Here is a 56,731-nt window from a genome sequence, read left to right as displayed (position 1 = left end):
ATCGACCGGTCGGTCGCTGGCGGTGTTCCAGCATGTGGACGCACTCGTTCCACCGGTTAGGCTAACCCCTCGCTCGCGCCTGCGGGCACGATCCAAGAACTTCGGAGGGGTGCAGCCGTGTCCACGCAGCCGGTCGCCGAGCGGGAGCCCGTGCTCATTCGCTCGGCTCGGGACGTCACCGAACTGGTCAACTCGGGTGCGGCGCGGGGCAGCCACGCGAAGATGATCGTGCTGCTGGCCCTCGGCGGGATCTTCCTGGACGCCTACGACCTCACTTCGCTGGCCTACGGCATCACCGACATCAAGCAGCAGTTCGGGCTCTCCCCGGCCGGGGCCGGCGCCGTCACCGCCTCCATCAGCGTCGGCGCGATCTTCGGCGCGTGGCTCGGCGGGCTGCTGGTGGACCGGCTCGGCCGCTACCGCGTGTTCATGGCCGACATGCTGTTCTTCGTGGTCTCCGCGCTCGGCTGCGCGCTCGCGCCGAACATGGAGGTCCTGATCTTCTTCCGGTTCCTGATGGGCTTCGGCGTCGGCATGGACATCCCGGTCGCGATGGCCTTCCTGGCCGAGTTCTCCCGGCTGAAGGGCAAGGGCAGCAAGGGCTCCCGCACCGCGGCGTGGTCGCCCGCCTGGTACGTGGCCACCAGCGGTTGCTACCTGGTGATCATGGCGCTGTACTTCGCGCTGCCCGACGAGCACCACGGCCTGCTGTGGCGGTTCACCGTCGGCTTCGGCGCGGTGCCCGCGCTGGTGATCCTGCTGGTTCGCAACAAGTACATGAACGAGTCGCCGTCCTGGGCGGCCAACCAGGGCGACCTGGAGCGGGCCGCGAAGATCCTGCGCAAGTCCTACGGCGTCAACGCCGTGGTGGCGCCGGACGCGGAGGTGGTGAAGCCCCAGGCCGAGCGCCGCGGGCTGCGGGACTTCGCGCAGCTGTTCCAGCGCCGCTACCGCGCCCGGACGTTCCAGGCGCTGGCCATCGGCCTCGCCCAGACCTTCGGCTACAACGCGGTCGCCTACGGGCTGCCGATCATCATCGCGAGCATCCTCGCCCAGGGCGCGCTGAACACGATCACCGCCTCGCTGGTGCTCAACCTGGTCTTCGCGGTCACCGGTGGCCTGCTCGGCATCCGGCTGGCCAACACGGCGGGCGCCTGGAAGATGACGTTCATCGGGTTCGGCGTGCAGCTGGCGTCGATGGTGGTGCTGGCGCTGATCGGCAAGCCGTCGGCGACCGCGTACGTGCTGTTCGCGATCTTCGCGCTGGGCGCGTTCATGTTCGCGCAGGCCTCCGGGCCGGGCGCGCACTTCATGAGCTTCGCGTCCCTGAGCTACCCGACGACGATGCGCGGCACCGGGATCGGCTTCAACCAGGGCACCCTGCGGGTCGGCTCCACGCTGGCGCTGTTCTTCTTCCCGGTGCTCAGCGCGGCGCTGGGCAGCGGCGTGTTCTGGGTGATCGCGCTCGCCCCCCTGATGGGCCTGGTGGCGCTGCTGGCCAAGCGCTGGGAGCCGGTGGGCTACGACGCCGACGCGGTCGAGGCCGAGTGGCAGCAGGAGAAGGCCGTCACGAGCTAGCTCGGCTTCTTCCACACCACGACGTCCAGCGTCAGCTGCTGCGGGTCGTAGGCTTCGCGGACGACGATCCCCGAGGTGGTTGCCCGCCCGGTTCTCGCGTCATCGACGGGGCGAGAGCCTAGCGCCGGCGGTGTCGCGCCAGGGCCGGTTCGGGTGATCGACGGTGACCGGTCTTCCGTTGACGCGGTGGGGTGTTCCGGAACAAGATCGGCACACCACCGGCCCCGCGGGAAACGGAGCGCTGCAATGTCGCGTCGCGGCCAGATCACCATGTCCGAGGACGAGATCGTCGACTTCATCGCCCAGCGCCGGGTCGTCGTGCTGGCGACGCTGAAGGCCGACGGGCGACCGCACCTGGTGCCGATGTGGTTCGTGCACGACGGCCCGGTGATCGAGGTGTGGTCCTACGGCCGGTCGCAGAAGACGCTGAACCTGCGCCGCGATCCGCGGGCCACGCTGCTGCTGGAGACCGGCACGGAGTACGGCGAGCTGCGCGGCGTCTCGCTGGAGTGCGACGTGCAGCTCCTGGACGCGCCGGAGGACGTCGAGCGCATCGGACTGGGCCTGGCGGAGCGCTACGGCACGGCGGCTCCGGGCGAGCTGGCGGCGAGCGAGGAGGCCCGGGCCGTCCTGCGCGCCAAGGCCGCGAAGCGGGTCGGGCTGCGTTTCACCCCCACCCGGACGATCACCTGGGACCACCGCAAGCTCGGCGGCGGCTACTGAATCGAAGCCCGCAGGGCTTCCGCGATGTGGGACGGCTCTCCCGACGTTAAAGGTGTAGCGCGCAGCCCCTATTCTGGGAATGTGAACTGGACCGTCGACGTCCCCGTAGATGACCTGCCCGAGCTGCCGCCGTTGCCGCCGGAGATGCGCGCCCGCCTGGACGACGCGCTGGCCCGCCCTGCCGCGCAGCAGCCGCAGTGGCCGAACCCGGACCAGACCGGCAGCGTCCGGAAGGTGCTGGAGAGCGTCCCGCCGGTGACCGTGCCCTCCGAGGTGGACGAGCTGCGCCGGCACCTCGCGGCGGTCGCCCGCGGCGAGGCGTTTCTGCTGCAGGGCGGCGACTGCGCGGAGACCTTTGCGGACAACACCGAGCCGCACATCCGCGGCAACATCCGCACGCTGCTGCAGATGGCGGTGGTGCTGACCTACGGCGCGAGCATGCCGGTGGTCAAGGTCGGCCGGATCGCCGGGCAGTACGCCAAGCCGCGTTCCAGCAACACCGACGCGCTGGGCCTGCCGTCCTACCGCGGCGACATGATCAACTCGCTGGTCGCCACCGAGGACGCGCGCCGCCACGACCCGTCGCGGCTGATCCGCGCCTACGCCAACGCCAGCGCCGCGATGAACCTGTCCCGCGCGCTGACCAGCGCCGGGATGGCCGCGTTGACCAAGGTGCACGACTGGAACAAGGACTTCGTGCTCAACTCGCCGGCCGGCGAGCGCTACGAGTCCGTCGCCGCCGAGATCGACCGCGGCCTGCGCTTCATGGCGGCCTGCGGCGTGGACGACTCCAGCCTGCACTCGGTGGAGTTCTTCGCCAGCCACGAGGCGCTGGTGCTGGACTACGAGCGCGCCATGCTCCGGCTGGACACCACCGGCGACCGGCCGCGGCTGTTCGACCTGTCCGGGCACTTCCTGTGGGTGGGGGAGCGGACCCGCCAGCTGGACGGCGCGCACATCGCGTTCGCCGAGCTGATCTCCAACCCGATCGGCCTCAAGATCGGCCCGGGCACCACGCCCGAGCAGGCCGTGGAGTACGTCGAGCGGCTGGACCCGAACAACGAGCCCGGTCGGCTCACCCTGATCAGCCGGATGGGCAACGGCAAGGTGCGCGACGTGCTGCCGCCCATCGTGGAGAAGGTCACCGCCTCCGGGCACCAGGTGATCTGGCAGTGCGACCCCATGCACGGCAACACCCACGAGGCGAGCACCGGCTACAAGACCCGGCACTTCGACCGGATCGTGGACGAGGTGCAGGGCTTCTTCGAGGTGCACCACCGGCTCGGCACCCACCCGGGCGGCATCCACATCGAGCTGACCGGTGAGGACGTCACGGAGTGCGTCGGCGGCGCCCAGGAGATCTCCGACGCGGACCTGGCGGGCCGCTACGAGACGGCCTGCGACCCGCGCCTGAACACCCAGCAGTCGCTGGAGCTGGCGTTCCTGGTCGCGGAGATGCTGCGCGGCTGAACCAGCGGGAAGCATTCGGGAGGGCCCGGAACCCAAGCGGTTCCGGGCCCTCCTTCGGTTACTCGGCGAGCGCGATGTCCAGGGCGTGCCCGACGTGCAGGCGGGTGGAGTCGAACAGCGGCAGCGGGCTGTCGTCCGGGCCGAGTAGCAGCGTGATCTCGGTGCAGCCCAGGATCACGGCTTCGGCGCCGCGCTCCGCCAAGCCCCGCACGATCCGCACGTACTGCTCGCGGGAGGCGTCCTCGACGCGGTTGCGGGTCAGCTCCCGGTAGATCACGTCGTGCACCACGGTGCGGTCGGGTCCCTCCGGGACGATCACGTCGATGCCGTGCCGGTCGCGCATCCGCGCCCGGTAGAAGTCGAGTTCCATCGTGTAGCGGGTGCCCAGCAGGCCGACTCGGGTGAGGCCGGCGGCCGCGATCCGCGCGCCGGTGGCGTCGACGATGTGCACGAACGGCACGTCGATCGCCGCCTCGATCTCCTCGGCGACCTGGTGCATCGTGTTGGTGCAGAGCAGGACCAGATCCGCCCCGGCGCGGCGCACCTGGCGCGCGGCGTCTGCCAGGCGTCGGCCCGCCGCTGCCCAGTCCCCGGCCTCCTGCATGGCCACGATCTCGGCGAAGTCCACGCTGTACAGCACGCTCGGCACGGTGTTGTAGCCGCCGAGTCGGGCTCGGCTCTCCTCGTTCAGCAGCCTGTAGTACTCGGCGGAGGATTCCCAGCTCATCCCGCCGAGCATCCCGATCGTGCGCATGCGTCCTCCTCGTCGAACGGCGTCGTGCCAGACAGCCTCGCCTGCGGCAGCCGGCGCCGGTGAGCCGGGGTGTTGCCCAGGAGGTCGTGCATTGCCGCGGGACGAACGGTCAGGGCCGTGATTCGTGCACTTCACGCGGCAGGTGGGCGGTCGTGACCGTGCGCGAGAACTTGCCGAAGGTGCTGCTCAGGCCCAGCGGGTCGAAGCGGACCAGGGACAGCGCGCCGAGCACCGCGGCTCCGATGCCGACCGCGACGAACGGCCAGTTGTACATCGCCTGCTCGCCGTCGGGGTAGTAGGCCAGGACCAGCGCGATCGAGGCGCCGACCACGTAGGACAGCGCGCGCGGCGTCCAGGCGAAGGCCGCACCCAGCGCCAAGCCCCACGTCGTGTACCACGGCAGCAGGACCGGCGACAGGAACGCGCCGAAGCACAGCACGATCGCCGCGCGGCGCACCGCCTCGGGCCCGCCGTCCCGCGCCTGCCACCAGTTCCAGGCCAGGATCGCCACCAGCAGCACCGAGCCGAGCGTGCGCGTGGTGCCCACGAACGGCCAGATGTTGGTCTCGCCGAACACCTGCACCAGGCTGTGCACCGCTTGTCCGACGGCGGTCGGCGCGGAGAGGTAGTTGACGATCATGCCGGGCGCCGACAGCGCGGAAAGCCAACCGAACCCGACCTTGGCGAGCGCCGTGCAGGCCCCGAAGACCACCACGAACACGCCCAACGCCGGGAACACGGCGCGGACGAACCGCCGCCACAGCGGCCCCTCCAGGCGGGACGCCCAGATCCACACCAGGAACGGCAGCGCGAGCCCGGCGGTCGCCTTGATCGCCATCGCCGCCGACACCAGCGCGATCCCGGCGACGTTCTTGCCTTCGAGCATCAGCAGCGTGCCGACCGCCAGCAGCCCGATCATGAGCATGTCGTTGTGCGGGCCGCCGACGAGGTGCACCACCGTCATCGGGCTGGCCGCGACCAGCCAGAGCGCGACCGGCAGCCGGCCGCCGAGGTGCCGGACCAGGCCGGGGAGGGCGCAGATCAGCAGCGCCAGGCCGCCCAGCAGCACCAGCCGCATCACGATGACGCTGGCGATGACGTCGTGGCCGGCCAGCAGGATCACGCCCTTGGCCACGCCCATGAACAGCGGGCCGTACGGCGCGGGCGTGGTCTGCCAGGTGGGGTGCACGTTCTCCGGGATCGGCCCGGTCAGCGCCGACGGGCCGACGCCGTAGGGGTCGAGGCCGTTGAGCGCGAGCAGGCCCTGGCCCAGGTAGCTGTAGACGTCGCGGGTGAACAGCGGCGGCGCGATGAGCATCGGGCCGAGCCAGGCGGCGGTCGCCCACAGCACGCCGCGGGAGGTCACCAGGTTCGCGATCACCCCGCGGCCGAGCCGCACCCACGCCCACACCAGCAGCGCGAAGCCGACGTAGACGACCGTGACCGCGACGTCGCGCCCGTGCCCGTAGCGCAGCACCGAAAGCGGTCCGGAGCCGAGGACGGGATCGTGGACGAGCGTGCCGGCGGCGCCGAAGGATCCGATCAGCAGCAGCACGGACCCGATCGCGCCCAGTGCGATGGTGCGCAAGGGCAGCGGGCGCCGAGGCCGGCGTCCGCCGAGACTGGGCTGGCCGGCTGTGGTGTTGGTGGTCCGTTCGGACCAGTCGGGAGCCGACTCGATCGAAACACTCGGGGGCATTGTGCTTCCAATAGTTCCACAACCGGCCGCTCGAGCCGCTGTGACCAGGCGAGATCCGTCGTGTCGTGGGCGACGCTCCCGCTTTTCGGTGATCGCCGGACGCCGAGTACGCGCTGGTAGACACCGGCGGCGGGAAAACGTTACGCCGTCGAGAAGAGATCAGGATCACATTGCGGATCGTGTGGTTCTGCCGGGTCGTGGGCGCGGGCCCACGACCCGGTGGCTCAGAACGCGGTCACGTGGATCGTCGACCCGGGCTCGACCTTGCTGCCGGGGAGCGGCAGCTGCCCCAGGATCATCATGCCGTCGCGCTCGAAGAACGCCTGCACGTCCAGCTGCAGGCCCAGCGCGGCGACCTGCTGCTTCGCCTCGTCCACCCGGACGCCGTTGAGGCTGGGCACCTCCACCGCGTTGGACAGCACCACGCCGATCCGCGGCTTGCCGACCAGCCGGATCTCGCTGCCGATGGCCGGATCGGTGCTGATGACGTGGTCGCCGGCGATGTCGGAGTCGAACTGGCGGCCCGCCTCGTAGGGATCGAACCCGGAGTTGCGCAGCGTGGTGAACGCGTCGTCCTTGTTCATCCCGCGCACGTCGGGCACCTTCACCGGCGGCGGGCCCTTGCTGACGATCACGGTGACCTCGGCGCTGATGTTCAGCGGCGTACCGGGGCCGGGGTTCACGCTGATGACCCGGCCTTCGGGCACCGTCGTGTGGAACTGGTCGGCGGACTCGTCGTGCTTGGGTTGCAGCTTGACGTTGCGGATCGCGCTCTCCGCCTCGGCGAGCGTGGTGCCCTCGGCGATCTCCGGGACCTTGGGCTTGCCCAGCGACACGACGAGGTCCACGGTGCTGCCGCTGCGCGCCTTGCTGCCCTCGTTCGGGTTGGAGCTGATCACCACGCCTTCCGCGACGGCGTTGTCGTAGGTCTTGGTGACGTTGCCGGTCAGCCCGGCGCCTTCCAGCGCCTGCTGCGCGACGGCCTCCTGCTCGCCGACGAGGCGCGGCACCTGGACCGAACTGCCGAGGCCCAGCCAGAACGCGGCGCCACCGACCAGCGCGGCCAGCGCCAGGACCACGACGGTCCACACCAGCACCGTCCGCCTGCCGCGACTCCGGTCGCGCTGCGGGCCGGTGGCCGGGGCGGCGACGGCGGAGAACTCCTGGGTGTGGTCCCCGGTGGCGGGGCGGGCCATCGCACGGGTGCGCTGCGGCCCGACGGGGCGCGTCTCGCGGACGGCCGGGATCTGCTCCGTCGGCGGGTCCTCGGCCGCGGGCGCCATCTGCGTGGTGCGCTCCTCGGACGCCGGGACCGGCACGGCGACCGGGGCGATGCCGAGGTCGGTGCGGACCTGCTGCAGCTCGGCGAGGAACACCTCGGCGTTCTCCGGGCGCTGCGCGGGGTCGCGGCGCGTCGCGCGGAACACGAGGTCGTCGATGGCCTGGGGGATCTCCGGCACCAGCTCGCTCGGTGGCGGGACGTCGTCGTTGACGTGCCGGTACGCCACCGACAGCGCGGTGTCGCCCACGTAGGGCGGGCGGCCGGTCAGCATTTCGAAGAGCACGATCCCGGCGGCGTACACGTCGGAGCGCGCGTCGGCGGCCCCGGTGGTCACCTGCTCCGGCGACAGGTACGCGACGGTGCCCAGGATGATGCTGCCGCTGGTCGTGCCGGCTTCCGCCGCGGCCCTGACCAGCCCGAAGTCGGCGACCATGACCGAGCCGTCCCGGCCGATCAGCACGTTCTCCGGCTTGACGTCGCGGTGCACCATGCCCGCCTGGTGCGCGGCGCCCAGCGCCGAGAGCACCGGCGCCATGACGCTCAGCGCCATCGCCAGCGGCAGGCGGCCGCCGCGGTCCATGATCAGGTCCCGCAGCGTGCAGCCCTCGACGAGCTGCATCACCAGGAACACGTGGTCGCCGTCGGGGCGGTGGTCCACGCCCTGGTCGTAGACGGCGACGACGTCGGGGTGGTGCAGCCGGGCCGCGGCGCGCGCCTCGCGCTCGAAGCGGTCGACGAACGACCGGTCGCCGGAGTACTGCGCGTCCATCACCTTGATCGCCACCGGCCGGTCCAGCCGGGTGTCCAGGCCGCGGTAGACCGTGGACATGCCGCCGCGAGCGATCAGCGAATCGACCCGGTAGCGGCGTTCGAGCATGGCTCCGACGAGGCTCGCGCCACCGCCGGAACGTGTCTCAGGAGTCATCTTCCGCCCACCGCCGGGTACCTTTCCGCCCCCGATTGTTGCAGGCCGCGCGGGCGGCACCGGGGATGGCTCCGCAGTCGGGCTCGGGATCGATCACGATCATGATGGTATGCCGGGCGCGACCCGTGCGGTGTGCGGCATCGCGGTCGGTCATGTGGCAAGGTGTGCAGCGTGAGTGCGATCCCTGCTGCCCCGGATGTGCTCGCTCCCGATGTGGAGGTCGTCCCGCTGCCCGACGTCGCCGAGCGACTCGGTCAGCCAGTGACCCGGGTGCACCAACTGATCCGTGATGGACATCTGCTCGCCCTGCGCAGGAACGGAGTGCTGGGCGTGCCCACCGCGTTCCTCGTCGACACCGAAGTGGTGAAGGGCCTGGCGGGCACGATCACCCTGCTCCGGGACAACGGTTACCAGGAGGACGAGATCCTCCGGTGGCTGTTCACCCCGGACGACTCGTTGCCCGGCACGCCGATCGACGCGTTGCGCGGCGACCGCGGTCGAGAGGTGAAGCGGAGGGCCCAGGCGATGGGCTTCTGAGGTCCGGCCGACCGGACGACGAAACGCTGCTCAGCCCGCTCAGGGCTCGCGAGCACTTTGGCCGTCATAGCGATCCGAAGTACTCACGAGGCCGTTGAGCTGCGCGAACGCGGTAGTCGGCGCCGGTCAGCCGGTGATGCGCCGGGCGGCGAGCTTGCCGGACAGCAAGACCGGCGGAACGCCCACGCCCGGCGTCGTGCCCGAGCCGGCCAGCACCGCGTTGGCCAGGCCGCGCACCAGGTTGCGCGGCCGGAACGGACCTGTCTGCGCGAACGTGTGCGCGGCCGAGAACGGTGTTCCGGCGGCGTGGCCCTGCGCCGCCCAGTCCGCCGGGGTGATCAGCTGCTGCTCCTCGATCGCCGCGCCGAAGCCGGTGAACCCGCGCCGCTCCAGCTCGCCCAGCAGCTCGTCGCGGTAGGCGGGGCCGATCCGGTCCCAGTCGATCGGCCCGGTGCGCAGGTTCGGGCAGGGCGCGAGCACGTAGTGCAGCTCGCGGCCGTCGGGCGCCAGCGACGGATCGGTCGCGGTCGGCCGGGTGATCAGCAGCGACGGATCGGTCATCAGCCTGCCGTCGCGGATGATCTCGGTGAACGTGCTGTGCCAGGCCGCGCCGAAGGAGATCGTGTGGTGCGCGTCGGACCAGCCGCGGGTGGTCCCGGCGTGCAGCACCACCGCCGACGGCGACCAGCGCAACCGCCGCCGCGGGCGGTGGCCGAGGAGCTCGTGCACGACCGGCAGGTCGGGCGTGAGCACGAACGCGTCGGCCGCGATGCGGGTGCCGTCGGACGTCCGGGCCGCGGTGATCCGGTCGCCGCGCCGCTCCAGCTCCGCGACTTCGGTGTTGTAGTGGAACGCGACGCCCGCGCCCGCTGCCGCGTCGGCGAGCGCGGTCGGGACCGCGTGCATGCCGCCGCGCGGGAACCACACCCCGTTGACGGTGTCCATGTACGAGATGACGGCGTACAGGGCGAGCGCTCGGCGCGGGTCCAGGCCCGCGTAGAGCGCCTGGAAGGAGAAGACGCGGCGCAGCCGCTCGTCGGCCAGGAACCGGCCGATCGCCGGGCCGAGCCGGCCGAAGCCGCCCAGCGCCGCGAGGCGCGCCAGCTCGGGCGAGAGCAGGTCCAGCGGCGAGTCGAAGTTCGCGTCGATGAAGCGGTGCATCTCCGCCCGGTAGACCTCGGTCAGCCAGCGCCGCAGCCGCCGGTACCCGGCCGCTTCCGCAGGCCCGGCGAACCGCCGCACCTCCTCTTCCATCGCGGCGGCGTCGGTGTGCACGTCGAGCGCCGAGCCGTCCGCGAACCGCGCCCGGTAGGCCGGGTGCAGCGGGATCAGGTCGAGGCGGTCGGCCACCGATTCGCCGACCGCGTGCAGTGCCTCGTCGACGAGCTCGGGCATGGTCAGCACGGTCGGGCCGGTGTCCATCCGGTACCCGGCGACCTCGTGCAACCCGGCCCGCCCGCCCGGCAGGCCAGCCCTTTCGACGACCGTCACCCGCCGCCCGGCGCCCGCGAGGTGCAGGGCCGCGGTCAGCCCGGCCAGTCCCGCACCGACGACCACGACGTGATCGGTGCGGCCGGCGACGGTGCGCATCAGTGGCTGCGGTCGGTGACGGCGATCGCGAGCTCGGCCAGCCGCGACGCGGCCGGTTCGGCCAGTCCCGCGGTGTGCAGCGCGAGCATCGCCGAGCCGGTCAGGTCGGTGATCCGCTTCTCGACGGCCGCGACCGCGCCGAGCCTCGTCAGCACCTGCCGGGCCTGCTCGACGCGGTCCGCGTCCAGTTCGGGATCGCCGAGCACGTCGCGCAGCAGGTCCAGCGCGGGCTGGTCGGCCTGCTCGCGGGCCGTCGCCACGGCCTCGGCGATCAGCACCGTCCGCTTGCCTTCGCGCAGGTCGTCCCCGGCGGGCTTGCCGGTCACCCCGGGGTCGCCGAAGACGCCGAGCAGGTCGTCGCGGAGTTGGAAGGCGACGCCGATGTCGGAGCCGAACCGGCGCAGCGCCTCCAGCGCGTCCGGGCCGGCGCCAGCGGCCTCCGCGCCGAGCTCCAGTGGCCGCTGGACGGTGTAGGACGCGGCCTTGAGCTGGCAGATCTGCAGCGCGGCCTGCGTCGTCTCGTCGCCGCGGAACTGGCCGAGCACGTCGAGGTACTGGCCGGCGAGCACCTCGGTGCGCATCGCGCGCCACGGGCGCAGCGCCCGGGCCAGCGCCTCCGGCGGGATACCGGCGCTGTGCAGCAGGTCGTCGGCCCAGGACAGCGCCAGGTCGCCGAGCAGCACCGCGGCGGCGCGCCCGAACTGGATGCCGGTGCCGGAGAACCCGGACTCGCGGTGGATCTGTTCGAACTTGCGGTGCACGGTCGGGTTGCCGCGGCGGGTGTCCGATTCGTCGATCAGGTCGTCGTGCACCAGCGCGCAGGCCTGCAGCAGCTCTAAGGCGCTCGCGGCCCGCAGCATCGCCTGCGCCGCGGGGCCCTCGGCGGGCCCGCCTGCCGCGCGCCAGCCCCACCAGGCGAAGGTGGGGCGGATCCGCTTCCCACCGCCGAGGACGAATCCGGCCAGCTCGGCCACCGCGGTCGCGAACGCTGGGTCGAGGTCGGCTGCCTCGGCGCTGCGGGTCCGCAGGTAGTCGGTCAGCGTCCGCTGGACCTGACCGGGGAGGTCGGTTTCCACGACGACGGTGTCCTTGCCGGTCGCTTGCAGGGTGGTCGAATTCGATGGGGGCACACCCCCATCCTCCGCGACGCCATCGGGTGACGGCCGCCGGGGCCGCTCCCAGCCGCTGGGACGAAGCCGGAGGAGCGCGGGAACCGTCCTTATCCTGTTCGGCATGACGGCGGTGGTGGATCGGTTGCGGACCGAGAAGACGACTTTCTCGGTGGAGTTCTTCCCGCCGCGAGGCGACGACGAGGAGCGCATCCTCTGGCGGGCCATCCGCGAGCTGGAACCGCTGGACCCCGCCTTCGTCTCGGTGACCTACGGCGCGGGCGGCTCCAACCGGGACCGCACCATCCGGACCACCGGCCGCATCGCGCAGGAGACCACTCTGACGCCGATGGCGCACCTGACCGCAGTGGACCACTCCGTCGCCGAACTCCGCAACGTCATCGGCTGGTACGCCGCGTCCGGGGTGCAGAACGTGCTGGCCGTGCGCGGTGATCCGCCGGGGGACCCGAACGGCGAATGGCTCCGGCACCCCGAGGGCCTGACCTACGCGGAGGATCTCGTCCGGCTGGTGCGGGAGCTCGGCGAGTTCTGCGTCGGTGTCGCGGCCTTCCCGCACGGCCACCCGCGCTCCGCGGACCTGGAAACCGACGCCGACCACCTGGTGCGCAAGATCCGCGCGGGCGCGGGCTTCGCCATCGCCCAGCTGTTCCTGGAGCCGGAGTACTTCCTGCGACTGCGCGACCGGATGGCCGCCCGCGGCTGCGACGTGCCGCTGCTGCCGGGCATCATGCCGATCACCACGCCGCGGGTGCTGGGCAAGTTCGGCGAGCTCGCCGGGGCGCCGGTGCCCGCCGAGGTGTCGGAGCAGCTGCTGCCGCTGGCGGAGGATCCGGCGGGGTTCCGCGCCGCGGGCGTGGACTTGGCGACGCGGCTGTGCGAACGGCTGATCGCCGAGGGCGTCCCGGCGCTGCACTTCTACACCCTCAACCGCTCGAAGGCGACGCGCCAGGTGGTCGCGAACCTCGGTCTGGGAGCCGGTTAGCGACTGTTTCCAGGCTCGTTTTGCGTGGCGGTGCGGGTGGCGGAACCCCACGGGGCTGTCCTCGCCAGACGACGTCTGAGAACCCGCGGCGGTGCGAGTGCGCAGGTGGGCTAAGCGGCTGGCGCCGCTTCAAAGACGAAGAACAACTAACAACCCTTTAGGCGTTCTGGTCGGCCCGGTTGCGCACGTGGGCGCGCAGCGCGAGCACCGCCACGACGGCCGCCGCGCAGAACGTGAGCCCGCCGACCAGTAGCGCCCAGCCGATCCAGTCCATCCCGGTGGCGTTGGAGTACTGGTAGGTGGCCGACATCTCGCTGACCGCGCCGGGCTGCAGCGACCAGGAGACCGTGCCGGCGCTCTCCTCGCCGTTGGTGTTGGTGATCTCGCCGGGCGCGCTGATCTTCAGGTCGACGCCGGAGTCGGTGTCGGCCAGCGGCGTCAGGTCCGCCGAGCCCTCGAAGATCACCAGCGAGCCGGACCTGGACAGGTGCAGCCGGTAGCGGGCATCGGGGCTCATCGCCTCGGCGAGCTGCTCGACCTCCGGGAAGGTCAGGTCGCGGAACGACAGGTGCGAGCCGACGCGGGGGCCGTCGCGGAACGGCGTGATCTGCACCCGGTCGGCGACGTTCTCGGGCGGCTGCAGGCGGAGCGGGGCCTGCCCGTCGGCGACCTGGGTGGCGAGCACGACCTCGCCGGACACCTGGTCCTCGCCGGAGATGTTCAGCGAGGCGTTGGCGTGCAGGCACCCGCTGAGCAGCGCGCCGAGCACGGTGATCAGGACCAGCAGGAGCGCGGTGCGGCCGCGCGGGGTCTTGTCCTCCACCCGGGCGATCTTTCCATCCGGCGAGCCTTTTCGCCGCCCGCGAACGCCCGCTTTCGTCGAGGCGCGTGACCGCCGCCGTCGCGCGATAGCGTGGCGGGCATGGGAGTTGACCACAGCGGTGTGCACGAAATCAGCGACCAGTTCGTATCCGAGCTGGTCGCGCTCGACCCGGTCGCCGGAACCTACCTGGGCGTGCCCGGCCGGGACGAGGAGCTGACCGACTACTCGCCGGACGGGCACCGGGCCCGCGCGGACCTCGCCCGCCGCAGCCTCGCGGCGGTGCAGGCGGCCGATCCCGCCGACGATTCCGAGCGGGTCGCGCAGGCGGTGTTCGCCGAGCGCGTCGGTCTGGACCTGGAGCTGCACGAGGTCGGCGCGGACATGGCCGCGCTGAACGTGATCGCCAGCCCGGTGCAGGAACTCCGGCAGGTCTTCGACCTGATGCCGACCGACACCCCGGAGCAGTGGCGCACCATCGCCCGCCGCCTGTCGGTGATGCCCGAAGCGGTGCTGGGCCTGCGCGCCGGGCTGCTGGCGGCGGCCGCGGACGGCAACGTGTCGGCGGCCCGGCAGGTCCGCAAGGTCGCGGAGCAGTGCGACACCTGGTCCGGGCGCGGCGGGCAGTCGTCGTTCTTCGCGGCGATGGTCGGGCGCGCCGAGGGCGTGGACGAGTCGCTGCGCCGCGACCTGGACACCGCGGCCGAATCGGCCGCCGAGGCGTACGCCGGACTCGCCGACTTCCTCCGCGGCGAGCTGCTGCCGAAGGCCCCGGAGAAGGACGCCGTGGGCGAGCAGCGGTACCGGTTGTGGTCGCGCTACTTCACCGGCGCCCGCCTCGACCTGCGGGAAGCGTACGAGTGGGGCTGGCAGGAGTTCTCCGGCATCGAGGCGGAGATGAAGCAGATCGCGAACCGGATCAAGCCGGGGGCGACGCTGGCCGAAGCCGCGGCCGTGCTGGACGCCGATCCGCGCTACCAGGTGCACGGGCAGGACCGGTTCGAGGAGTGGATGCAGCAGCTGTCCGACCAGGCGCTGCAGGACCTGCGCGGCACGCACTTCGAGATCCCGGACCCGCTGATGCGGCTCGAGTGCCGGATCGCCCCGCCGGGCGGCGGCGTCGGCGCCTACTACACCGGCCCGACCGACGACTTCTCGCGGCCCGGCCGGATGTGGTGGTCGGTGCCCGCCGGCCGGCAGGACTTCCCGACCTGGCGCGAAGTTTCCACCGTGTACCACGAGGGCGTGCCGGGGCACCACCTGCAGGTCGCGACCGCGGTGCACGAGGCGCAGCGGCTCAACAAGTTCCAGCGGCTGGCCTGCTTCGTCTCCGGGCACGGCGAGGGCTGGGCGCTGTACGCCGAGCGCCTGATGCGCGAGCTCGGCTACCTCGAGGACGACGGCGACCTGCTCGGCATGCTCAACGACCAGCTCTTCCGCGCGGCGCGCGTGGTGGTCGACATCGGCATGCACCTGGAGCTGGAGATCCCGGCGGGTACCGGCTTCCACGAGGGCGAGCGCTGGACGCCGGAGCTGGGCCTGGAGTTCATGCTGAGCCGGACCATCACCGACCCGGCGCAGGTCCGCGACGAGATCGACCGCTACCTGGGTTGGCCGGGCCAGGCGCCGTCGTACAAGCTCGGCGAGCGGCTGTGGCGGGCCGCCCGCGACGAGGCCAAGCAGCGCCACGGCGCGGCCTTCGACGTGAAGGAGTTCCACACGCAGGCCCTGCGGATGGGCGGCATGGGCCTCGACACCCTCCGCGAGCAGCTGGCCCTGCTGTAACGGCATCGACCCGGGCCGTGGGTCTTCCGGGGTGCCGGGAGACCCACGGCGCCGTGGTCGGAAATCGAAACCCTGCTGCGGTGTCAGCCGCCCGCCGGCGCGATCAGCTGGGTTCCAGGGGGAGCGAGCGCCCCAGGACCGCGAAGGGCCGCGGGTCGCCCGTGAAGCGGTAGTTGCGCAGGACGTCCGCGAAGCCCACCCGGCGGTACAGCTTCCAGGCGCGGGTCGGGCCTTCCGGCGTGGAGAGCAGGACCTTGCTGCCCTGCGCGCCGGAGAGCAGGCGGCGCAGGATCTCCTCGCCGAGGCCGCCGCCCTGGCTTCCCGGGTGCACGTGCAGCTCGGTGAGCTCGAAGTAGTCGTCCAGCCAGCTGTCGGCGTCGCCGCCGCTGCTCAGCAGCCCGCGGCGGACCTGCTCGTGCCACCACTGCCCGGGGGCGCCCAGATAGCCGTAGCCGATGCCGATGAGCTCGTCGTGGTCGCTGAACGCGCCGATGCAGCGCCAGCCCGCGCGCAGCATGTGCGCCGACCACATCGGGGCGCGCTGCTGGGCGGTCGTGGGCGGGTAGTTCATCGCGGTCACGTAGATCTGCAGGGCTTCGGGCAGCCGGGCCCGGAGCTGCTCCGTGGTCAGCTCGGTGATCCGGTCACAACGGGGGGATGGCGCGGCGGTCACGGGGCGAACATTAGACCCTCCGCGGCGTGCGGTCCTTTCCGCGGCCGATCCTGCCGCCGCGGCGTCCCGGCCGGGTGCCTGATTCGGCCACTCGGGTGATCATCTTGGCTGGTCATGACTCGAACAGGTGAGCTAGGGCTCATTGCTTGAGTCCGTCGGTGGTGCGCGCTAATCTGAAGATGTTCGAACTGAGGTTCGATGAACTTCTGTTCGAACATCGAGTCCGGCGGTGGGGTGGGGGAAGCACCCCGCCGCCGGACCTGCCGGCTCCCCACGGCAGGCGTGGACGGCTTCGTCGTGCAGAGGAGATACGCCGATGTCTTTTTCCACTGACTTCTCGATTCCGGCTCCGCGGCAGTCCGTGGAGAACCACGAACCGACGCCCGAGGCGGACACGCCGGCCGGTTCCCTGTCGTTGCTGCTCGACGCCCGCAGCCGCCTGCACGAAGCGGAGGAGGCGGACCGGCCGAGCGAGCGGTACGTGGCCGCGCACGTGGCGGCGTTACGCGCCGCGACGGCGGTGGTGGTGGCGCGTTCCTGGCGGCGCGAGAACAGCCGCCCGGCCAGCGTGTGGACGATGCTGACCGCCGCCGCCCCCGAATTCCGGGAGTGGGCGGCCTACTTCGCGGCGCGCTCGGACCGGCGGGCCGCGGCGGAGGCGGGGGTGCCGACCATCACCCGGCTGGATGCCGACGGGCTGTTGGCGCGCAGTCGCGAATTCCTCGAGATCGTGGGCCGGAGCCTGCTGGGGGTGGCTCGATGAACGGAACTGAAGTGGGGCTGGACTACGGGCGGATGCTCGACCTGCTCGGCATCGAGGCGCAGCTGCTCACGGCGGCGACCCACGACGCGCACGTCGACGCGCCGGTGTGGGGCGCGTCCGGGCGGACCTTGGGGCAGACGATCCGGCACCTGGGTGATCTGTGCGAGGACACGCTGTCCTGGCTGGGCGCGACGGCGGCCGAACAGCGCTGGGACCTGCCGGATCGGCCCGCGCTGCGCGAGGTGACCAGCAGGTTCGCCGTTCGTCTGGCCGACCTGCTCGCCGAGTTCGGCTCCCGGCCGCCGCACGACCGGTGTCCGACGTGGTGGCCCGAGCAGCACACCGTGCGGTTCTGGCTGCGTCGAATGCTGCACGCCACGACGGTGCACCGGGTGGACGTGCAGGCCGCGGCGGGAGTGCTGCCGACGCCGATCGAGCCGGATGTGGCCACCGACGGCGTCGACGAGGTGCTGCGGCTTTGGTTCGGCTACCGGCTGCACGCGCTCGGCATCACCGCGACGCGGCCCTGTTCGGTCGGGGTGTACGTGGCCGACCGCAACTGGCTGGTCACCGCGGACCAGAACGGGACCGCGGTGGTGAGTTCGGAGGACGTGTCGACCACGACGCCCGACGCGGTCGTCGGCGGCGATGCGCCCGCCGTCTACCTGTGGATGTGGGGCCGGCTGCCCGATCGAGCGGTGGAGACCAGCGGCGATCTCGATGCGATCGCGCAGCTCTGGGGCCTGCTGCAACTGTCCACCCGCTGAGCCCTCGAAGCTCGTTCTGCGTGGCGGCGCGGACCTCGTCGCGGAGGGAGATCTCGCCGATGAGCGCGACGGCTTCATCCGTTTGCGTTGCGGAGGTGGCCAGGTCAGCGTGTGTGGGTGCTGATTCGACGTGAGATCCCTGCCGGCGTTGCCGCCATCCGCGCGGTGCATTCCGCCGCCTTCGCGAAGACCGCCCAGCCCGGCCAGGCTCCGGTCGAACCGGGCCTCGTCGATGCGCTGCGGGCCGGCGACGCGTGGTTGCCCGAGCTGTCGCTCGTGGCGGAGCGGGATGGCGAGGTCGTGGGACACGTCGTGTGCTCCCGCGCGCACGTCGGCGCCACCCCGGCGCTGGGGCTCGGGCCGATCGGTGTGCTGCCTTCGTTGCAGGGCAAGGGATCGGCGCGGCGTTGATGCACGCGGTGCTCGGTGGTGCCGACGCGCTCGGCGAGCCGGTGGTGGTGCTGCTCGGGCACCTCGACTACTACCCGATGTTCGGCTTCGAACCCGCCGAGAAGTTCGGCATCGCGCCGCCGGTGCCGGACTGGGGGTCGCATTTCCAGGCCCGCGCGCTCGCCGCCTACCGGCCGTCGATCCGCGGTGAATTCGCCTGCGCCCGGCCGTTCATGGAGCTGTAGTCGCTGGTCATGGGCGTGATATCGGTCGGCTAGTGCGGGAAGGGGCAGAAACCTGGGCCGCCGCCCAGGCACAGCAGTCCGAGTAGCACGCCGATCGCGACATACGTCGCGAAGAACGCGCCCACGGCGACCGTCGTCGCGGTGCTGACCATGCCGGCGAAGGGCCAGAAGACGCGTTCCGCGCGGTCCCGCGGCCAAAGCCGGTGCGCCGAAAGCCCGCCGCACAGCACGGCGCCGGCGAGCTGGATCCAGATCACCGTTGCATTCTGCCCGGAGCGTGCCCGCTCCGGCGTTGGCGAACGGAGTCAGGCGCGCAGCCGCAAACCCTTCGGCGTGGCGCGGAATCCTGCTTCGGTGAGCACGTCGGCCAAGCGGGATCCCCAAGCGCCCTCGCCGTCGGCGCGCTGCACCGCGAGCTGTTCCAACCAGCCGTCCCGGACAACGCGGGCCAACCCCGCCGCAGCGCTGCGCAACGCGGATTCGTCGTCGGTGAAGGACAACAACGACTTTCCGCCGCGCTCGACGTAGAACACCGCTTCGCCGGACACGAGGACCACGAGCGCTCCGGCCTTGCGCCCGGGCCGATGCCGGGTTTCGCCCATCACCGCAGGCCATTCCAGCGCGCCCCCGTAGGGCTGCGCCGGGTCGGCGGCCGCCAGCACCACAGCCTCGCCGTCGCCGTCCTCGCGAGACAGCGCGCGCAGGCGATCGATCGCGCCGGGCACCGCGAACTGCGCCGCCCCGAGTCCCTCGACGACGTATCCGCGCCTGCAGCGCCCGGATTCCTCCATCGCCCGAAGCACCTTGTACACGGCGGAAAATCCGCCCGTGACGCGCTCGATGTCCAGCGCTCCGCGCGTCAGCACCCCGTGCCGTTCCAAGAACGCCTCGGCCCGCGCATGCGCCCGTCGCGTCGGTTCGCTGGACGGCTGCGGCGCCAGCGACCAACGCCCCGACACCGTCGGCGGTCCGCTGCGGCTGGGCATCGAAGGCCGACCCGCGCGCAACCTCGCGTAGCGGCCACGAGGTGCGCTGCGGCGCGGTTTGTGCGCTGCGCCGCGTCCGGACACCAACGCTCGCAACGGCGCCAAGGTGTCGTTCGTGACCGCGCCGGACCAGACCAGATCCCACAACGCCGAAGTGACCGCATCGTCGGCGGGCGCGGTCTCGCCCTGTTCCAGCAGCAGCGCCGCCGCCCGATCAGCCAACTGGCGGAAGAACAGCGCGCCACCGTCCAATGAGGACACAACAGCGCGGTGCAACGGGGAATCGGCGGTGGTTTCCTCCGGCAGGTCCGGCAACAGCAGGTCGGCGACATCGGTGGGCGCCAGCGCGATCCAGCCGTCGCCGCCGGCCAGCGAGCCCGCGCCGACCCAGCTGACCTCGCCGGTCGCGGTCAGCTCGTCGAGCAGCGCGGGGGAGTAGCCGGGCAGCCGGGCGGGCAGGATCAGCGACTCCAGGCCGCTCGCCGGAACCGGCGCGCCCGCGAGCTGTTCGACCATGGCGTACACGTCGTCGACCGTCGGCGCGCTGCGCAGCCGCGCCCCGATGCCGTGCCACGCGGGCAGGAAACGGCCCAGCGCGGCCGGTTCCACCGGCTCGACCTCGGCGCGCAGCCGGGCCAGCGACGCCCTCCGAAGCCGCCGCAGCACGTCGGCGTCGCAGTACTCCAGCGCGCCGCCGCCACCGGCCTCCAGCGGCCGCAGCTCGCCTCGGACCAGCCGTCCGGTGCCGGTCAGCCGGTCCAGCACGCCGTGCACCACGGCCACGCCCAACCCGAATCGCTGCGCCGCGGCGTCGGCGGTGAACGGCCCGCGGCAGCGCGCGTAGCGGATCAGCAGGTCGCCCAGCGGGTCGGCGACCGGCTCGGTGAACGCCTCCGGCACGCCGACCGGCAGCGCGACGCCCAACGCATCGCGGACCTTGCCCGCGTCCTCGATGGCGATCCAGCGCTCGTCGCCCGCGATGCGCACCCGCAGCACCCGGCGCTGTTCCGCCAGGTCCGCCAGCCACTCCGGCCGCACGCCTCGCGCCTCGGCTTCGGCCGTGGACAGATCTCCCAGGAACCGCAGCAGGTCCACCGCGGACTCGGCGTCGCGGGCTTGCCGATCCGGGGCGAGCCGCTGCAGCTGCTGCTCGATCTCGTCGAGCGCCTCGGCGTCGAGCAGCTCCCGCATCGCCTCCGAGCCGAGCAGCTCCGCCAGCAGCGTCGAATCCAGGCTCAACGCCGCCGATCGGCGCTCCGCCAGCGGCGCATCGGTCTCGTACAGGAACATGCCGATGTAGCCGAACAGCAGGCTGCGCGCGAACGGCGACGGCGTCGGCGTCTCGACCTCGACCACCCGCACCTTGCGCGCCGCGACCTGCGACATCAGCTCGGTCAGCCCGGGCAGGTCGTAGACGTCCTGAAGGCATTCCCGCATCGCTTCGAGCACGATCGGGAACTGCTCGTACTGCGCAGCCACCGTCAGCAGCTGCGCGGCCCGCTGCCGCTGCTGCCACAACGGCGTGCGGCGACGCGGATCCCGGCGCGGCAGCAGCAGCGCCCGCGCCGCGCACTCCCGGAACCGGGCCGCGAACAGGGCCGAACCGCCGACCTCGTCGGTCACCACCTGCTGCACCTCGTCCGGCGGCAGCAGGACGTCTTCGGCGGTCGGCAGCACCTCGGCGCCGGAGTCGTCCAGCGCGTCGGCCAGCCGCAGCACGATCCCGTCGTCGGAAGAGGCCACCTGCGGCTCGATCCCGCGCCGCTCGCGGATCCGGGCGCCGATGGCCAGCGCCCACGGGCCGTTGACCTTGGCGCCGAACGGCGAGTGCACCACCATCCGCCAGTCGCCGAGCTCGTCGCGGAACCGCTCCACCACGATCGTGCGGTCGTCCGGGACGTGCCGGGTCGCCTGGCGCTGTTCGTCCAAATAGGACAGCAGGTTGTCGCGGGCCCACTCGTCCAGCCCGGCGGCCGCCACGCGGGACCGCGCCGCCTGGGTGTCCGCGCTGGTCAGCTCCCGCACGAAGGCGCCCAGCGCGCGCCCGAGCTCCAGCGGCCGCCCCGGCGAATCGCCCTTCCAGAACGGCATCCGGCCCGGCTCGCCCGGCGCGGGAACCACCACGACCCGGTCGTGGGTGATGTCCTCCACCCGCCACGCCGAGGTGCCCAGCAGGAAGGTGTCGCCCACCCGCGACTCGTAGACCATCTCCTCGTCGAGCTCGCCGACCCGCACCCCGCCCTTGCCCGCCTCGTCGGCCGGCGTGGTCACCACGAACAGGCCGCGGTCCGGGATCGTGCCGCCGGAGGTCACCGCGAGCCGCTGCGCGCCCGGCCGCGCGCGCAGCTCGTCGTTCACTCGGTCCCAGACGATGCGAGCCCGCAGCTCGCCGAACTCCTCGCTGGGATAGCGGCCCGCCAGCATGTCCAGCACCGCGTGCAACGCCGAGTCCGGCAGCCCCGCGTAGGGCGCGGCGCGCCGCAGCAGCGCCGCCAGCTGCGGCACCGACCAGGTGTCCATCGAGACCATCGCCACGACGTGCTGGGCCAGCACGTCCAGCGGGTTGCGCGGGAACGACAGCGACTCGATCAGCCCGTCCGCCATCCGCTCGGACACCACGGCGCAGCCGACGAGATCGCCCCGGAACTTCGGGAACACCACGCCCCGCGACACCGCGCCGACCTGGTGCCCGCCGCGCCCGATGCGCTGCAGCCCGGATGCCACGCTCGGCGGCGTCTCCACCTGGATCACCAGGTCCACCGCGCCCATGTCGATGCCCAGCTCCAGCGACGAGGTGGCCACCACGCAGGCCAGCCGCCCGGACTTCAGCTCCTCCTCGACCACCGCCCGCTGTTCCTTCGACATCGAGCCGTGGTGCGCCTTCGCGACGATCGGCGGGGCGCCGCCGCCGATCCCGGAGCCGCCCACCGCCTCGGCCGGGAACCGCTCCAGGGGCACCGGCTCCTCGGCCGCGAGCTCGTTGATCCCGGCGGTGAGCCGCTCGGCCAGCCGCCGGGAGTTGGTGAACACGATGGTCGACCGGTGCTCGCGGATCAGCTCCAGGATCCGCTCCTGCACCGACGGCCAGATCGACGTGCGCTGCTCCGCGCCCGCCGCCGGGCCCTCGACCTCGCCGGTCGGCGCGCCCAGCTCGGCCATGTCCGGCACCGGCACCTCGACCCGGACCTCGACCTCCTTGGCGTTCGCGGGCTGGATGGTGCGCACCGGCCGGCCGCCGGCCAGGAACGTCCGCACCTCCTCCACCGGGCGGACCGTCGCGGACAGCCCGATGCGCTGCGCCGGCTTCGGCAGCAGCTCGTCCAGCCGTTCCAGCGAAAGCGCCAGGTGCGCTCCGCGCTTGGTGGCGGCCACCGCGTGCACCTCGTCGACGATCACCGTCTCGACGCCGCGCAGCGACTCCCGGGCCGCCGAGGTCAGCAGCAGGAACAGCGACTCGGGCGTGGTGACCAGCACGTCCGGCGGCGTGCGGGCGAACGAACGGCGCTGGTCGGCCGGGGTGTCCCCGGTGCGGATGCCGACCCGGATGTCCGGCGGGGCGCTGCCGAGGCGCTGCGCGGCCTGCCGGATCCCGGCCAGCGGCGCGCGCAGGTTCCGCTCCACGTCGACGACCAGTGCCTTCATCGGCGACACGTAGAGCACCCGGCAGCGCTGCTTCGCGTCGGCGGGCGTGCCTTCCGCGGCCAGCTTGTCCAGGGCGGAGAGGAACGCCGCGAGCGTCTTGCCGGAGCCGGTCGGCGCGACGACCAGCGCGTGCTCGCCTCCGGCGATCGCCTCCCACGCCCCGCGCTGCGCCTCGGTGGGCGCGGCGAAGGCCCCGCGGAACCAGTCGCGGGTCGCCGCGGAGAAGCCGTCCAGCACATCGCTCACCACTACATGCTGGACCAACGCCCCGACACCGACACCCGCGACCGGCACCGGCCGACCGTCCACAAGGGCCTGCCGGGATGTGATTCGGCACGAATGCGGGGGATCGGTGCTTCCCGCCGCCGCTGACGTGGCAGCATTCGAGCCCGGAAGCTTCAGCGTGGGAGGGGGACGGGTGCGCGTCCTGTCAGTGGATCTCGGCACCTCGAACACCGTCGCGGTCCTGTCGGCGCACGGCAGGCCGCCGCGGGTGGTCGAGGTCGACGGCTCGGCGACCATGCCGTCCGCGGTGTTCGCCACCGAGGACGGCGGGATCATCGTCGGCCGCGACGCCGAACGCCGCGCCCGGCTCGACCCGTCCCGGTTCGAGCCGAACCCGAAGCGCCGGGTCGACGAGAGCACCCTGCTGCTGGGCGACAACGTCATCACCGTCACCGACGCGCTGGCCGCGGTGCTGCACCGGGTCGCCGAGGAGACCACCCGGCAGCTGGGCGGCGCCCAGCCCGACGAGGTCCGGCTGACCCACCCCGCGCAGTGGGGCACGGTCCGCCGCAACGTGCTGCTGTCCGCCGCCCGGTTGGCCGGTTTCACCTGCAACCTGGTGCTGATCCCGGAACCGGTGGCCGCGGCCGCGCACTTCGCGTCCTTCCCGGACCGCACCCTCGGCGCTGGCCAGGCGCTCGCCGTCTACGACCTGGGCGCGGGCACCTTCGACTGCGCGATCGTCGGCGCCACGCAGAACGGGTTCGCGGTGCTGGCCGAGGACGGCCTGGCCGATCTCGGCGGGTTGGACGTCGACCAGGCGCTCCTGGAGCACGTCGGGCGGCAGGTCTCCAACAAGGACCCGCAGCGCTGGCAGCGGCTGCTGCGCCCGGAGAGCACCGGCGACCGGCGGGCCCAGCGTGCCCTGCGCGAAGACGTCCGCGCCGCGAAGGAAGCGCTCTCCCGGCACCCGCAGACCGAGGTGCCGATGCCGGAGCCCTTCGAGGACGTGCTGGTCACCCGCGCGGAGCTGGAAGCGCTGGTGCGGCCGAGCATGCTGCGCAGCGTCGAGCTGCTGGCCGCGGTGCTGCGCTCGAACGGGATGAACCCGGAGCGCCTCGCCGGCGTGTACCTGGTGGGCGGCTCCAGCCGGTTGCCGCTGGTCGCCAGCCTGATCGGCGAACAGCTGCGGATCGTGCCGACGACGCTCGACCAGCCGGAGACCGCCGTCGCGCTCGGGGCGCACCACGTGTCCCGCGACGGTGCCGCGATGTGGACCCAGGACATCCGGTCCAGCCTGCAGTCGGGCCCGGTCGCCATCCCGCAGACCGGCCAGCAGCAGGCGCCGTACCGGGAGCCCGACACGGTTCGCACGTACCCCGTCGCGCCGCCCCAGCAGCAGCCCCATCCCCAGCCGCCCGCGGACGTGTCCCGGCGCAACCGCAACATGCTGATCGGCCTCGGCGCGGTCGCGACCGTCGCGGTGATCGTCGCGATCGTGGCGATCGTGTTCCGCGCCACCAACGGCTCCAGCGCGCCCAGCGCGGCGGATTGCTTCCAGCCCGGCACCGTCAACGCCGAGGGCTTCACCGCCTGCCTGGGCAACCTCGCCGGCACCGTTCCGGAGCACGCCAACTGCGCGCCGGGCTGGCAGCGGATCATGCCCGGCCTGCGGGAGCTCGACGGCACCGTGGTGTCCTGCTCGATCGGCAACCCCAACGAGGGCACCCAGATCGTCTACACCCAGCTGGACACGATGGAGGCCGCGCAGCGGCGCGCCGACCTGCTGCTGGAGTTCAACGGTGTGACCAGCGACCAGGTCGAGGCGGACTGGAACGGCAACGGCCTGTCCGGCACCTACCGCGCGGTCACCAGCGACACCTTCGGCACCCTGGTGTTCACGGTCGACGACCGCCCGCTGGTCGGCATGGTGCTCAAGCCCAACGGCGACAAGCAGCTCGACCCGAACAAGCTGGCCGACGAGTTCGAGAAGTCGGTCCAGCCGGGCACGGCCTGATTCAGCGCCGGTTGCGGTGCTCCCACAGGAAGCGCACCGCGAGCACGATGACCGCCAGCAACACGGCGCCGATCACCACCTGGCCCAGCGGCGTCGACAAGCCGGTCGGATCGGCCTGCAGCAAGAGCAGCACACCACCAGGGTACGGCCGCCGCGTAGGCTGGCGGGCGATGCGCCACACTGCTTTCCGCCAACGCATGGCCGACGAATTCGGCCGGGTCCGCGCCGAGATGCTGGCCCAGGACCACGTGTTCTCGTCCCTCGGCGGGCGGACCGTCGACCAGGCGCTCGAGGCCGGGCTGTCGACCAAGGAGGTCTGGCAGGCGGTCTGCGAGTCCTTCGAGGTGCCCGCCGAACGGCGCTAGGACCCCGCTTCCTCCTTGCCTTCCGCGGCGCGGGGCTCCGCGGGCCGGCGTTCCGGGACTTCGAAGTCGGCCCACAGGTTCTGCGCGCTGATCTGCTGCTCGGCGCTGCGCCCGGCTTCGAGGTAGTGCTGGTAGGCGCGGCGCCGCTCCTCCTGCATGTGCCGCCACGTCTCGGCCTGCACCAACCGGTTCTGCTCCGGCGTGGGGTGGCCGTCGGCCACGGCCTTCTCGGCCTTGCAGAGCGGTTCGATCTCGGCGATCCGCCGCTCGTCGGCGAGTCGCTGCTCGGGGACCTCCTCGGCGGGCGGTTCGTGGTGCCGGTAGCGGACGTAGGGGTTGTCCTGCGGCAGTCCGCCGCTGACCCGGCCGTAGAACCCGAGGAACATCAGCAGCATGCCCGCGATCAGGCTGAACACCACGTTCTGCAGCTTGAAGGCGAACACGTTCCAGGGCGTGTTCAGCAGGCCCAGGTTGATCAGCCCGGACAGGAAGAACAGCACCCCGACCGCGGCGGTCGTGGTGGAGGCGACCGGTCCGCCCCAGGCGGCGGCGCCGACCAGGATCGCGCCGACCACCACCGAGACCACGGCCAGCAGGCCGTTGCTGGACAGGCCGATGACGTCGATGCCCCTGGTGGTGAACAGCGGCACCTGGTTGGCCAGCCCGAGCACGCCGAAGGCGAGCAGGAACGCGCCGAAGATGGCCGCCCCGACCCGGTAGAACCGGCTCAGCGGGTGGTCTGGTGGCAGGTAGCGGTCCATTCGCATGGTCGGCACCTCCTCGGAGCCCGGGCGGCCGGTTCGCCAGTTGGTCTTCCGAGTGTCCGCCTCGAACACGGTGATCGCACTGTCACACGGTCGGGTGACATCGCTGGCGTGTCGGGAAGTTGATCGAACATCCGTTCGCCTAAGATGGGGCGCGTGGGATCGGACCGTCGGCGCACCCCGCGACGGAATTGTCGGTCCCTGCCCGTAGCGTCTGATCTGACACACGACGACGAAGTTCGACTCGACCGAGGTGGACCCCCGATGGCAGCGACACCGGACAAGGGCAAGGCGCTGGAGCTCGCGCTCGCCCAGATCGACAAGCAGTACGGCAAAGGGTCGGTCATGCGGCTCGGCGACGAGTCGCGCGCACCGATCGAGGTCATCCCGACCGGTTCCATCTCGCTGGACGTCGCGCTGGGGATCGGCGGTCTGCCGCGAGGCCGCATCGTGGAGATCTACGGCCCGGAGAGCAGCGGTAAGACCTCCGTCGCGCTGCACGCCGTGGCCAACGCGCAGAAGCTGGGCGGCACCGCGGCGTTCATCGACGCCGAGCACGCGCTGGACCCGGAGTACGCCAAGGCGATCGGGGTGGACACCGACGCGCTGCTGGTGTCCCAGCCGGACACCGGTGAGCAGGCGCTGGAGATCGCGGACATGCTGATCCGCTCCGGCGCGCTGGACATCATCGTCATCGACTCGGTGGCCGCGCTGGTGCCGCGCGCCGAGATCGAGGGCGAGATGGGCGACAGCCACGTGGGTCTGCAGGCCCGGCTGATGAGCCAGGCGCTGCGCAAGCTGACCTCCGCGCTCTACAACGCCAAGACCACCGCGATCTTCATCAACCAGCTCCGCGAGAAGGTCGGCGTGATGTTCGGCTCGCCGGAGACCACCACCGGTGGTAAGGCGCTGAAGTTCTACTCGTCGGTGCGCCTGGACGTGCGGCGGATCGAGACGTTGAAGGACGGCTCGGACGCGGTCGGCAACCGGACCCGGGTCAAGGTGGTGAAGAACAAGGTCGCTCCGCCGTTCAAGCAGGCCGAGTTCGACATCATCTACGGCATCGGCATCAGCCGCGAGGGCTCGCTGATCGACATGGGCGTCGAGCAGGGCATCATCCGCAAGTCCGGTGCCTGGTACACCTACGAGGGCGACCAGCTCGGCCAGGGCAAGGAGAACGCCCGCAAGTTCATGCGGGAGAACCCGGACATCGCCAACGAGATCGAGAAGCGGATCAAGGAGAAGCTCGGCATCGGCGCGACGCTGGACGCCGAGAACGCCGAGCCGGCGCCGGTGGACTTCTGATCCGGCCGACCGCCTGTTGATCGCCTCTTGGACATTGGGTGCAGATGAACGGTGACGGTACGCGTCGGGGGAGCGGTGCGCGGCGCCGTTCTTCCGGCGACGCCCCGCCGGAAGCCGCGGCCGGCGAGAAGCCGCGGCGCAAGCCGGACGATCCGGAGCAGCTGGCCCGGGACACGGTGTACCGGCTGCTCGCGGCCCGCTCGCGCAGTCGCTCGGAGCTGCGAAAGGCCTTGCTGCGCAAGGAGATCGACGAGGAAGTCGCCGACGCCGTGCTGCAGAAGTTCGTCGACGCGGGCCTGGTCGACGACGCCTCGTTCGCCGAGGAGTGGGTGCATTCGCGGCAGCGGTACCAGGGGCTGGGGCGCAAGGCGCTGGGCTTCGAGCTGCGCCGCAAGGGAGTCGACGAGCACCTGGTCGACGCGGCGTTGTCCACTGTGGATGTCGACGCGGAGGCGGAGCGGGCTCGGGAGCTGGTGCAGCGCAAGCTCCGGGCGATGGCGAACCTGGACCACGCGACCAAGATGCGCCGCCTCGTCGGGATGCTGGCCCGCAAGGGCTACTCCGAAGGTTTGGCCTTCCGCGTGGTGCGGGAGGAGATCGAGCGCTCCGGCGAAGACGCTCCGGACCCGGACCTCGAATCGCCGTGACCGACAGCGTCGCGGCTTCGTTCGCCCGCTGAGCGAGCAGACCTGCCGAGCGGGCGGTGCGCGATGGCGCGCCGTCCGCTCGGCTTTGCTTTTGCCGGCACGGCGAGAAGTGCTGCGGCGTGGAGTCGGAACGCAACGGCACCGCGTTTCGTCCGATGAGGGATCGCTGATCCACCGAACATCGGCCGGCGCCCGCCGCCGCAGGAGGAGTCGAATGCCCTTCTCGCTCGTCCACCAAGGCCTCCGGCTCATCCTGCGGGAGACGAACCTGAATCCCGGCTCGATTCCTTCGCCGCGGAGTTCGGCTGGGAGAAATCGGTGCGCCCGGAGCGGGACGGCATGCTCCGCGAGGTGGTGTGGAGCGGCTACGACGTCGACCTCCGCTTCGTCGTCGACGACGTCACCGGCTGCCCGTACTTCTTCTTCGCCACGGGAATGTGGAACTCCTGCCTCTCGCTGACAAAGCTCGCCGCGGGCCGGCTCGACGTCTACTCGCGCGAGGAGCTCTTCGACGCGCTGGAATCCGCGCCAAGCGTCGCCGATCGCCGGCATGCGCTTCTGATGGTGGCGCTCGGCGGCCCGCACGGATTCGACGAGGACGTCTTCGAGGCGATCCGGGACGCGCTTGGTGCGCCGGAGGCCGACATCAGGAAGGCGGCGGTCTACGCGATGAGCTACGCGCCGTCCGTCCGGTACAAGCCGCTGCTGGGCTCGCTGAGCGAGCGGGACTCCGACCCCGGCGTCCGGGCCGATGCCGACCTGCTGCTGGAGGTCATGGCCGAGGTCGGCACGGGCGGGGTGTGATCCGGCCGGGCAGGTCGCGTGTGGGCCGCCTCTCAGAATGGGACGGCGGTACTGGAATGTCGCCGCCGGATCGTAGAGTCGCCAGCCATGACGACCTTCGCCGACGTGCGGCACATCGTGTGGGACTGGAACGGCACGCTCCTCGCGGACAACGACGCAGTGGTGGCGGCGGTGAACGCGGTCTGCACGGCCTACGACCGCGAGCACGTCGACATCGACGAGTGGCGGTCGGTGTTCAGCCGCCCGCTGCTGCAGTGCTACGAGCGGCTGCTGCGGCGATCGCTCGGCGAACAGGACTGGGCGCGCATCGACGTGCTCTACCACGAGGCCTACCGGGAACTGCTGCACACCTGCGGACTCGCGCAGGGCGTGCCGCACGCCCTGAAGGACTGGGCGTCCGCCGGCCGCACCCAGTCGCTGCTTTCGATGTGGTTCCACGACGAGCTGGTCCCGCTGGTGACCGATATGGGCCTGCACCCGCTCTTCGAGCGCGTCGACGGGCTCCGCGACGACATCGGCGGCGGGTCCAAGGCCGAGCACCTGCGCCGCCACCTCGCGGCGCAGGAGATCGACGCGCGCGACGTGGTGCTCATCGGCGACGTGCTGGACGACGCGCACGCGGCGGAGCAGGCCGGCACCAAGTGCGTCCTGGTGACCACCGGTGTGATGAGCCGGGCGGCGCTGGAGACGTCCGGATTCCCCGTGGTGGACTCGATTCCCGAGGCGCTGACCACCATCGCCGCCTGATCCTCACCAGGCCGACGGCGGGCTCGTCGTGACGATCCGGGTCCACGGCCCTGGCGGCACGTCGACGTCGTCGACGAACCGCCAGTCGACGACGTCGTGCTGCCCATCGAGCTCGCGCAGGCCGAGGCAGCCGTTCAGCGCGGGCGAGACGTCCAGGCCCGCGCCGTTGAACCGGGTGTTGGCGGGTCGGCGGTCGTCGACGCCGAACACGTAGGCCGCGTCGTCGTACTCGCCCGGCCCGGCGTCCTCGATCTGCCCGAAGCAGACCGCGGCGCCGTGCTGGATCCGAACCCAGCGGTTCTTCATGAAGCTGGTGGAGCGGTCCGCGGCACGGCCCGCGTAGCCGGGATCACCGGCCCACGGCACCACCCGGCCGCGCTGCTCGAACGCGGCCGGATCGTTGCGGTCGTCGAAGGGCAGGTCCAGGTAGAACGGATTCTGCCGCGGCGTCATCCTGGTGGGGAAGAAGCCGTTGGCGGCGGTGCGCCGTTCGGTGTCGCACCGGCCGTCCCGATCCACGCCGTCGCAACCGCCATAACTCGCCAGCCAGTCGGCGTCGTAGGCCGACAACCGCTGGCTGCCGTCCGGCGAGCCCGGGTCGAGCACCTCGCCGACCCAGAACGTGGTGGCCACGATGCCGGTGTGCGGCGGATACGCCCGGCCATCCGGTTCTGCCGCGTCTCCGCCGCAGGCCGCCGCGATCAGGACGACGACCACGATCGCGCTCGCCGTCAGCAGAGCCATCTCAACAGGTAGGTCCACGGCAGGCGGGCGCAGACGGCCTCGGCCTTCGGCCTGACGTTCTCCTGCAGCCGGTAGTCGTCCGTGGTCAGCGAACCGGCACGGGTCAGGGTGAGCCCGAAGCTCAGCCCGGTCGTGCCGTCCGGGGCCGCCGGTGTCGTCCACGCCGCGGACGCCCAGTTCGCCGAGGCGGCGAACCACGGGCTGGTCGTCCAGTAGCGCCAGATGCCGTCCTGATCGCGGCGGTAGACGGCGAGCTGGGTGGGCGCGGTCGACTTGTACCAGGCGCTGAGCTCGTAGGTGTTGTTCGGGTGCGCGGTCGGCGCGACCTCGCCCATGTCGAGCTGCTGCAGGAGTTTCGCCTCGCCGCTGGCGTACTCGGTGATGTCCAGCCGCTGCGCCCAGCGCCCGTCGTGCGCGTCGGCGATGCGGGTCCATTGTGGATTGTTCTGGCCCCAGCTGCTCTGCACCCAGCCGCGCGGGCCCGGCTCTTCCAGCGACGCGTTGACCAGCCCGTCGCGCGGCGCGGGCGTCGGTGGGTGGACCAGCGGGCGGAATCCGCCGCCGATCACCTGGTCGACCGTGCGCACCACCGTGCCGTTCGCCCGCCGCTGCGCCAGCCAGGACGCGAACTGGTCCAGCACGGCCGGGCTGATCGACAGCGACCCGCAGAAGTCGCAGGTCTGGTGCAGCACCAGCGGAACCCAGCCGCCGCCGGAGGCTTCGGCCCGCAGCACCACCTGCTGCAGGTCCGCCAGCGTCCAGTCGGGGGTGACCGTGTCGGTGCCGCGCACCACCAGCGGGTTCACCGGCGGTATCGACTCGGCCGGGGCGCAGTCCGAGCAGCTTTTCTTGGTCAGGAGGCTGCCGGTGACCCGCGCGCTGTTGTAACCGCAGTCCGCGGCCGCCTGCTCGGCCTCGCGGCTGAAGCTGCCGTACGGGTAGGCGAACGAGGTCGGCCGGAAGCCCCAGCCGACGAGGTTGGCCCGGTCCTGGCAGATCTCCCGGCGGGCTTCGTCCGGTGCGTCCGAGGCGAGGTCGGGGTGGTTGACGGTGTGCCCGCCGATCTCGTGCCCGGCCGCGGCGAGCGAGCGCAGGTCGTCGAGGCTCAGGTAGCCGCGCGTGCCGATCGATCCGGACACGACGTAGAAGGTGCCGCGCATCCCGTGCTTGCTGAGGATCCGGGCGCCGGATGTCTGCGAGACGCTCCCGTCGTCCACGGTGAAGGTGACCACGGTGTGCGGCGTCTGGGCGTCGGCATCGCCTGGCATGCCGAGGAAAACGGCCAGCAGGGTGGCGCTGGCGCAGGCGAGAGTTCTGCTCAAGCCTCTGTGAGCCGGGCGTGTTCTGTCCATCGCACCTGACCGCCAACTGGTCGACGGATACTGACCGGCATCACGCTACGGACGGCACAGGCGGAGGCGGAACCAGTCGCTGCGGGGCGCCGGTTACCGCGTTTGACGGAGGCCGTGAGACTTTTCGGGCTGCTGCAGCGGCTGTTCACAACTCGCCTCGCGCCTGCGGAGGCCGCGCACCTCGCCGCGCGGCCTGGGCCAGGCTAGGCCCGCAGCGCGGCCGCGTCGCGGGCGAGCTGCTCGATCTGCGCCCAGTCGCCGGCGGCCAGCACGTCCTTCGGTGCCAGCCACGAGCCGCCGACGCAGCCCACGTTGGGCAGCGCGAGGTAGTTCGGCGCGGTCTGCGGGCTGATCCCGCCGGTCGGGCAGAACCGCAGGTCCGGCAACGGCCCGGCGATCGCCTTGAGGAACGGCACGCCGCCGCTGGGCTCGGCGGGGAAGAACTTCATCGCCGTCGCCCCGCGCTCGGCCAGCCGCATCGCCTCCGACACGGTGCTCGCGCCGGCCAGGAACGGCACCCCGGATGCCTCGACGTCGTCGAGCAGCCGGTCCGTGGTGCCCGGCGTGACGAGGTAGCGGGCGCCGGCGTCGGCGGCCCGTTTGGCCTGCCCGGGTTCGGTGATCGTGCCGGCCCCGGCGACCATCTCGGGCACCTCGGCGGCGATGCGCTCGATCGCGGGCAGCCCGGCCGGGGTGCGCAAGGTGACCTCGATGGTGCGGATTCCGCCGCGCAGCAGCGCCTCGGCCAGCGGCACCGCGTGCGCGACGTCGTCCAACGCCACGACCGGCACCACAGGAGCGAGTTCCAGCACGTCAGCTGCAGTGTTCATCGGTGGTTCATCCGTTCCTAGTGCGTGTGACGTTCCGCCGGGGACCCGTGCGTACTTCGTGTCGCCATAGCAGCTCGAAGTGCTCACGGGTCCTGACCAGCGCTGTCATGCTGTCACGTCGGCGGGCTGCGCCGTCGGCGGCGCGAACACGCTGGCACCGCGATCGGCCCGCCCCACGGCCTGCCGGAACGCCGCGAACAGCTCCCGGCCGGTGCCGTACTGCGTCCCGGGCGCGGCCGGTGCGTTGTCGCGCGCGGCGAGTTCGTCGTCGGGCACCAGCACCTCCAGGGTGCCGCGGTCGGCGTCGAGCCGGACCACGTCGCCGTCGCGGACGCGGGCCAGCGGCCCACCCGCGCTGGCCTCCGGGGTCAGCTGGATCGCCGCCGGGATCTTGCCGGAGGCGCCGGACATCCGGCCGTCGGTGACCAGCGCGACCTGGTGGCCGCGGTCCATCAGCACGCCCAGCGCGGGCGTCAGCCCGTGCAGCTCCGGCATCCCGTTGGCCTGCGGGCCCTGGTTGCGGATCACCACCACGACGTCGTGGTCCAGCTCGCCGGCCTGGAACGCGGCCGTGAAGCCGTGCTGGTCGTCGAAGACCCGGGCCGGGGCGGTGACGGCGCGGTGTTCCGCGCTGACCGCGGAAACCTTGATCACCGACCGCCCGAGGTTGCCGTCGAGCACCCGCAGTCCGCCGTCGGGGGCGAACGGCTCGTCGACGCCGCGCAGCACGTCCGGGTCCAGGCTCTTCGCCGGCGCGTCCCGCCAGACGAGCTCACCGTCCTCCAGGAACGGCTGCTGCCGGTAGCGGTCCAGCCCGGGGCCGGCGACCGTCTTGACGTCGGGGTGCAGCAGGCCCGCGTCGAGCAGCTCGCCGACGAGCGTCTGCACGCCTCCGGCGGCGGCGAAGTGGTTGATGTCGGCGGAACCGTTGGGGTAGACCTTCGCCAGCGACGGCACGACGGCGGACAGGTCGGAGAAGTCGTCCCAGGTCAGCTCGATACCGGCCGCGGCGGCGATGGCCACCAGGTGCAGCGTGTGGTTGGTCGAACCGCCGGTGGCCAGCAGCGCGACGACGCCGTTGACGATGGCCCGTTCGTCGATGATCTCGCCGATCGGCGTGCGGTCGGCGTCGCGGCCGAGCTGCACGACGCGGCGGGCGGCCTCCTCGGTGAGCGCCTTGCGCAGCGGGGTGCCCGGCGGCACGAAGCTCGACCCCGGCAGGTGCAGGCCCATGACCTCGACGACGAGCTGGTTGGAGTTGGCGGTGCCGTAGAACGTGCAGGTGCCGGGCGAGTGGTACGACGCCGACTCCGCTTCCAGCAGGTCCTCGCGGCTGGCCTTGCCCTCGGCGAACAGCTGCCGGATGCGGCTCTTCTCCCGGTTGGGCAGCCCGGAGGGCATCGGCCCGGCGGGCACCAGCACGGTCGGCAGGTGGCCGAACGACAGCGCGCCGATGAGCAGGCCCGGCACGATCTTGTCGCACACCCCGAGCAGCAGGGCGCCGTCGAACATCTCGTGGGAGAGCGCGACGCCGGTGGCCATCGCGATGACGTCGCGGGAGAACAGCGACAGCTCCATGCCGGTGCGGCCCTGGGTGATGCCGTCGCACATGGCGGGCACACCACCCGCGAACTGCGCGACGCCGCCGGCCTCGCGGACCGCGTCCTTCAGCCACGCCGGGTACTCGGCGTACGGCTGGTGCGCGGAGAGCATGTCGTTGTAGGCGGAAACGATCGCGATGCCGGGCTTGACCGCTCCGCGCACCGCGAGCCGGTCCGGGCCGCTGCACGCGGCGAAGCCGTGCGCGAGGTTGCTGCAGGGCAGCTCGGTGCGCGCCGGACCGACGGCCCCGGCCGCGCGGATGCGCTCCAGGTACGCGGCGCGGGACGCGGAGCTGCGGTCCGCGATCCGCTGGGTGACCTGTTCGACGACGTGCTGCATTGGCGGCGCCATTGATCGCCTCCGGAAGAATTGCGAAATGCGGGGCGGCGACGACGGTGGCGCCTCATGACGGCCATCACACTAACGGGTGTGGCCTGCATTTCACAATCGATACAGCTTGTTTACCTGCGGCGACCTCGACGACTCCTAGCCGACTCGGCGCCGTTGGACGCTCCACACCCCGACCGCGGCCGCGGCGAGGATCACAGCTCCGATAGCGGTGCTGACGTGCAATGCATCGGTCCACGCCTGGCGGGCTTGGTCGAGCAGCTCGGCGCCCTGCTCCCCGGGTGACCGGGCGGCCAGCTCGACCGCGGCGCCGATGCCACCGCGGGCGGCTTCGGCGGCTTCCGGTGCCACCGAGCCGGGGATCGCCCCGCTCAACCCGGCGCGGTAAACGGCGGTGCAGATGCTGCCGAGAACGGTGACCCCGAGCGCCAGCCCGAGCTCGCCGCAGGTTTCCTGGAGCGCGGTGGCCGAACCGGCGCGCTCCGGCGGCGCCGCGCCGACGATCGCGTCGGTGCTCGAGATCATCACCGGAACCACTCCGACGCGGAGCACGATCGTGCCGGTGACCAGGACCGCGAGCGCGGCCGGGCCGTCGGCCTGGGTGAGCACGCCGGTTCCGGTGGCGGCGATGACGAGGCCGGTGGTCAGCAGGACCGATGGCCGGAACCGGCGGGCGAAGGTGGCGGAACAGGCGGACAGCGCGATTCCGGCCACTGTGGACGGAAGCAGCCAGAACGCGGCCTCCAGCGGTGGCAGCGCGAGCACGCCCTGCAGGTGCTGGGCGAGGACGAAAGTGGTGCCGGCGTTGGTGAAAACGGTGAGCGTCACCGCGATCAGCGGAGCGGCGAACGCGCGGTCGGCCAGCAATCCGAGGTCGAGCATCGGGTGCGTCAACCGGCGTTGGCGGCGGATGAAGGCGTGACCGAGCACCAGGCCGCCGGCGATCGCGATTCCAGGCACCAGTTGCGCGTTTCCGGCTGACAGCTCCTTGAGCCCGTGGACGAGGACCAGCACGGCACCTGCCGACAGCAGCGCGCTGGCGAAGTCCGGGCGGCCGCCGGCGCGGTCACGGTGGGCGGGGAGCAGGAACGGGCCGGTGATCAGCAGCAGTGCCATCACCGGGATGCCCAGCAGGAAAACCGAGCCCCAATCGGCTAAATCCAGCACCAGCCCGCCGGCGACCGGACCGAGCACGTTGCCCGCGGTGAAGCTGGTGACCCACCAGCCGATCGCGACCGTGCGCTGCACGGGCAGCGGGAACATGACGCGCAGCAGCGCGAGGGTCGCCGGCATCAAGGTCGCGCCCGCCGCGCCGAGCAGCGCACGCGCCAGGACCAGCACCTCGGCGCTGGGGGCGAACGCGGCGAGCAGCGAGGCCGCGCCGAAAGCCACTGCGCCCGCGAGCAGCAAGCGGCGGTGCCCGATCCGATCGCCGAGCGATCCCATCGAGATCAGCAGCGCGGCCATGACGAACCCGTAGACGTCGACGATCCACAGCAATTGCGGCCCGGTGGCGGCGAGGTCAGCGCTCAGCGTCGGCAACGCCAGGTGCAGCGCGGAGTTGTTGATGGCCAGCAGGGCGGTCGGCAGGGCGAGCACGGCCAGCCCCGCCCACTCCCGCCGCCCGGCTGCCCGTTTCGGCTGATCCATGGGCCTGCACGCTAGGAAGCGCGGCCGGTCGAGCGCCTCTGCCGACCGACCGGGATGCGCGGGTCGGCGAAACCAGGTCGGTTGACAGAGGCGGTCGTGCGACGCGCATCCATAGCGTTGGCGTCGTCGGATCGAATGCCGGACCGCGACGGGACGGCGCAGCGGAAGGCTCGTGGACGTGGACCGATACGCAGACATCCTCAACAGCGCGCTGGAGCGCGTGGCCGACCTCGGTTTCGAGCGCACCGGCGGTGAGCTGGCGAACCACGCGCCGATGGGGGCCGAGGCGATCGCCGTGCTCGGCTACTTCGACGAGGTCGCCCCGTGGATCGAGCGGTACCGCACGGGGCAGGAGCACTACGACCCGCCGGAGGGCTCGAACCGGATCGACGCGGCGGACGAGTCGTCGTGGCGATCGGCGCTGGGTTCGTTCGGGCAGGTGGGGGACTGGGAGCAGCTGTTCCGGCGGGAGCTGGCCGACGAACCGTGGCGCGCGGTGCTCGCCCGGTGGTGGCCGAGGCTGACCCCGGGGATCTTCGCCGGGATGACCCACGGCGTGATCCGCACCGCGCACGCCGTCCGCGGGCTGGCGTCCGTGGACGAGCCGAGCAGCCTGCAGCTGGACGAGCTCGCGCGGGGCATGGCCTACTGGGCGGCCCGCTTCGTGCACCTGCCGGGACGCGTCGGCTTCGACGGCACGGCGGCGTTGTCCGACGCGATCGCGACCCTTCCGCGGCGGGGCCTGCCGGAGGCGCGCAACGTCGAGGAGTTCCAACGCGCCTGGGCCCGGATGGACCAGATCCCCGGGTACGACGCGGCGTTGCGCGCCCCGGCGTCGGCCGATCCGCAGCGGCTGCTGAGCGAGATGACCGCCGAGTTCGCGGGGGTCTTCCTCGCCCACCCCGACTTCGTCCCGGCGCCCGCGCTGGTCCACGCCGTCACCGCACCGGCCGCGGTCCGGCTCGTCCTGCCGCACCTCCCGGCGGAGCAGCACCTGCCGTCGGTGGGCGAGCTGTGGAAGATGCAGGCGGCCCTGCTGACCACGTTCTCCGTCGGGCGCAACGAGAGGGAGGCTTCGAGGACACTGGCCGCCGAGGTCGAGACACCCGGTTTCGGCGAACTCGCGGCCAGGGCGGTCGAGCACGGCGACGAGCACGTCATCAAGTTCACCGAGGCGTGCGTGCGAGAAAACGCGTTGCGGCCCGATGACCGCTACGCCGCGGCCGCCGCTTCTGCGCTGCAGCGCACGCCGCGCGGAGCCGGAGTCACCGCCCGTCGAATCGTCACGGGCAGCTGACGGTCCGGGCTAGCCTGCGAACATGATCGTGGGACGAGCGGACGAGCTGGCTCGCATCGACGAGCTGCTGGTCGCCGCCCGGGTCGGACGCGGCGGCGCCCTGGTGATCAGGGGCGAGGCGGGCATCGGCAAGACCGCGCTGCTCGCCCATGCCGATACCGGCGGCATGCAGGTGCTGCGCATCGCTTGCGTGGACGGCGAAGCCGAGCTGCCGCACGCCGGGCTGCACCTGCTGTTGCGGGGCCAGCGCACGGATGAGCTTCCCGCCGAGCAAGCCGGCGCGCTGCGCAGCGCCTTCGGGCTGGAACCAGCGCGCGATGCGGATCGCTTCCTGGTGGGAATGGCGGTGCTGACCCTGCTGGGGCGGCTGGCGGCGCATCGCCCGCTGTTGTGCGTGATCGACGACGCCCACTGGCTCGATGCCGCTTCCGCGGAGGCGCTGCTGTTCGCCGCCCGCCGATTGGACGGTGAACGCGTCGCCGTGCTGTTCGCGGCCCGCGACTCCTACGCCCCGGACTTCCCGGCCCCGGGCGTGCCCGAGCTGCGGCTCGGCAGGCTGGACGAGACGGCGGCAGCCGGCCTGCTCGCCGCCGACCTGCCCGACCTCGCCCGCGCCGCGATCCTGCGCGAAGCCCGGGGAAATCCGTTGGCGCTGCTGGAAATCCGGCGCACGGGCCTGGGCTACGACCCGGGTGCGCCGCCGCCGCGCCACCCGGTCCAGCGCGGCTTCGCCGCCCGGCTCGCCGAGCTGCCGCCCCGCACGCGGACCCTGCTGCTGGTCGCGGCCGCCGCGGACGCCGGTGAGGCCGAAGCGGTGCTCGACGCGGCGAGCCGGCTCGATTCGTCCATAGTGGATCTCGCGCCCGCCGAGAACGCCGGGCTGATCAGGCTTTCCGGCGGGGTGTTCGTCTTCGGCCACCCGTTGCTCCAGGCCACCGCCTACCAGAGCGCCGAGCTGGTCCAGCGGCTCGCGGCGCACCGCGCCCTCGCCGCCGCCTTCGCCGATCGGGCTGATCCGGGCCGCCGGGCCTGGCACCTGGCCGCCGCCACCCTCGAACCGGACGAGGACATCGCGGCGGAGCTCCAACGGATCGCGGCCGACGTGCGCGGATGCGGTGGCTACGCGGTGGCTGCCGAGCTCCACCGGCGGTCCGCCGCGCTGACGCCCGATCCGCGTCGGCGAGGCCGCCGGCTGCTCGCGGCGGCGCGGGCAGCGGCCAACGCGGGCCGGCTCCAGCTCGCTTCCGGCCTGGTGGAGGAGACCGGCAGGTTCCTCACCGACCCCGTCGATCTGGCCGAGGCGGTCGACGTGGCCGCGGTGCTCGCCCACGAACAGGGCCGCCGCCCGTACCGCGAGCTGGTCGACGCGGCGGCCGACATCGCGGCACGAGCCCCGGAGCTGGCCGGGCGCCTGCTGTTCCGCGCCGCCAAGAACGCCTGGGAATCCGGTGATCTGGCTGCCGTCGTCGACGCCGCGGGCAGCGCGGACGCGCTCGGCCGGAGCAACTCCGCGCTGGTCGGCGCGTTGGCCCGGACGGCGACCGGGTTCGGCAGGCTCACCGCCGGCGGAGCCGTGGACGGGATGGCCGCGCTGCGGGAGATGCGCACCGAGCTCGGGGTGATGTCCGGTTCCCTGCGCAAGCGCGCGGTCATCGTGTGGTCGCACGTGCTGCTCGGGGACTTCCGCACCGCGCGCGAGCTCGCCGCGGCGTTGGAGGCCGGCTGCCGGACGGACGGCGCGATCGGGCTGCTGCCCAACGTGCTGGCGCTCTCGGCGATGGCCAACCTGCAGCTAGGGGATTTCCAGGAGGTGCGGAACAGCAGTGGCGAGGGACTTCGGCTGGCCGAGGAGATGGGGCAGACCGAGGTCGCGAGCACGCTGGCGATCGTCCTCGCGCACCTGGCGGCGCTGGAAGGGGACGACGTCCGGTGCCGGGAACTGCTCGACGCCGCGTTGCGCGCCGGCGCGCCGACGGCCGCGATCCGGGCGACCCGCGCGCTGGCCCTCGCCGACCTCGCGGCCGGCCGACCGGAGTCCATCCTGGATCGAGCGGATGACATCGCCGCTGGCTTGACCAGGATGGATGCCCGCAACGGCCTGCCCGAACTGATCGAAGCGGCAGCGCGGGTCGGGCAACCGGAACGCGCGCAGGGCCCCTGCGACTGGTATTCGGACTGGGCGGCCAACCTCGGGCGTCCCTGGGCCGAGGCGGTCGCCCTGCGCTGCCGGGCCCTGCTCAGCGAGGGCGACGTCGCCGAACGGCAGTACGCCGCAGCCGTGCACCTGCACCGGGAGGGCGACGAGTTGCCGTTCGAGCGAGCCCGCACCGAACTGCTCTACGGCGAATGGCTGCGCCGCCAGCACCGCCGCACCGACGCCCGGCCGCACCTCCGCTCGGCACTGGACACCTTCGACCGCCTCGGCACCCGGCCGTGGGCGGAGCGCGCCCGCGACGAACTGCGCGCCTCCGGCGAAAGCCGCGGCGCGTCGGCCGATCCCGCGGCCCGCCTCACCCCGCAGGAACGCCAGGTCGCCCGCCTGGCCGCGACGGGCCTGACCAACCGGGACATCGCGGCCCGCCTGTTCCTCAGCCCGCGAACGGTCGGCTACCACCTGTCCAACGCCTACCCGAAGCTGGGCGTCGCCTCCCGCCTCGAACTCGCCCGCCTCCCGGGCCTTCCCGAATGACCGCGGTGCTCGTGGTGACGATCACGCCGCGGATGTGGTGTGCATTTCACGATCGATACAGCTTCCCGGAAATCCGGCCACGAGCACCCCGCCGCGTGCGGGATCATGGGTGGGGGAGTCGAGGAGTGAGGAGCGGGCCCATGCGGATTCGCGTGCTCGCCGCGGTGGTCGCCGCGGCCGCGGTGCTGTCGGGCTGCGGGCAGGACGCGCCGGTCGAGCCGAACGCGCTGCCCGGGCCGAAGCCGCCCGCCCCGACCGCGTCGCCGACGAGCCAGGCCCCGTCGGCCGGCAACTCGGTCGAACTCGACACCTCCCCGACCCTCGCGCGGATCAAGCAGCGGCGCTTGCTCCTGGTCGGCGTGCGGGAGGACGCACCCCAGTTCGCCACCCGGGACGGGGCGGGCGAATACCGGGGATTCGACGTCGAAATGGCCCGTGACCTGGCGAAACGCATCGGCCTGGACCCGACGCAGGTGCAGTTCCGGCGGCTGCCGTCGACCCTGCTGCTCGATGGCGTGGCCGCGGGCAACGTCGACGTCCTGTTCGGCGGGACCGCCGACAACCCGCAGCTGGCCCAGGTCGGGCCGTACGTGATCACCGGCAGCGAACGCTACCTCGTGGTCAAGTCCGACGACCGTAAGCTGGTCGAGGAGCTGCAGCGGATGCTCGACGAGGCGGTCGCGGACGGCAGTTGGCAACGCGCCTACGACGCGACCCTCGGCGCGGCCGGGATCCAGGCCCGGCCGGGCTCGTGACAGGGATTCCCGAAGTGCGCTGACCACCACGACGCGACCGGGTTCGGGGACGAGGCCCCGGAGCCGCCTGCTCTCCGGAAAACCACGTGCCGATTCGTCGGCGGATGAGCAGACTCGTAGTCCACACCTCGTGCTCGTTGCCGGGCAGGGCCGAAGGCAGCCCTGCCCGCGGTCGAGCGCGACCCGACTCCAGTGAGGTGCCCCCAACCATGATCGACTCCGCGAGCGCTACGACCGCGGATGCCGGCCGCGAAACGACGCCACCGCGCGCCCCAGTGCTGATAGCCGTGCTGGTGGCCTCGGCGTTCGTGATGATCCTCAACGAGACGATCCTGAGCGTCGCGCTGCGCGAGCTCACCATCGATCTCAATGTCACCACCACGACGGTGCAGTGGCTGACCAGCGGCTTCCTGCTGACGATGGCCGTGGTCATCCCGACCACGGGCTTCCTGCTCGAACGCTTCACGCCGCGCCAGGTGTTCCTGGCCGCGCTGACGCTGTTCAGCGTGGGCACGCTGCTCAGCGCGCTCGCCCCGGGCTTCGCGGTCCTGCTGGTCGGGCGCGTCGTGCAGGCGTGCGGCACAGCGGTGATGATCCCGCTGCTGATGACCTCGGTGATGCGCCTCGTGCCGCCGGAGAAGCGCGGCGCGACGATGGGCACGATCAGCATCGTCATCGCCGTCGCGCCCGCGGTGGGGCCGACGATCGGCGGCGCGGTGCTGGCCTCGCTGGGCTGGCGCTGGATGTTCTGGATCGTGCTGCCGCTGGCGGTGCTCGCGCTGGTCATGGGCGCGGTCTGGATGCGGTTGGACACCGAAACGCGGTCGGTGCCGCTGGACCTGCCCTCGGTCGTGCTGTCGGCCATCGGCTTCGGCGGCGTCCTCTACGGGCTGTCCTCCATCGGGGAGTCCAGCGGTGAGCCGCACCTGGTGGCGCCGTGGATCCCGATCGCGGTCGGCGCCGTCTCGCTCGCGGTGTTCGTGGCGCGCCAGATCCGGCTGCAGCGCGACGACCGGGCCCTGCTCGACCTGCGCCCGTTCACCAACCGCGCGTTCTTGGTGGCCCTGGTCCTGAGCATCCTGCTGTTCATCTGCCTGCTGGGCGCCGGGGCGATCCTGCTGCCGATGTACCTGCAGGCGGTCCTGCACGCCAGCACCTTCGTCAGCGGGCTGGCCGTGCTCCCCGGCGGGCTGGTCCTCGGCCTGCTCGGTCGTCCGGTGGGCCGGCTGTTCGACCGCGTGGGCGCCCGGCCGCTGGTGATCCCCGGCGCGCTGGCCATGGCGTTGTCGCTGTGCCTGTTCGCCGTCCTCGGACCGGGTTCGCCGGTGATCGCGGTCGTCGGCATCCACATCGTGCTCATGGCCGGGCTCGGGCTGATGATGACTCCGCTGATGACCGAGTCCCTCAGCGTGCTGCCCGATCACCTCTACTCGCACGGCAGCGCGATCCTGGCCACCCTCCAGCAGGTCGCGGGCGCGTTCGGCATCGCGGTGTTCATCACCATCGCCTCCGTGTCGACCACCGACCCCTCCGGCGCGCCTGACGCGGTCGGCCTGCGCACGGCGTTCATCGCCGCCGCCTGCATCGGCGTGCTCGCGTTCGTCGCGTCGCTGTTCCTCCACCGCGCGCCGAAGCCCGCTCCGGCGGATCACGAGGAGGCGCAGGAAGAAAGCCGGGCGGTGTCCAAGCCGTGACGCTCGTCGTGCCCAGCCGGTGACTGCCGGCCGGACACGGCTCACCGCTACAGGGCCGCCGTCGGGATGGCTGCGTCAAGCAGGGATTCCGCGGCGGCCCTCGCATATCGACCGCAGCCGGCATCGTTGAGCACCATCGAACGGCTGGCGGCGCCGTCGGCGAGGATCGCGAGCTGTTCGACCAGAACCGCGGGTTCGGCGACCCCGAGCGCGCCCACCAGCTCGGCCAGCCGGTCGGCGAGCCGCCGCTTCTGCTCGGCCGCGTACCGGTGGACCGGGCTCTGCGGGTCCGGGAACTCGGCCGCCGCGTCGATGAAGGGGCACCCCCGGATCGGGCCATCGCCCTCGTCCGGCACCGCGAACAGCGCGAGGAGCCGCTCTCGCGGTGCGAGATCTTCGCGCTCCAGCACGGATTCCATCGTGCGCCCGGACTCGACGAGGTGCCGGAGGTAGCCCACGACCAGCTCGTCCTTGCTGGGGAAGTGCGCGTACAAGGTGCGCTTGGAGACCGGGGCGGCGGCCGCCACCTGTTCCATTCCCGTCGCGATGATCCCCTGGCTCTCGAAGAGCGCGGTGGCCGCGGCGATGATGCGCTCGCGCCCGCCCCGGCCTCGGCGGCGCTGGGCCGTCTGTTGCTCACCCATCCGCAAAGTGTACACATCCGTTTACTTAAAGCGGGTTCTGCGTGGTAGCCTCGCGGCGCGTTATGTAAACGCTTCCGTTTATATCGATCGAAGGGGAGAGCCTTGGCGGGCACCACGATGCGGAACTACTCGCCCGATCACGCCGAGGAGCTGATCCGCGGCCGGCGGGCCGTCCGCTCCTTCCGGCCGGATCCGGTCCCGGACGCGACGATGCGCGCCGTCTTCTCGCTGGCGAGCGCAGCTCCGTCGAACTCCAACACCCAGCCCTGGAGCGTCGAAGTCGTCAGCGGGGCGGCGCGCGACCGGCTGAGCGAAGCGCTGCTGGCGGCGCACGCGCAGCAACGCCTCTCCGTGGACTTCCCGTTCCGGGACGATCTCTACGACGAGGTGCACCAGCGGCGGCGCAAGGATTTCGGCGAAGCGATGTACGGGGCGCTCGGCATCGGTCGCGAAGACCGGGAAGCCCGCGACGCCTACAACGCGGAGAGCTTGCGGTTCTACGGCGCGCCGCACGTCGCGTTGGTGTTCGCGCCGTCCAATGCGGACGCTCGGATGGCCGCGGACGTCGGCATGTACGGGCAGACGCTGCTCCTGGCGATGACGGCGTACGGGATCGCCAGCTGTCCGCAGGGTTTGCTGGGCTTCTACGGGGACGCGATTCGCGAGTCGCTGGAAATCCGGGACGGCAAGGTGCTTTTCGGCGTCTCCTTCGGATACGCACGCGAATCCGCTCCGGTGAACCACATCGCGGTCGGCCGCGCGGAACTCGGCGAGACGACGAGGTTCCGCGCGTAGCCGCTGGCCGGATCAGGTGGCGGTGCGCCGGGCTTCGGCGAGGCGCTGCAGGCCGTCCAGCTGCCACTCCAGGTGCTGCTCGGAGGACACCACGTCGGCCAGGCAGTCCGGTTCGCCGAGCCACCGGATGTAGTGCGGGTACTTGCCTTCCGCCCTGATCCGCTCCAGGTAGGGGTGCGCCGCCTCGGCGAGCTGGGCATCGGACACCAACCCGGTCCGTTCCCGCATCGCGCGTTCTTCCAGCAGTGCGAGCCCGGACTTCAGGGCTTGTCCGAGCACCGTGTTGACGAAGCCGATGCGGGTCGCGGCGTCCAGGTCCAGCTCGTCGACGGCGGCGAGGGCTGCGTCGTAGAGGCGCAGCGCGTTCGGTCCCAACGGCGGCCGGCTGAACGACATCCGCGCGAACCAGGGGTGCCGCTGCACCGCCGCCCATGCGGAGCGGCCCATTTCGCGCAGGCAGGCCCGCCAGTCGCCGGGCGGCGGGACGGTGATCTCGCCGTAGACCTCGTCGACCATCAGGTCCGTCAGGCCGTCCTTGCTGCCGACGTAGCGGTACAGCGCCATCGGGCTGCGCGTGCCGAGGCGGCTCGCGATCGCCCGCATCGTGATCTCGCCGGTCGGGCTTTCGTCGGCGAGCGCGATCGCCGCGGAGACGATCCGCTCGCGGCTGAGCTGCGTGGTGGCCGGCGGGGGCGGCGGCTCGTCGAACCAGACCAGGCCGCCCGGAGGTTTCGCAGAAGTCATTTGCCTCGGATACTAACCCGCGTGTACAACGTACATCGTGAATGTACAACGTACACAAGCTCAGGTGTTGATCGTCGGCGGTGGACTCGTCGGGCTGACGACGGCGTTGGTGCTGCGCCACCACGGCGTGGACGTGACGCTCGTCGAGAAGCGCGCGACGACGTCGCCGCAGCCGAAGGCGCGCCGCTTCCACGTGCGCAGCCTGGAGATCTTCCGGGAACTGGGGCTGGCCGAGACCGTCCACGAGGCCGCGCGAGGGCTCGCCGACCACGACTGCATGGCCATCGGGAGGACCCTGGCGGAGGCCGAGCAGTTGCCGCCGTGGCGGCCGTCCGGGGCGGGCGAGTCGATGGACGTCAGCCCGGAGCTGCCCTGCCTGGTGGCGCAGAACGTGCTTGAGCCGGTGCTGCGCCGGGCGGCCCAGGATGCGGGCGCGGACATCCGGTTCTCGACCGCTCTCGGGTCATTCGAGCAGGACGCCGACGGAGTCGTCGCCGAGCTCGCGGGCTCCCGGCTGCACGCGGCGTACCTGGTCGCCGCCGACGGGGCGCGCAGCCCGGTGCGCTCGGCGCTGGGCATCGGCCGCTCCGGGCGCGGCGCCATCGGCGAGGACAACGTGAACGTCTACTTCCGCGCCGATCTCGCGGATGTCGTGCGCGGCCGGGAGTTCAACATCTGCCAGATCCAGCACCCCGACGCGCCCGGCGGGCTGGTCTCGGTGGACGGCCGGCTGGACTGGGTGTTCATGACCCCGGGCGGCGAGGTCGACCGCGACTGGCCGGCGCTGCTGCGCACCGCGCTCGGCGTGCCCGCGCCGGACCTCGAAGTCATGAGCGTGCTGCCCTGGCGGCCCGAGATGCTCGTCGCCGACCGCTACTCGTCGGGGCGGGTGCACCTGGCCGGCGACGCTGCGCACGTCATGCCCCCGTACGCCGCGGTCGGCGCCAACACCGGCATTGCCGACGCGCACAACCTCGGCTGGAAGCTCACAGCGGTGCTCTCCGGCGCTGCGGCGCCGTCGCTGCTGGACAGCTACGACGCGGAGCGCCGTCCGGCGGGCTGGTTCGCCGCGGACCAGTCGAGCAGGCGCTCGACGGACCTGACGGCCGCCCCCGATCCGACGCTGGCGCATCCGTTCGTGCTGGCGGCGGGTGGGTTCCAGTACTCGGCCGGGGCGATCTCCGGCGGTCCGACGGAGGGCGGCGAGGCGGAACCGGTCACCGAGTTCGCGCCGGCCGGGCGGGTCGGCACCCGGATCCCGCACCGCTGGCTGGACACCGCCCGAACCAAGTCCACAGTGGACATCGCTGGTCCCGGGTGGGCGCTGGCCGTGGCCGACGATCCGCAGCGCTGGCAGCCCGCAGGGATCCCGGTCCACCGCCTCGACGCCGACTTCCTGCGAGCGGGCGAGGGCGTCCTGATCCGCCCCGACGACGTGGTCGCCTGGCGCGGTACCGATCCCGCCGCGCCCGCGAACGTCCTGGAGAAGCTGCTCCGCGCCTGACGAAGCGAAGGGCGCCTCCGACCGGCCCGGTCGAAGGCGCCCTCCACTCGGCGCGGTGCTCAGTCGCCTGCCGTGGCCTCCGCCAGCGGCTTGGCGGCCGGAGCGAGCTGCCTGGTCTTCTTGGTCCGGCGGTTGCGCCGGTCCAGGTACGTGGCGAACCACGTGAGCAGCAGGCACATCGTGATGTAGATCGCCGCCACCACCAGGCTGACCGGGATGATCGGGCGGTCCAGCGTGGGGATGCCGCCGAGGTAGCGCGCGTAGTACAGCAACTCCTGGTAGGTGATCAGGAAACCGAGCGCGCTGTCCTTGAGCAGCACCACGAGCTGGCTGATGATCGCGGGCAGCATCATCCGGATCGCCTGCGGCAGCACCACGGTCCGCATGACCTGGTTCTTGCGCATCCCGATCGAGTACGCGGCCTCGCTCTGCCCCTTGGGCAGCGCGGCGACGCCGGCCCGGAACACCTCGGCCAGCACCGAGCCGTTGTAGAGCGTCAGACCGAGCACGACCGACCAGTACTGGCCGAAGTTCACGCCCAGCCCCGGCGCCGCGTAGTACAGGAAGAAGATCAGGATGACCAGCGGGATCGCGCGGAAGACCTCCACGATCGCCGTGCACGGCACCCGGATCCAGGCGTGGTCGGAGAGCCGGCCGAGCGCGAACACCGCGCCGAACGCCAGCGCGAGCACGGCGCCCATGAGGAACGCGCGGACGGTGTTCCACAGCGCCCCGAGCAGTTCCAGCTGGATCTGCTCGTAGAGCAGCCATTCCCACTTGCTCGCGTCGAACTGCCCCGTCTCGAAGAAGCGGAGCAACACGTAGCCGAGCAGGCCCAGCACCACGACGGTGCTGACGACGCTGATGAGCCGGTTGCGCACGCGGGCGCGCGGTCCGGGGGTATCGAACAGGACGCTGCTCATCGGGCCACGCTCCACCGCTTCTCGAAGCTCCGCTGGACCAGGGTCAGCGGGATGACCAGGATCATGAAGCCGACGGCGATCCAGATGAACGCGTTCAGCGTCGGCTCACCCTGCTCGTTGAGGTAGGGGATGACCGAGCCGACCTCGGCCACGCTGAACCCGGCCGCGATGGTCGTGTTCTTCAGCAGCGCGATCAGCACGCTGACCAGCGGCGGGACCACGGCGCGGAAGGCTTGGGGAAGGATCACGTTGGTCAGCGACTGGGCGAACCCTAGCCCGATGGAGCGCGCCGCCTCGGCCTGTCCGACCGGCACCGTGTTGATCCCCGCCCGCAACACCTCGCAGACGAACGCGGAGGTGTAGATGGTCAACGCGATCACCGCGGCGGTGAAGAACGGGAACTGGATCAGCTCCAGCTTGGGGTAGGCGAAGACGAAGAAGAAGAAGATCAGCGTCAGCGGCGTGTTGCGGAGCAGGGTCACGTAGCCGGCGCCGGCCGCCCGCAGCGCGGGGACGGGGCTGACCCGCAGCGTCGCCAGGATCGTGCCCAGCACCAGCGAACCGGCGGCCGCCAGCAGGAAGAGCTCGATCGTCCGCAGGAAACCCCTGGCGAGGACGTCGCCGTACTCCACCAAGATGTCGATCAATGAGTACTCCTGAAGTAATCGGATGCCCAGGGCGCGGTCCGGCCCTGGGCATCCGATGACGGGATCAGTAGCGGTCCACCTTGGGCGGCTCGGCGGGCGAGCCGGACTTGCCGAGGGTGGCGTCGTAGACGCGCTTCCACTCGCCGTTGGTCGCGGCCTGCTCCAGGATGTCGTTGATCTTGTTGCGCAGGGCGCTGTCGTCGTGCGCGAGGCCGACGCCGTAGGGCTCCTCGGAGAACGGCTTGCCGACGACCTTCAGCTTGTCCGGGTCCTGCGCGGCGTAGCCCTTGAGGATGGCGTCGTCCGTGGTGACCGCCTCGACCTGGCGGTCGAGCAGCTGCTGCACGCACTCCGAGTAGCGCTGGAACTCGACGATGTTCTGCGGCTCGGTGAGCTGGTCCTGCTTGACCCGCTGGATCGGCGTCGAGCCGGTCGCGGAGCAGACCTTCTTGCCCTTGATCGACTCCTTGCCGGTGATGTCGGTGTTGTCCGCGCGGACCAGCAGGTCCTGCCCGGCCATGAAGTACGGCCCGGCGAAGCTGATCTGCTCCTTGCGCTTGTCGTTGATCGTGTAGGTGCCGACGTAGTAGTCGACCTCACCGGTGGAGATCGCCTGCTCGCGCGCGGTGGACGGGATCGGCTTGTAGTCGATCTGCGTGTTCGGGTCGAACCCGAGCTGCGCGGCGATCAGCCGGGCGACCTCGATGTCGAAACCGGAGTACTGGTTGGTGACCGGGTCGCGGAAGCCCAGGCCTGGCTGGTCCTCCTTGACGCCGATCGTGACGCGGCCCTTCTGCTTCATCCGATCGAACGTCGGAGAGCCCTGGACCTGCACGTTCTGGGCGACGTCCTGCTGGACCTGCGGTTCGCCCCCGCCGGGACCGCCTTCACGCCCGCAACCGGTCAGCGCCAGCGCCAGCGACGCCGCCAGCACCGTCACCAGCCGCATTTTCTTGGCTCGCATTTCGTCTCGCTGCCTCTCTGTGCAGTGGTCGGTCAGTGGGTGAGGATCTTGCCGAGGAAGTCCTTGGCGCGGTCGCTCTTCGGCGCGCCGAAGAACGACTCCGGCTTGGCGTCCTCGACGACCTCGCCGTCGGCCATGAAGAGCACGCGGTGCGCGGCGCGGCGCGCGAAACCCATCTCGTGGGTGACGACCACCATCGTCATGCCCTCGGCGGCGAGGCCGGTCATGACCTCCAGGACCTCGTTGACCATCTCCGGGTCCAGCGCCGAGGTCGGCTCGTCGAACAGCATCACCTTCGGCTTCATCGCCAGCGCGCGGGCGATCGCCGCGCGCTGCTGCTGCCCACCGGAGAGCTGCGCCGGGTACTTGTCGGCCTGGTTGGCGATGCCGACGCGCTCCAGCAGCTCCATGGCGGTTTCCCGGGCGGCGTCCTTGGCCTGCTTGCGCACCTTGATCGGACCCAGCGTGACGTTCTCCAGGATCGTCTTGTGGGCGAAGAGGTTGAACTGCTGGAACACCATGCCGACGTCGGCGCGCAGTTCGGCCAGGGCGCGGCCCTCGGCGGGCAGCGGAACCCCGTCGATCTCGATGCGGCCGGAATTGATCGGTTCCAGTCGGTTGATCGCGCGGCACAGCGTCGACTTGCCCGAGCCCGACGGCCCGAGCACCACGACGACCTGCCCTCGAGGCACCTCGAGATCGATCGCCCGCAGCACGTGCAAGGAACCGAAGTACTTGTCGACCGCGGACATCCGGATCATCGGGGAGTCCGTGGAAGCTGCGGCCATTCGTTCTCCTGAACGCATCGGAATTGGATTCGTTGGCCGAAACTTAAGCCTCTGCTGGGGGATAGTCCAGACAGAACGGGCCAGGTGAGATTGCAACTCGGTTACGCTCCGAAGTCGCCAGTCGTGCCTGGTACCTCACTTGCAGTAACCGCGTCGCGCGCGCCGAGGCCGCCGGGCGGGTGAATCTGCGATCTGACCAGGCGCTACCGTGGAACGGTGAGCACGAGGACCTACGAGATCCGAACCTTCGGCTGCCAGATGAACGTGCACGACTCCGAGCGGCTCGCCGGCATGCTGGAGGACGCCGGGTACGTGCGCGCGGATTCAGATGCGGCTGACGTGGTCGTGTTCAACACCTGCGCGGTCCGCGAGAACGCCGACAACCGCCTCTACGGCACGCTCGGTCACATGCGGCCAGCCAAGGACCGCAACCCGGACATGCAGATCGCCGTCGGCGGCTGCCTGGCGCAGAAGGACCGCGACACGATCGTCAAGCGGGCCCCGTGGGTGGACGTCGTGTTCGGCACGCACAACCTCGGCTCGCTGCCGACCCTGCTGGAGCGCGCCCGGCACAACCACGAGGCCGAGGTCGAGATCCTCGAGTCGCTGGACGTCTTCCCGTCCACGCTGCCCGCGCGCCGCGAGTCGGCCTACTCGGGCTGGGTGTCGGTCTCGGTCGGCTGCAACAACACCTGCACGTTCTGCATCGTGCCCGCGCTGCGCGGCAAGGAGAAGGACCGCCGCCCCGGCGAGATCCTGGCCGAGGTGCAGGCCCTGGTGTCCGAAGGCGTGCTCGAAGTGACGCTGCTGGGCCAGAACGTCAACGCCTACGGCGTCGAGTTCGGGGACCGCTTCGCATTCGGCAAGCTGCTGCGCTCCTGCGGGGAGATCGAGGGGCTGGAGCGGGTCCGCTTCACCTCGCCGCACCCGCGCGACTTCACCGACGACGTGATCGAGGCGATGGCTGAGACGCCGAACGTGTGCCCCCAGCTGCACATGCCGCTGCAGTCCGGCTCGGACCGGGTCCTCAAGGCGATGCGCCGCTCCTACCGCTCCGAGCGGTACCTGAACATCGTGCGGAACGTGCGCGAGGCGATGCCGGACGCGGCGATCACCACCGACATCATCGTGGGCTTCCCCGGCGAGACCGAGGAGGACTTCGAGCAGACGCTGGAGGTCGTGCGGCAGGCGCGGTTCTCCAGCGCGTTCACCTTCCAGTACTCCAAGCGGCCGGGCACGCCCGCCGCGGACATGCCCGACCAGCTGCCGAAGGAGGTCGTGCAGCAGCGCTACGACCGGCTGATCGAGCTGCAGAACGAGATCTCCTGGGACGAGAACAAGAAGCTGGTCGGCCGCCCGGTGGAACTGCTGGTCGCCGAGGGCGAGGGCCGCAAGGACGCGGAGACCCACCGGCTCTCCGGCCGGGCCCGCGACGGGCGCCTGGTGCACTTCACGCCGACCGGCGCCATCGACGGCGAGGTCCGGCCCGGCGACGTCGTGCACACCACGATCACCCGCGCCGCACCGCACCACCTGGTCGCGGACGCGGACATCACCGGACACCGGCGAACCACCGCCGGCGACCACTGGGAGGCGGGCGTGCGGCCCAAGACCTCCGGAGTCAGCCTCGGGCTGCCGTCGTTCGGAACCCCGCCGCCGCAGCCCGCCGAACAGCAGGGATGTGCGTGTTGAGCAAGCCGGAAGGTGCGGACGAGTCGCGCCGCGAGCTGACCAAGTCGGAGCGCGAGGTCCTGCGCCGCATCGACCCCGGCTCGCGCGCGCTGGTGATCGCGTCGGTGATGCTCGTGCTCGTCCTGTGCTCGCTGCTGCCGTGGGCCGGCGGTGCCGCGGGCTGGCAGGTGCTGATGGGGCAGGCCGACCCGGCGCTCAAGGTCGGCCTGCTGCCGAGGCTGTTCGCGGTCAACTCGACGATCGTCGGGATCGGGCTGGGCGCCCTGGCGCTGATCACCCGGCGGTGGATCGTCGCGTTCCTGGCCGGGCTCGCCGGCGTGGTGGTGACCTTCGAGGGCGTGATCGCGATCTGGTCGCGTCAGACCAGCGGCGTGGAGAGCCCGTCGATCGGCCTGCTGCTCGCGGTGGCCTGCATGGCGATCCTGGCGGTCCAGTGGATGCGGATCGTCTGGTCCCGCGACTGACCTCCCGATTTCAGGCGGAATCGGGATTCCACCGAGGTTCCCGGCCAGGTACCTCGGTGATCGTCGGATCGGGCTCGTAGCCTCGGCGGCATGTCACGAGACCTCGCCTGGGACGGCGGCTACAACATCCGCGATCTCGGCGGGCTACCCGCCGCGGCGGGTAGCAAGATCCGCCGGGGCGCGGTCGTGCGCTCCGCCAGCCCGGCGTACCTGACCGAAGCGGGCTGGGCGCAGCTGTGGGAGCACGGCGTCCGCACCGTCGTAGACCTGACCGACGACGGCGAGTCGTTGCCCGAGACCGCGGCGAGGCCACCGGGGCTGAACAGCCTGAAGATGCCGCTGAACCCGGTGCACGACACCGAGTTCTGGGGGATCTGGGGCAACCGGCTGCACGGCACGCCGCTGTACTACCGGCCGTTCCTCGACCGCTTCCCGGACCGCACGGCCAAGGTCGTCAGCGCGATCGCGCACGCCGAACCCGGCGGGGTGCTCGTGCACTGCACCGCGGGCCGCGACCGCACCGGGATCATCGCGCTGGTGCTGCTCGCGTTCGCGGGGGTGGCGGCCGACGACATCGTCGCCGACCACCAGCTCAGCCACGACCGGCTGCGACCGATGTTCCACCGGCTCGGCAAGCCCGACCAGGAACCGTTCATCGACGAAGCGCTCGCCGAACACGGCACCACCAAGCACGAGGCCCTGCACTCGGCGCTCGACGCCTTCGACGCCGAGCAGCACCTGCGCGCCGGCGGCTGCGCCGACGCCGACCTCGACGCCCTCCGGGCGAGGCTGCTCGCGCCGCCCGCCTGACGGCGCGAGCGAAATGCCTACCGGCTGGCGATCGCCTGCTCCGCAGCCTCCAGCCACTCGCGCCACTGCGCGGCCTGCGCCTCCGCCTGCTTCGCACGGCGTTCGTCGCCTGCTGTGCGGGCCTTCTCGGCCTGCGCCTCGAACTGCTCCACCCGGTCGCGGAACTGGTCGACGCGGGCCTGCGCCTCCGGGTCGGTGCGCCGCCACTGCGCGTCGGCTGCCGACCGCACCCGGTCGGCGACCGTGCGCAGCTTGCCTTCCAGCTCCCGCATCCGCTCCCGCGGCACCTTGCCGATCTCGTCCCAACGCTCCTGGATCCGCTGCAGGTGGGCCTGCGCGGACTTGAGGTCGGCGGACGGATCGATCTGGTCGGCCTCGACGAGCAGCTCTTCTTTCAGCTTGGCGTTCGCGGCGAATTCGGCGTCGCGTTCGGAGAACGCCTCCGAGCGGCGGCTGAAGAACCGGTCCTGCGCGGCGCGGAAGCGCTGCCACAGCGCCTCGTCGCTGTCCTTCGGGGCGCGCCCGGCGGCCTTCCAGTCGGCCATCAGCTGCTTGTAGCGGTTGGCGGTCTCGCCCCAGTCGGTGGACTCGGTCAGCGATTCGGCTTCGTCGACCAGCTCCTGCTTGTGCGCCTTGGACGCCGCGCGCTGCCGGTCGAGCTCGGCGAAGTGCGAGCCCCGGCGGCGGCTGAAGGCGTCCCGCGCCTTCGAGAACCGGCGCCACAGCTGCTCGTCGGTCTTGCGGTCGACGCCGCGGATCTTCTTCCACTCGTCGAGGATCTGGCGCAGCCGGTCACCGGCGCTCTTCCAGTGCGTGGATTCGGTGGCGATCTCCTCGGCCTCGACGACCAGCGCCTCCTTGCGCGCGATCGCGTCCGCCCGGGCGCGTTCCTTCTCGTGCTTCGCGCCCTCGACGGCCTGCTCGGCACGCGCCAGCAGGTGCTCGATCCGGGTGGCCAACGCCGCCAGGTCGCCGATCACCGCGGCTTCGGCCAGCGACTCGTGCAGGTGCTTCGCGCTGGTCAGGGTGTGCTTCGGCTCGCCGGCGTGGGTGCCCAGCCGGGTCTCCAGCAGTTCGACCTCGGTGAGCAGGTCGTCGAACTTGCGCGCGTAGAGGGCCAGGCCCTCGGCCGCATCACCGGCTTGCCAGGAACCGATCGCGCGCTCACCGTCGGGGGTGCGGACGTACACCGTGCCATCGGCGTCCACCCGTCCCCACTTGGTGGGATCTGCGGAAGCGGTCGGTACCGCCGGCGCAGCCGTGGGTGACCCGGTGGTGCTGGTGGTCGAGTCCGCGGCCGCCTTGTTGGCGACTGCCTCGGGGGTCGTGTCCTGGTGCGTCATGGCCGGCTTCCTCCTTGCGTGCCCGCTCCGATGCCCGTGTCCGGCACGGGCGCCCCGCATCGGCGGGGCCCAGCAAGCGTCGACCCGAACCGTTCGGTGGTCCGGCCTCCGCTGGCGCATTCAAACAGGTCAGGGCGCGAATCGGTACTCCGTCGCGGAATCGGTTCGCCGATGGATCGGCGCGCCGCGCGACGTGGTGACCGGGCCGGGCGCGTGACCTGCACGGGTTCATTGTCATCAGGCACCTGTTCGGTCGCAGCGGGCAGGGGGCGGGAAACCCGCGCCGTGTCCTGCCGCCGGTTGCGACTCCCTGCTCCAGTCAACTCGCCCGTGACCTCTACCGTGCACGGGTGTGATCACCCGTGTCGCTGTGGTGCCCTACCCGCCGTTGCTGGTTCCCGAACTGACCGTGCGGGCCGACCCGGAAACCGCTCGCCTGCGGGGCGCCTGTCTGCGCGCCGTGTCCAGTCTGACTGAATCTGCCGCCGAATGGGTGGCCCTTGGCGTAGATCAGTCGGGACCGGTGGTGCTCGGGCCGGACGCGGCGGGCACGTTCGCGGGCTTCGGCGTCGACGTCCAGGTGACGCTCGGCGGCGCCGGTACCCCGGATCCGCGGCTGCCGCTGCCTGCGCTGATCGCCGGCCTGTTGCGCGAGCAAGCCGGAGCGCGCTCGGTGACGACGCACCTGCTGGCGCCGGACACACCCCCCGACGAATGCCAACGGCTCGGCACCGAGCTGGCGGCGGAGGACGTCGGCCTCCTGGTGCTAGCCGACGGCACCAACCGCTCCGACGAGCGTTCGCCGTACCCGCCGGACGAGCGCGCCAAGCCGGTCGACGAGCAGATCCGCGCCGCGCTGGCGGATGTGGACACGGACGCGCTGCTCGCGCTGGAGCCGGAGCTGTGCGCGGAGCTGGGCGTCGCGGGCCGTGCCGCGCTCCAGGTCCTGCCCGGCATCGTCGCGGCCACCGGCGGAACCTGGCGCGGCGAACTGCTGTACTCGGCCACCCCGTTCGGCGTCACCTACCACGTGGCGACCTGGACCCGCACGGCCTGAACGGGTGTTGCCGCTGGTCACCAGCTGTGAGCGCTTTGGGGTGCCATAGCGCCCCGAAACACTCACGGCCCCGGTCCGTGGCCGGGCGGACCGCTGTGCGGAAGGCCGGGCAGGCGCTTCTAAGGTCGAGGGGTGCAGTCCCTTTCGCATCTGGTGGCGATCGTCGGTCCCACCGCCACCGGCAAGTCGGACCTCGGCATCGAGCTCGCCGTGGCGTTCGACGGCGAGGTGATCAACGCCGACGCCATGCAGCTCTACCGCGGGATGGACATCGGCACGGCCAAGCTGCCGCAGGCGGAGCGCCGCGGCATCCCGCACCACCTGCTGGACGTCCTCGACGTCACCGAGACCGCCTCCGTCGCGGCCTACCAGGAGCAGGCGCGCAGCGCCGTCGAAGACGTCCTCGCCCGCGGCCGGACGCCGGTGCTGGTGGGCGGCTCCGGCCTCTACGTGCAGGCTGTCGTCGACGACCTGTCGTTCCCCGGCACGGACGCCGAGGTGCGGGACAAGTACGAGCAGGAGCTGGCGCGGGTCGGCCCGGACGAGCTGCACCGGCGGCTGCGGGAGCTCGACCCGGTGGCCGCGGAAGCCATCCTGACCAGCAACGGTCGCCGCATCGTCCGGGCGCTGGAGGTCATCGAGATCACCGGCCGGCCGTTCTCGGCGAACCTGCCCAAGCCCGGACCGCCCCGCTACGGCGCGGTGCTGATCGGCCTGGACCGCCCGGTCGAGGACCTGGACGACCGCGTCGACCGGCGGGTCACCAGCATGTTCGACGCCGGGCTGGTCGACGAGGTCCGGCAGCTGGAAATGCTCGGACTCCGGCGAGGCCGCACCGCCAGCCGCGCGCTCGGCTACCAGCAGGTGATCGCCGAGCTCGACGGGGAGGGCGACATGGCCGCCGCTGCGGCCGAGACCGCGAAGCTCACCCGCCGCTTCGTCCGGCGGCAGCGCTCCTGGTTCCGCCGGGACGGGCGGATCCACTGGTTCGACGCCGCCGTCCCGACCCTGGCCACCGACGTCCGAGCGCTGCTGACCTCGGGCACGGCTGAGCGTCAAGAGCCGTCCGGGCGAAAGTAGACTGGCCCCGTGCATTCCTCCCAGGGCCCCGAGTTCGTCAAGGGCCACGGCACCCAGAACGACTTCGTCATCCTGCCCGACCCGGACGGCGAGCTGGCCCTCACCGACGAGCGGGTCCAGGCGCTGTGCGACCCGCACCGAGGACTGGGTGCGGACGGTGTCCTGCGGGTGATCCGCGCCGGTGCGCTGGAGGACGCCCCAGCCGACGTGCCAGCCGACGTGTGGTTCATGGATTACCGCAACGCCGACGGCTCGATCGCCGAGATGTGCGGCAACGGCGTGCGGGTGTTCGCCCGCTACCTCGTCGACGCCGGTCTGGCCGCCCCCGGTGAGCTGCCGGTGGGCACGCGTGCGGGCGTTCGACCGGTCCGGATCCACGACGACGGCCGGGTCACGGTCGACATGGGCCCGGCCAAGGTCTTCGGCGAGTCCACCACCAGCGCCTTCGGCCACTCCTTCGCGGGGGTCGCGGTGGACGTCGGCAACCCGCACCTGGCCTGCGTGGGCGACGTGGACCTCGCCGAGCTCGACCTGAAGACGGCGCCGCCGCACGACCACCACCTCTTCCCGCACGGCGTGAACGTCGAGTTCGTCCGGCCGCTCGAGGGCGACCACATCCAGATGCGCGTGCACGAGCGCGGGGTCGGCGAAACCCGCTCCTGCGGCACCGGCACGGTCGCCGCCACGGTCGCGGCCCTGC

The 56,731-nt window shown here is 71.8% G+C and carries 51 protein-coding genes (1 of these 51 only partly in view); 28 read left to right on the top strand and 23 right to left on the bottom strand.

Annotated elements, in window-relative coordinates:
- Positions 1 to 117 precede the first annotated feature (117 nt).
- From AB0H93_RS10120 to AB0H93_RS10110, 3 genes are all read left to right on the top strand, one after another.
- Positions 118 to 1,578, top strand: a complete 1,461-nt coding sequence (locus tag AB0H93_RS10120; protein ID WP_358570330.1) for an MFS transporter — start codon at positions 118 to 120, stop codon at positions 1,576 to 1,578.
- Between the two features lie 246 nt (positions 1,579 to 1,824).
- The gene (locus tag AB0H93_RS10115) at positions 1,825 to 2,301 is read left to right on the top strand and encodes a PPOX class F420-dependent oxidoreductase (RefSeq protein WP_358570327.1); all 477 of its coding nucleotides are present in this window, start codon (positions 1,825 to 1,827) and stop codon (positions 2,299 to 2,301) included.
- A gap of 81 nt (positions 2,302 to 2,382) precedes the next feature.
- Complete coding sequence (locus AB0H93_RS10110; protein ID WP_358570324.1) at positions 2,383 to 3,771, top strand: class II 3-deoxy-7-phosphoheptulonate synthase; 1,389 nt, start codon at positions 2,383 to 2,385, stop codon at positions 3,769 to 3,771.
- 58 nt (positions 3,772 to 3,829) lie between these two features.
- On the opposite strand, the gene AB0H93_RS10105 is transcribed toward AB0H93_RS10110, so the two are convergent.
- The 3 genes from AB0H93_RS10105 to pknB form a co-directional block, all read right to left on the bottom strand.
- Positions 3,830 to 4,525, bottom strand: a complete 696-nt coding sequence (locus tag AB0H93_RS10105; RefSeq protein WP_358570321.1) for an aspartate/glutamate racemase family protein — start codon at positions 4,523 to 4,525, stop codon at positions 3,830 to 3,832.
- A 109-nt stretch (positions 4,526 to 4,634) separates the two neighbouring features.
- On the bottom strand, positions 4,635 to 6,224 hold the full coding sequence (gene mptB / locus AB0H93_RS10100; RefSeq protein ID WP_358570318.1) for a polyprenol phosphomannose-dependent alpha 1,6 mannosyltransferase MptB: 1,590 nt from the start codon (positions 6,222 to 6,224) through the stop codon (positions 4,635 to 4,637).
- 224 nt (positions 6,225 to 6,448) lie between these two features.
- Positions 6,449 to 8,431 (bottom strand): Stk1 family PASTA domain-containing Ser/Thr kinase, encoded by a 1,983-nt coding sequence (pknB, locus tag AB0H93_RS10095; RefSeq protein WP_358570315.1) that lies wholly within the window; start codon positions 8,429 to 8,431, stop codon positions 6,449 to 6,451.
- 171 nt (positions 8,432 to 8,602) lie between these two features.
- On the opposite strand from pknB, the gene AB0H93_RS10090 reads away from it, so the two are divergent.
- Positions 8,603 to 8,968: an Rv2175c family DNA-binding protein gene (locus AB0H93_RS10090; protein ID WP_207954243.1), complete on the top strand. Its 366-nt coding sequence runs from the start codon at positions 8,603 to 8,605 to the stop codon at positions 8,966 to 8,968.
- A gap of 126 nt (positions 8,969 to 9,094) precedes the next feature.
- Here the strand turns inward: AB0H93_RS10090 and crtI are convergent, their stop codons facing one another.
- On the bottom strand, positions 9,095 to 10,558 hold the full coding sequence (crtI, locus tag AB0H93_RS10085; RefSeq protein WP_358570311.1) for a phytoene desaturase family protein: 1,464 nt from the start codon (positions 10,556 to 10,558) through the stop codon (positions 9,095 to 9,097).
- Positions 10,558 to 11,688, bottom strand: a complete 1,131-nt coding sequence (locus AB0H93_RS10080) for a polyprenyl synthetase family protein (protein WP_358570308.1) — start codon at positions 11,686 to 11,688, stop codon at positions 10,558 to 10,560. Before AB0H93_RS10080 ends, crtI begins: the two co-directional genes overlap by 1 nt.
- A gap of 103 nt (positions 11,689 to 11,791) precedes the next feature.
- On the opposite strand from AB0H93_RS10080, the gene AB0H93_RS10075 reads away from it, so the two are divergent.
- Positions 11,792 to 12,670 carry a methylenetetrahydrofolate reductase gene (locus AB0H93_RS10075; protein ID WP_358570305.1) on the top strand — a complete coding sequence of 293 codons (879 nt, stop codon included), beginning with the start codon at positions 11,792 to 11,794 and terminating at the stop codon, positions 12,668 to 12,670.
- Positions 12,671 to 12,827: 157 nt separating this feature from the next.
- On the opposite strand, the gene AB0H93_RS10070 is transcribed toward AB0H93_RS10075, so the two are convergent.
- Positions 12,828 to 13,493, bottom strand: coding sequence for a DUF3153 domain-containing protein (locus AB0H93_RS10070; RefSeq protein ID WP_358570302.1), 666 nt, complete (start codon positions 13,491 to 13,493; stop codon positions 12,828 to 12,830).
- Between the two features lie 99 nt (positions 13,494 to 13,592).
- Here AB0H93_RS10070 and AB0H93_RS10065 point away from each other — a divergent pair, with 99 nt between their 5' ends.
- On the top strand, positions 13,593 to 15,275 hold the full coding sequence (locus AB0H93_RS10065) for a DUF885 domain-containing protein (protein ID WP_358570299.1): 1,683 nt from the start codon (positions 13,593 to 13,595) through the stop codon (positions 15,273 to 15,275).
- Between the two features lie 103 nt (positions 15,276 to 15,378).
- Here AB0H93_RS10065 and AB0H93_RS10060 read toward each other — a convergent pair whose 3' ends face one another.
- Complete coding sequence (locus tag AB0H93_RS10060; protein WP_358570296.1) at positions 15,379 to 15,948, bottom strand: GNAT family N-acetyltransferase; 570 nt, start codon at positions 15,946 to 15,948, stop codon at positions 15,379 to 15,381.
- Between the two features lie 316 nt (positions 15,949 to 16,264).
- Here AB0H93_RS10060 and AB0H93_RS10055 point away from each other — a divergent pair, with 316 nt between their 5' ends.
- The 4 genes from AB0H93_RS10055 to AB0H93_RS10040 all read left to right on the top strand — a co-directional run bounded on the left by AB0H93_RS10055 (position 16,265) and on the right by AB0H93_RS10040 (position 18,113).
- Positions 16,265 to 16,711 carry an SAV_6107 family HEPN domain-containing protein gene (locus tag AB0H93_RS10055; protein WP_358570292.1) on the top strand — a complete coding sequence of 149 codons (447 nt, stop codon included), beginning with the start codon at positions 16,265 to 16,267 and terminating at the stop codon, positions 16,709 to 16,711.
- Complete coding sequence (locus tag AB0H93_RS10050; protein WP_358570289.1) at positions 16,708 to 17,478, top strand: maleylpyruvate isomerase N-terminal domain-containing protein; 771 nt, start codon at positions 16,708 to 16,710, stop codon at positions 17,476 to 17,478. Before AB0H93_RS10055 ends, AB0H93_RS10050 begins: the two co-directional genes overlap by 4 nt.
- A 117-nt stretch (positions 17,479 to 17,595) precedes the next feature.
- Entirely contained in the window at positions 17,596 to 17,889 is a 294-nt protein-coding gene (locus AB0H93_RS10045; protein WP_358570286.1) for a GNAT family N-acetyltransferase, read from the top strand.
- Complete coding sequence (locus tag AB0H93_RS10040; RefSeq protein WP_358570283.1) at positions 17,889 to 18,113, top strand: hypothetical protein; 225 nt, start codon at positions 17,889 to 17,891, stop codon at positions 18,111 to 18,113. Before AB0H93_RS10045 ends, AB0H93_RS10040 begins: the two co-directional genes overlap by 1 nt.
- Before the next feature lie 29 nt (positions 18,114 to 18,142).
- Here AB0H93_RS10040 and AB0H93_RS10035 read toward each other — a convergent pair whose 3' ends face one another.
- Both AB0H93_RS10035 and AB0H93_RS10030 read right to left on the bottom strand, forming a co-directional pair.
- Entirely contained in the window at positions 18,143 to 18,370 is a 228-nt protein-coding gene (locus tag AB0H93_RS10035) for a hypothetical protein (protein WP_358570280.1), read from the bottom strand.
- Between the two features lie 48 nt (positions 18,371 to 18,418).
- Positions 18,419 to 22,987 (bottom strand): ATP-dependent helicase, encoded by a 4,569-nt coding sequence (locus AB0H93_RS10030; RefSeq protein ID WP_358570277.1) that lies wholly within the window; start codon positions 22,985 to 22,987, stop codon positions 18,419 to 18,421.
- A 172-nt stretch (positions 22,988 to 23,159) separates the two neighbouring features.
- Here AB0H93_RS10030 and AB0H93_RS10025 point away from each other — a divergent pair, with 172 nt between their 5' ends.
- Positions 23,160 to 24,983: an Hsp70 family protein gene (locus AB0H93_RS10025; RefSeq protein ID WP_358570274.1), complete on the top strand. Its 1,824-nt coding sequence runs from the start codon at positions 23,160 to 23,162 to the stop codon at positions 24,981 to 24,983.
- Between the two features lies 1 nt (position 24,984).
- Here the strand turns inward: AB0H93_RS10025 and AB0H93_RS10020 are convergent, their stop codons facing one another.
- Positions 24,985 to 25,116 carry a hypothetical protein gene (locus tag AB0H93_RS10020; protein WP_268951806.1) on the bottom strand — a complete coding sequence of 44 codons (132 nt, stop codon included), beginning with the start codon at positions 25,114 to 25,116 and terminating at the stop codon, positions 24,985 to 24,987.
- Positions 25,117 to 25,153: 37 nt separating this feature from the next.
- Here AB0H93_RS10020 and AB0H93_RS10015 point away from each other — a divergent pair, with 37 nt between their 5' ends.
- A complete protein-coding gene (locus tag AB0H93_RS10015; protein WP_358570271.1) occupies positions 25,154 to 25,348 on the top strand; it encodes a DUF3046 domain-containing protein in 195 nt (64 codons plus the stop codon).
- Here AB0H93_RS10015 and AB0H93_RS10010 read toward each other — a convergent pair.
- Entirely contained in the window at positions 25,345 to 26,115 is a 771-nt protein-coding gene (locus AB0H93_RS10010; protein WP_358570268.1) for a DUF4383 domain-containing protein, read from the bottom strand. The genes AB0H93_RS10015 and AB0H93_RS10010 overlap by 4 nt on opposite strands.
- A 261-nt stretch (positions 26,116 to 26,376) precedes the next feature.
- On the opposite strand from AB0H93_RS10010, the gene recA reads away from it, so the two are divergent.
- From recA to AB0H93_RS09990, 4 genes are all read left to right on the top strand, one after another.
- Positions 26,377 to 27,417 (top strand): recombinase RecA, encoded by a 1,041-nt coding sequence (gene recA, locus AB0H93_RS10005; RefSeq protein ID WP_358570265.1) that lies wholly within the window; start codon positions 26,377 to 26,379, stop codon positions 27,415 to 27,417.
- Positions 27,418 to 27,455: 38 nt separating this feature from the next.
- On the top strand, positions 27,456 to 28,064 hold the full coding sequence (locus AB0H93_RS10000; protein WP_358570262.1) for a regulatory protein RecX: 609 nt from the start codon (positions 27,456 to 27,458) through the stop codon (positions 28,062 to 28,064).
- A gap of 318 nt (positions 28,065 to 28,382) precedes the next feature.
- Complete coding sequence (locus AB0H93_RS09995) at positions 28,383 to 28,868, top strand: HEAT repeat domain-containing protein (protein ID WP_358570259.1); 486 nt, start codon at positions 28,383 to 28,385, stop codon at positions 28,866 to 28,868.
- Between the two features lie 87 nt (positions 28,869 to 28,955).
- Positions 28,956 to 29,615, top strand: coding sequence for an HAD family hydrolase (locus AB0H93_RS09990; protein ID WP_358570256.1), 660 nt, complete (start codon positions 28,956 to 28,958; stop codon positions 29,613 to 29,615).
- A 3-nt stretch (positions 29,616 to 29,618) separates the two neighbouring features.
- Here AB0H93_RS09990 and AB0H93_RS09985 read toward each other — a convergent pair whose 3' ends face one another.
- From AB0H93_RS09985 to AB0H93_RS09965, 5 genes are all read right to left on the bottom strand, one after another.
- Positions 29,619 to 30,359, bottom strand: a complete 741-nt coding sequence (locus AB0H93_RS09985) for a hypothetical protein (RefSeq protein ID WP_358570253.1) — start codon at positions 30,357 to 30,359, stop codon at positions 29,619 to 29,621.
- Complete coding sequence (locus AB0H93_RS09980) at positions 30,347 to 31,681, bottom strand: polysaccharide deacetylase family protein (RefSeq protein WP_358570250.1); 1,335 nt, start codon at positions 31,679 to 31,681, stop codon at positions 30,347 to 30,349. The genes AB0H93_RS09985 and AB0H93_RS09980 overlap by 13 nt, the downstream gene beginning before the upstream one ends.
- A gap of 233 nt (positions 31,682 to 31,914) precedes the next feature.
- Positions 31,915 to 32,541, bottom strand: coding sequence for a bifunctional 4-hydroxy-2-oxoglutarate aldolase/2-dehydro-3-deoxy-phosphogluconate aldolase (gene eda, locus AB0H93_RS09975; protein ID WP_358570247.1), 627 nt, complete (start codon positions 32,539 to 32,541; stop codon positions 31,915 to 31,917).
- A gap of 105 nt (positions 32,542 to 32,646) precedes the next feature.
- Positions 32,647 to 34,494, bottom strand: coding sequence for a phosphogluconate dehydratase (gene edd, locus AB0H93_RS09970; protein WP_358570244.1), 1,848 nt, complete (start codon positions 34,492 to 34,494; stop codon positions 32,647 to 32,649).
- A 135-nt stretch (positions 34,495 to 34,629) separates the two neighbouring features.
- Entirely contained in the window at positions 34,630 to 36,141 is a 1,512-nt protein-coding gene (locus AB0H93_RS09965) for an MFS transporter (RefSeq protein ID WP_358570241.1), read from the bottom strand.
- A 178-nt stretch (positions 36,142 to 36,319) separates the two neighbouring features.
- Here AB0H93_RS09965 and AB0H93_RS09960 point away from each other — a divergent pair, with 178 nt between their 5' ends.
- The 4 genes from AB0H93_RS09960 to AB0H93_RS09945 all read left to right on the top strand — a co-directional run bounded on the left by AB0H93_RS09960 (position 36,320) and on the right by AB0H93_RS09945 (position 42,576).
- A complete protein-coding gene (locus AB0H93_RS09960; protein ID WP_358570239.1) occupies positions 36,320 to 37,438 on the top strand; it encodes a hypothetical protein in 1,119 nt (372 codons plus the stop codon).
- A gap of 22 nt (positions 37,439 to 37,460) precedes the next feature.
- Positions 37,461 to 40,127, top strand: coding sequence for an AAA family ATPase (locus AB0H93_RS09955; protein WP_358570237.1), 2,667 nt, complete (start codon positions 37,461 to 37,463; stop codon positions 40,125 to 40,127).
- A gap of 140 nt (positions 40,128 to 40,267) precedes the next feature.
- The gene (locus AB0H93_RS09950; protein WP_358570234.1) at positions 40,268 to 40,882 is read left to right on the top strand and encodes a transporter substrate-binding domain-containing protein; all 615 of its coding nucleotides are present in this window, start codon (positions 40,268 to 40,270) and stop codon (positions 40,880 to 40,882) included.
- Positions 40,883 to 41,091: 209 nt separating this feature from the next.
- Positions 41,092 to 42,576, top strand: coding sequence for a DHA2 family efflux MFS transporter permease subunit (locus AB0H93_RS09945; protein ID WP_358570231.1), 1,485 nt, complete (start codon positions 41,092 to 41,094; stop codon positions 42,574 to 42,576).
- Between the two features lie 47 nt (positions 42,577 to 42,623).
- On the opposite strand, the gene AB0H93_RS09940 is transcribed toward AB0H93_RS09945, so the two are convergent.
- Positions 42,624 to 43,220 (bottom strand): TetR family transcriptional regulator, encoded by a 597-nt coding sequence (locus tag AB0H93_RS09940; RefSeq protein WP_358570229.1) that lies wholly within the window; start codon positions 43,218 to 43,220, stop codon positions 42,624 to 42,626.
- Positions 43,221 to 43,322: 102 nt separating this feature from the next.
- Here AB0H93_RS09940 and AB0H93_RS09935 point away from each other — a divergent pair, with 102 nt between their 5' ends.
- The gene (locus AB0H93_RS09935) at positions 43,323 to 44,015 is read left to right on the top strand and encodes a nitroreductase (RefSeq protein WP_358570226.1); all 693 of its coding nucleotides are present in this window, start codon (positions 43,323 to 43,325) and stop codon (positions 44,013 to 44,015) included.
- A gap of 12 nt (positions 44,016 to 44,027) precedes the next feature.
- Here AB0H93_RS09935 and AB0H93_RS09930 read toward each other — a convergent pair whose 3' ends face one another.
- Positions 44,028 to 44,759: a TetR/AcrR family transcriptional regulator gene (locus AB0H93_RS09930; RefSeq protein ID WP_358570223.1), complete on the bottom strand. Its 732-nt coding sequence runs from the start codon at positions 44,757 to 44,759 to the stop codon at positions 44,028 to 44,030.
- 37 nt (positions 44,760 to 44,796) lie between these two features.
- Here AB0H93_RS09930 and AB0H93_RS09925 point away from each other — a divergent pair, with 37 nt between their 5' ends.
- Positions 44,797 to 46,263 carry an FAD-dependent oxidoreductase gene (locus AB0H93_RS09925; RefSeq protein ID WP_358570220.1) on the top strand — a complete coding sequence of 489 codons (1,467 nt, stop codon included), beginning with the start codon at positions 44,797 to 44,799 and terminating at the stop codon, positions 46,261 to 46,263.
- Positions 46,264 to 46,322: 59 nt separating this feature from the next.
- Here AB0H93_RS09925 and AB0H93_RS09920 read toward each other — a convergent pair whose 3' ends face one another.
- The 4 genes from AB0H93_RS09920 to AB0H93_RS09905 form a co-directional block, all read right to left on the bottom strand.
- Entirely contained in the window at positions 46,323 to 47,186 is an 864-nt protein-coding gene (locus AB0H93_RS09920; RefSeq protein WP_358570217.1) for an amino acid ABC transporter permease, read from the bottom strand.
- A complete protein-coding gene (locus AB0H93_RS09915) occupies positions 47,183 to 47,830 on the bottom strand; it encodes an amino acid ABC transporter permease (RefSeq protein WP_358570571.1) in 648 nt (215 codons plus the stop codon). The genes AB0H93_RS09920 and AB0H93_RS09915 overlap by 4 nt, the downstream gene beginning before the upstream one ends.
- Positions 47,831 to 47,897: 67 nt before the next feature.
- Entirely contained in the window at positions 47,898 to 48,797 is a 900-nt protein-coding gene (locus AB0H93_RS09910) for a glutamate ABC transporter substrate-binding protein (RefSeq protein ID WP_358570214.1), read from the bottom strand.
- A 32-nt stretch (positions 48,798 to 48,829) separates the two neighbouring features.
- Complete coding sequence (locus AB0H93_RS09905; RefSeq protein ID WP_358570568.1) at positions 48,830 to 49,558, bottom strand: amino acid ABC transporter ATP-binding protein; 729 nt, start codon at positions 49,556 to 49,558, stop codon at positions 48,830 to 48,832.
- Positions 49,559 to 49,801: 243 nt separating this feature from the next.
- Here AB0H93_RS09905 and miaB point away from each other — a divergent pair, with 243 nt between their 5' ends.
- The 3 genes from miaB to AB0H93_RS09890 all read left to right on the top strand — a co-directional run bounded on the left by miaB (position 49,802) and on the right by AB0H93_RS09890 (position 52,551).
- Positions 49,802 to 51,277: a tRNA (N6-isopentenyl adenosine(37)-C2)-methylthiotransferase MiaB gene (gene miaB / locus AB0H93_RS09900; protein WP_358570211.1), complete on the top strand. Its 1,476-nt coding sequence runs from the start codon at positions 49,802 to 49,804 to the stop codon at positions 51,275 to 51,277.
- Complete coding sequence (locus AB0H93_RS09895; RefSeq protein ID WP_358570208.1) at positions 51,265 to 51,741, top strand: hypothetical protein; 477 nt, start codon at positions 51,265 to 51,267, stop codon at positions 51,739 to 51,741. Before miaB ends, AB0H93_RS09895 begins: the two co-directional genes overlap by 13 nt.
- Before the next feature lie 90 nt (positions 51,742 to 51,831).
- Positions 51,832 to 52,551, top strand: a complete 720-nt coding sequence (locus tag AB0H93_RS09890) for a tyrosine-protein phosphatase (RefSeq protein WP_358570205.1) — start codon at positions 51,832 to 51,834, stop codon at positions 52,549 to 52,551.
- A gap of 17 nt (positions 52,552 to 52,568) precedes the next feature.
- Here AB0H93_RS09890 and AB0H93_RS09885 read toward each other — a convergent pair whose 3' ends face one another.
- Entirely contained in the window at positions 52,569 to 53,894 is a 1,326-nt protein-coding gene (locus tag AB0H93_RS09885) for a DUF349 domain-containing protein (RefSeq protein ID WP_358570202.1), read from the bottom strand.
- 352 nt (positions 53,895 to 54,246) lie between these two features.
- Between AB0H93_RS09885 and AB0H93_RS09880 the strand changes: the two genes are divergently transcribed.
- The 3 genes from AB0H93_RS09880 to dapF form a co-directional block, all read left to right on the top strand.
- Positions 54,247 to 54,951: a class III extradiol dioxygenase subunit B-like domain-containing protein gene (locus AB0H93_RS09880; RefSeq protein WP_358570199.1), complete on the top strand. Its 705-nt coding sequence runs from the start codon at positions 54,247 to 54,249 to the stop codon at positions 54,949 to 54,951.
- Between the two features lie 132 nt (positions 54,952 to 55,083).
- Entirely contained in the window at positions 55,084 to 56,031 is a 948-nt protein-coding gene (miaA, locus tag AB0H93_RS09875) for a tRNA (adenosine(37)-N6)-dimethylallyltransferase MiaA (protein WP_358570196.1), read from the top strand.
- A 9-nt stretch (positions 56,032 to 56,040) separates the two neighbouring features.
- A protein-coding gene (gene dapF / locus AB0H93_RS09870; RefSeq protein WP_358570193.1) for a diaminopimelate epimerase crosses the window boundary here: on the top strand, positions 56,041 to 56,731 show its 5' portion. It continues 152 nt past the right edge of the window; the window shows 691 of its 843 coding nt (coding positions 1–691); the start codon lies at positions 56,041 to 56,043; its stop codon lies off the right edge, out of view.

The sequence above is a fragment of the Saccharopolyspora sp. NPDC050642 genome (assembly GCF_040654735.1).
Lineage (GTDB): Bacteria > Actinomycetota > Actinomycetes > Mycobacteriales > Pseudonocardiaceae > Saccharopolyspora > Saccharopolyspora elongata.
This window is presented reverse-complemented; position numbering and strand designations above follow the sequence as displayed.

Excerpts from the sequence above, each read along its gene's own strand:
- AB0H93_RS10115 (WP_358570327.1), top strand. The coding sequence starts at position 1,825 with ATGTCGCGTCGCGGCCAGATCACCATGTCCGAGGACGAGATCGTCGAC.
- AB0H93_RS10105 (WP_358570321.1), bottom strand. The coding sequence starts at position 4,525 with ATGCGCACGATCGGGATGCTCGGCGGGATGAGCTGGGAATCCTCCGCC.
- mptB (WP_358570318.1), bottom strand. The coding sequence starts at position 6,224 with ATGCCCCCGAGTGTTTCGATCGAGTCGGCTCCCGACTGGTCCGAACGG.
- pknB (WP_358570315.1), bottom strand. The coding sequence starts at position 8,431 with ATGACTCCTGAGACACGTTCCGGCGGTGGCGCGAGCCTCGTCGGAGCC.
- crtI (WP_358570311.1), bottom strand. The coding sequence starts at position 10,558 with ATGCGCACCGTCGCCGGCCGCACCGATCACGTCGTGGTCGTCGGTGCG.
- AB0H93_RS10075 (WP_358570305.1), top strand. The coding sequence starts at position 11,792 with ATGACGGCGGTGGTGGATCGGTTGCGGACCGAGAAGACGACTTTCTCG.
- AB0H93_RS10065 (WP_358570299.1), top strand. The coding sequence starts at position 13,593 with ATGGGAGTTGACCACAGCGGTGTGCACGAAATCAGCGACCAGTTCGTA.
- AB0H93_RS10055 (WP_358570292.1), top strand. The coding sequence starts at position 16,265 with ATGTCTTTTTCCACTGACTTCTCGATTCCGGCTCCGCGGCAGTCCGTG.
- AB0H93_RS10050 (WP_358570289.1), top strand. The coding sequence starts at position 16,708 with ATGAACGGAACTGAAGTGGGGCTGGACTACGGGCGGATGCTCGACCTG.
- AB0H93_RS10040 (WP_358570283.1), top strand. The coding sequence starts at position 17,889 with ATGCACGCGGTGCTCGGTGGTGCCGACGCGCTCGGCGAGCCGGTGGTG.
- AB0H93_RS10015 (WP_358570271.1), top strand. The coding sequence starts at position 25,154 with ATGCGCCACACTGCTTTCCGCCAACGCATGGCCGACGAATTCGGCCGG.
- AB0H93_RS10010 (WP_358570268.1), bottom strand. The coding sequence starts at position 26,115 with ATGCGAATGGACCGCTACCTGCCACCAGACCACCCGCTGAGCCGGTTC.
- recA (WP_358570265.1), top strand. The coding sequence starts at position 26,377 with ATGGCAGCGACACCGGACAAGGGCAAGGCGCTGGAGCTCGCGCTCGCC.
- AB0H93_RS09990 (WP_358570256.1), top strand. The coding sequence starts at position 28,956 with ATGACGACCTTCGCCGACGTGCGGCACATCGTGTGGGACTGGAACGGC.
- AB0H93_RS09985 (WP_358570253.1), bottom strand. The coding sequence starts at position 30,359 with ATGGCTCTGCTGACGGCGAGCGCGATCGTGGTCGTCGTCCTGATCGCG.
- eda (WP_358570247.1), bottom strand. The coding sequence starts at position 32,541 with ATGAACACTGCAGCTGACGTGCTGGAACTCGCTCCTGTGGTGCCGGTC.
- edd (WP_358570244.1), bottom strand. The coding sequence starts at position 34,494 with ATGGCGCCGCCAATGCAGCACGTCGTCGAACAGGTCACCCAGCGGATC.
- AB0H93_RS09965 (WP_358570241.1), bottom strand. The coding sequence starts at position 36,141 with ATGGATCAGCCGAAACGGGCAGCCGGGCGGCGGGAGTGGGCGGGGCTG.
- AB0H93_RS09955 (WP_358570237.1), top strand. The coding sequence starts at position 37,461 with ATGATCGTGGGACGAGCGGACGAGCTGGCTCGCATCGACGAGCTGCTG.
- AB0H93_RS09950 (WP_358570234.1), top strand. The coding sequence starts at position 40,268 with ATGCGGATTCGCGTGCTCGCCGCGGTGGTCGCCGCGGCCGCGGTGCTG.
- AB0H93_RS09945 (WP_358570231.1), top strand. The coding sequence starts at position 41,092 with ATGATCGACTCCGCGAGCGCTACGACCGCGGATGCCGGCCGCGAAACG.
- AB0H93_RS09940 (WP_358570229.1), bottom strand. The coding sequence starts at position 43,220 with ATGGGTGAGCAACAGACGGCCCAGCGCCGCCGAGGCCGGGGCGGGCGC.
- AB0H93_RS09930 (WP_358570223.1), bottom strand. The coding sequence starts at position 44,759 with ATGACTTCTGCGAAACCTCCGGGCGGCCTGGTCTGGTTCGACGAGCCG.
- AB0H93_RS09920 (WP_358570217.1), bottom strand. The coding sequence starts at position 47,186 with ATGAGCAGCGTCCTGTTCGATACCCCCGGACCGCGCGCCCGCGTGCGC.
- AB0H93_RS09910 (WP_358570214.1), bottom strand. The coding sequence starts at position 48,797 with ATGCGAGCCAAGAAAATGCGGCTGGTGACGGTGCTGGCGGCGTCGCTG.
- AB0H93_RS09905 (WP_358570568.1), bottom strand. The coding sequence starts at position 49,558 with ATGATCCGGATGTCCGCGGTCGACAAGTACTTCGGTTCCTTGCACGTG.
- AB0H93_RS09895 (WP_358570208.1), top strand. The coding sequence starts at position 51,265 with ATGTGCGTGTTGAGCAAGCCGGAAGGTGCGGACGAGTCGCGCCGCGAG.
- AB0H93_RS09890 (WP_358570205.1), top strand. The coding sequence starts at position 51,832 with ATGTCACGAGACCTCGCCTGGGACGGCGGCTACAACATCCGCGATCTC.
- AB0H93_RS09885 (WP_358570202.1), bottom strand. The coding sequence starts at position 53,894 with ATGACGCACCAGGACACGACCCCCGAGGCAGTCGCCAACAAGGCGGCC.